Origin of the sequence: Levilactobacillus parabrevis ATCC 53295, assembly GCF_001434055.1 — a bacterium.
Lineage (GTDB): Bacteria > Bacillota > Bacilli > Lactobacillales > Lactobacillaceae > Levilactobacillus > Levilactobacillus parabrevis.
Map to the genome: position 1 here is coordinate 1 of NZ_AZCZ01000025.1, position 40738 is coordinate 40738.

Below are 40738 nucleotides of genomic sequence, written 5' to 3' on the forward strand. Positions count from 1 at the left end.
TGACAACTTTTAAAGTATATCATGTCGTCAAATTAGTGTCAACTGATTTTTTCAATATATTTTGAATAAATATTGAATTTTTGAAGCTCAGTTGAATAAATATTCTCAACAACGATTACTACTATATCAATTATCAGTCAGACCGTCAAGCCTTTTTTAAAATTAATTATGTCGCAATCTTTCGTTGCTGTTACAATGTTTGCCCTGTAATTGACAACAGAAAATAGTTTACCAATATCTGGGACTATGGTCAAGTGAAAAATGAATATTTACTGAAATTTGTTGCCGCCGCTGGTGAGAATCCCGTCAAGTCGGCGTTTGCGGCATGCAAAAATACCCACTTTCTTCCATTGCTTCCACAACGACGACTCAACTGGTCTAGGTACATGACGACAAAGAGCGACCAGACAAAAAGCCGCCACCGCGATTATGCGGTAACGGCCTCAACTCATTTACTTCAATTCTGGCGCATCAGTCTTATAGTCAGAAACAGTACTCTTCCCATTGTTCTGGGCAACAACACTCGTCTTCTCCTGCTTCTCCGCATCCGCCAAACGTTCCATCGCTGGCTTCAACTTGTAGGTAAATGAAGACTTATCGACCTTCTTAAAGTTCTTCGGTGTATAGAACCGCAGCAAGTCACCATAGATCACACGATCAGATAGGGACAGCTCGGTCGTCACGTGGTTCTGAAGCTTAGCCACAGCCTTCTTCTGTGCCGCCGTGAGCTGGAGCTCCTTCCCTGTCTTCGTATCGTAGACCGTTCCCCCGACTTTCATATACTTCGGTGAGACAAAGTTGCCATCACGGAAAGCAACCGTTTGATTACGGTTCTTGGCAAGCAGGTCCTGACCAAACTGGATGGTATCCGTATTTTTAACCCCTAACAGGTCCAATAAGGTTGGCAAGGCATCGATTTCACCACCATAGGTATGGTTAATCCCACCCTTCAGTCCATCTGCATGGATCATGAAAGGCACCTTTTGGAACTGGGTCAGATCATAACTCGTGATCTTATCCTTACCCAATAACTGGGCAATGGCTGGTCGGTGATTGTTCGAAATACCATAGTGATCCCCATAAGCGACGACCACACTATTCTTATCCAGCCCCGTCTTCTTCAGATAAGTCATGAACTCGGCAAACGACTGATCAAGATAGTGCGCTGTTTGCACGTATGGGTCCACAGTCTTATCCCCGGTCTTCGTTGCTGGGAAATCAGTATTCTTCTTATCTAATTCGTATGGATAATGGTTAGTCAACGTAATCAGCTTAGCGTAGAACGGCTGTGGGAGCTGCTCAATATACTTGGCCGACTGCTTAAAGAAGATTTTATCCTTCAGACCATACCCAACACTATACCCCGGCTTCTCCGTATAATAGCTGGAGCTAAAGAAGTACTGGTACCCCCAGGACTTATAGGTGTTGTCCCGGTTCCAAAAACTCGGCACATCCCCATGGAAAGCTGCCGTTGTATACCCATCCTCCTGGCTCAAGATAGCTGGTGCCGCTTGGAAGGTGTTCTGTGTACCGTAAGTCGTCATCGCCGACCCCTGAGGTAACCCGAACAGAGAGTTTTCCAGCATCATTTCTGCATCAGAGGTCTTCCCCTGAGCTACTTGATGATAGAAGTTATCGAACGACAACGTATTATTGTTATGGTAGAACTTATTCAACGTCGGCGTGACTTCCTTCCCATCAACCTTATAGTCGATCAGGAACTGCTGGAAGCTCTCCAAGTGAATAATGAAGACGTTTTTGCCCTTTTCCTTGCCGTAGTACGACACGTTAGGGCTGACCCGATTCTGTTTCAGATATTTCAAGACACTCTTCATATCAGAAGCGTTGGCACTCGCCCGGGTCGCACTTTCCTTCTGGGTCTGGTACGCGTTGAAGGCGGCGTATTCATTCAGTCCCAGGTACTTCACGATATAATTGTTATCAAACGTCCGCGTTAACAAGCCAGAACGATCCGCACTGGCCATTCCGAACTCCGCAAACATCAATGCAAATGACAACACCGTGATTGAGAAGGCGTACCGCCGTTTAAACGGTCGCGCATCGATTCTGATCACGTGCGTCACCAGTAAGACAATCAAAATAATAATGTCAATGTAAACAAAGAAATCATAGAGATGGGTGATCTGCGCCAGACTCTTGCCCAGGTTATTACCAACAGAACTCGATCCCTTCATGATCCCAAAGGACAAGAAGTCAGAGAATTCCCGATAATAGACCACGTTGGCAAAGATCCACGTGGATTCCAACACATCAATGATCAACATCAACCAATAAGCTAATCGCCCCCGGAAATACAGGGCGATCCCGAACACCAACAGAGCGGCCGGTAGTGGGTTAATGAACAGTAAAAACTGTTGAACATTCCCCTTGGCACCCAAGGTAAACTCGGTCTGATAGGCAATGTAAGTTTTTACCCAAAATAAAACGACGATCAACAGGAAAAATCCCATTCGGGTGTTTAACCAGTTCGTCTTCCGCTTAAAAAAGTTCGCCATTACGACTGCCTCCACATAAGAATTAACATCTCTCAAGTATAGCGGATATTGCGAGGTAATCAATCCGATTCCAGAACCTTTGGAAAAAATTCAATCTTTCCCCGATTATAAAAAAACAAAACTATGGCCGCCCATAGTTTTGTTAGTTATCCGTTAATAAATCAAACAGCTCAATAGCAACTAAATCGATGTTATCAAACTCAAAAGTTGTTTCCGGATTGTGTTCAGTTAAAGTGTACGTGTGCGTTGCCTGGTTAAATACGACCGTGGCTTGCTCAACGCCTTCTTTTTCAAAACGACGGGGTTGTGGCTCGTCGGTGGCATCTTCTTGCATCGCCTTTAAGCGATTAATAATGCCAATCAATTGAGATTCTTCCATGGTTGATCCCCTTTCTAGCTTTCCATAATGATTTTACCAAACTTACGGCCTGATGACACGCCCTAATGCAGAAAAACTCATGGAAATCATAAATCCGGCTCTTCAACGACCTTATCTGGCCGAATAACCATCGCCACCAGACCGGCCAGCATGCCAAAGTAGTAGGTCAACAAGCGCCATAAAATCATCGCTAAGACCAACTTACTATTTGAAGTAATATAACTCCTAAAGATCATTTCAAAGCTATACTCGGCCCCACCAGAGCCCCCTGGAATTGGAAACAGGGAAATGACCATCACAATGAGAACGTGGAAGCTGGTCACCATGACAATGTTGGCTGAGGTGTATCCCAGCGCGAGCATAATAAAGTAGGGAATCAGGTAGTAAACTGCCAGCTGAAAGAAGGTGATCACAAAGACCCGCAACATCAGCTTGCCCTTCCCACTGATTCGGACACTCTCTGCATAGAAAGAATCAATCTTACTATTCAGGTTGTCTTCGATCCGGTGGAAACGTTCCGCCTTCATGAACCAATGGAACGGGTACATTAAGACGCCGACCATCTTCTTGGTAAACGAATACCAGAACATAATCATCAGGAGGCCCACGATAACCGCCAAGTGAATGGTGAATCCAAAGACAACTAGCCACGCCAACGCGTGAAGCTTGTCCTGAATCTCCCGAAACCCAATGATCAAAGCAATGATAAAGTTAATGACGATCATCGATTGGTAGACCACAAACTTCATTAAGAGAACCGAACTGGCCTTACCCGCATCGATCCCAGTCTGCATCAACGCAAAAAGTTGTGCGGGTTGCCCACCGGATGAAAACGGCGTAATACCGTTAAATAGCTGTTCCACTAAGGGAATCCGAACAGCATCCTTAAACGTGAAGCCTTCGATCCGATCGGAAATAAAAACCTTCACGATCCATGACTCTAGCCCCAAATACAGGAGCATACAAAGAATGGCGACCCCAAACCACCAAAAATTGATGTGAACAAAATCGTTAACTAATACTGAAAACTTAATGTCACGGAGTGAATACGCAAAAATGGCAATCCCCAAGAGTAACATTAACACTAATACCCATTTATTTCGTCGTGACATGCAGTTTACCCCTCTTTTGCTTGCTGCGTATAGAACTTCCGCCAGATTTCGGTGAGGTATTCCTCAGAGTAACGGTCCGCAGCAGCGAGACTCTGCTGATGCCAATGTGCCAGTGCTGCTGGATCGTGTGGCAGGCGCTGAAGTTGCGCATTCATTTCATCGTAATCTTTGGCCGGCTGGTAATCCCCAGCAATAATCGCCTGGTACAGATCTAGATCCCGTAAGAGGACCGGTGTTCCCGTACTAAAGGCCTCCAGAACCGACATTGGAAAGAGTTCATTGAAGGATGGCAATAAAAAGAGATCGGCTAGATTATAATAGTCCACCAATTTATTCCGGTCGACAATGCCTGGAAAGCTCAGGTTAGCCGGCGGATTGTCGACAACCTTCTTCAGCTCGGCATAGCCGTCCGTCATCCGACCGAAGGAGAAGCCCCCGGCCCAGATGAACTGAACCTCCGGATTGTTCCGAGCAAGCTTAATAAAGTCAAAAAGGCCCTTACGCTCCTGAATCTGACCGATACCCAGTACCGTGAAACGCTTCGAATCATAACCGTAATGCGCCCGCAAAGCGACTTTCCGCTCCGCATCGACCGGATAAAATTCCTTACGACTCACAAAGTTGGGAATATACGTCACTCGCTCAGCAGGAATCCCGTACGCTACCAACTTAGGAATAAAGGTCGGGTTGACCACAACAATGTGATCCATCCGGCGGTAAAAGGCAATCACGTATTTATAAAAGATTGACCGGAACGGTTGTGGAATCTTCAGACTCCCCTCCAACGTTTCCGGCAGAAAATGAACATAACCAATCTTTCGACCACGTCCTGGTAGGAATGTTGACAGGTAGTAGGTCGGATTAATCGTGTGGTAATGGGTCACGTCGGCCCGACCATACTTGTTGACTGTCACGTCGAATTCATCCTTGAGCCGTGTTGCCAATAGATTCATTAGTTCATTGTAAGCACTCCCCACGCCCTGTCCCTTGACGGAATCGGCCTTGGAGAACATGTTAATTTTTAGCATTCAATTGCTCCTCTAATCACTAAAGTCCGGGGTATCTTCGTGCGTCGCTTCGTAGCTTGCCTGGGCATCCTGATAGAACTCAATGACCCGTTGGCCAAAGGTATCAGCAGAGATCTCCGCTAACTTACGCGCCAGCAGCTCTGGGTCCTGTTCTTCATTCCCATGCTTCAGGTAGTCCACCACATTGGTCACCATTTCATCCTCGGTCTTGAAGGTCACCCCAAGTGTCCGCTTCGACAGCAACTCATCGGTATACGGACTCGTCATGACCACAATCTTCGTTCCCGCCGCCATGGCTTCGATGTAGGTCAACCCCTGCGACTCCGAATCGGACGAAGACAAGAAGACGTTTGCCATGTGATAGTAACGAAAAACATCGTTATTATTCACCTGACCAGTAAATGAAATATGGTCGGTCAGACCGGCATCCTTCACCTGCTGTTCGAGGTCTTCTTTGGCTGGACCATCTCCAACGATTAGGAGTTGGGCATTGGGAACTTCTGCCAGAATTCGTGGCATAGCCGCAATGCTCTCCTTAATATTCTTTTCGTAGGCCAGACGACTCAACGATAGAATCACTGGTGTATCTGGTTGATAGCCTAACTCACACCGTAGATCGGCCGTATCTGGCTGTTCATACTGATGTAGATTGACCCCCGTTGGGATAATCCGAATCGGCGTCTTGACCCCATAATCAGTTAAGGTCGTTAACACCCGGTCACTCGGCGCCACCACCCCAGTTAAGTGGTAACAAAAGGCCAGGGTCGCTTGCTTGACGTGCACGGGCTTCAAAATCTTCCCGTTAGCGACGTAATGCAAGTAATCCTCGTACATGGTGTGGTAAGTATGTAGACAGGGAATCTCTAAGTTCCGCGCCACAAACTTCCCGATCCACCCCATCGAGAACTCCGTCTGAGTGTGGACAATATCCAAATTTAATTCCTTCGCAATTTGATAAGCTTGAAAGAGTCCCCGCACCGCGATCCGGCGATCCGTGAATGAGACGAACGGAATACTCGAAAAACGAAAGACATTCCGCTCATAAACGTTGCGCTCGACGTTTGGATCGGTCGTGGTAAAAATATAGACCTGATGCCCCTGCTTTTCCAGTTGATCTCGCAGCGTCTTAATTGATGTTGCGACCCCACTTACTTGAGGGAAATAGGTATCTGTAAATAAGCCAATGTTCATCGCCAATCCCCCTTGCGTCTGTGTTTGGCTAAAAATATTTAGAGTTTCGCTTTGTACAATTATCACAATTATATGGGTTTGGCTAGGGGATTGCAAACCGCAGCGGCCATCGCAAGAAAATCTCATCATTTGGCCATTCTTACGCGCTTACATTTCGCACACCCGTCAAACAATTTCGGTAAGCACCCATTAGCCACTCACGTCACTAGCAAAAAGGACATCCCCAGCAAAGCGGATGCCCTCACGCACATTTTATTCATTTCAGAACACCAGGGACCGCCGCCTGAACCATCGTCACGACCTCCTGGCTGGTACTGGCGGAATTCACCGTCGTCTCTGCCAGCGCCGCCAACTCGTGAGCGTCTAACTGGCTGATCAGCTGACGCGTCTTCGTAATCGCACTCGGCGCCATAGAGAACTCATCGAGACCCATCCCCAGCAAGAGCGGTAACGCAATCGGATCTCCCGCCATTTCACCACACATGGCAACGGGAATGCCCGCCGCGTGTCCTGCCGAAATGACATTATCGATTAAGCGCAGAATTGCCGGATGATAAGGCTGATACAGGTAAGCCACGTTCTGATTGGTTCGGTCAGCCGCCAGTGTATACCCGATCAAGTCATTGGTACCGATACTCATAAAGTCTACTTCATTAGCAAACCGGTCGGCCAACAACGCCGCTGCTGGCACCTCGACCATCATGCCCACGGCAATCTTTCCCATAGGAACCCGCTTCGCCGTCAGCTTAGAGCGTTCATCATCGTAAATGGCCTTAGCCTGTCGCAATTCATCCAGTGTCGCAATCATTGGAAACATGATACTCAGATGGCCAAACGCCGAGGCCCGAATCAACGCCCGCAATTGGCTTCGAAAAACCTGCTGGTGTGCAAGGCTTTGTCGGATTGCGCGTGCCCCCATAAAGGGATTGGCCTCGTTCTGTGACGGTCGGTAAGGAAGCTCCTTATCGCCACCAACATCCAACGTCCGAATCACGACTGGCCGAGGCGCCATTGTCTCCAAGACCTGACGATAGATGGCGAACTGTTCGTCCTCGGTTGGTAGATGCTGGGCGTCCAGGTATAAAAATTCCGTCCGGAACAGGCCCACACCTTCTGCACCGCCAGCCGTCACCCGCTTCAAATCCGTCAAAGTCCCCATATTAGCGGCTAGGGTCACGCCCACGCCATCCTTGGAAACCGTCTCGTGATGCGCCAATTTGTCTAACCGCCGCTGATTTTTCATGCGTTGCGTCATGGTTCGCCGCGCGACCGCAATCTCGTCCGCCGTCGGGCCAACCATCACATTGCCCTGGGTTCCATTGACAACGACCAATTCACCATTAGTCAGTGCCTGTGTCGCCGTCTGGGTACCCACGACCGCTGGCAAATTCAACGACCGCGCCAGAATTGACGAATGGGACGTGCGGCCACCGGCATCGGTCACGAACCCCAAAACCTGTTGTGAATTGACCGCGACCGCCTCACTCGCAATCAGGTCGTGTGTGACCACAATCACGGGCTGAGTGACGAGTGCCAGGTCCGGCAAAGTCACGCCTAACAAGTGCGCCGTCAACCGCTTCGCCACCGTTTGCCAGTTGGTCAGACGATCCTGCAAGTAAGGATTGTCGACAAGCGCCGTAAGTTCTTCCTCTACCGTCGTTGTGACCAGAGCCACCGCAAATTCAGCGTTGACGTGTTTTTCCCGGATATTCTGTTCGACATGTCCCATCAGGTCTTGATCCTTTAACATCGCTAATTGCGCAATAAAAACCTGGGCACGGTCAGCACCCAGGTTTTTATTTACACGAGTTTTTATCGTCTCAATCTCTGAAACGGTTGCTTCAAGGGCCTGATGGAATCGATTTAATTCGTAATCAAGATCAGTGATTGTCTGTTGAGAAACGTGAAGGTCTGGCTCATCCAGTCGGTAGACCCGACCGCAAGCCACCCCGTCACTGGCAGCAATCCCCTTGAGCATCGCCTTCATTAGTCAGACAAACCCTCTTTAGTCATGGTTTCAGCAATAGCAGTCATTGCATCAGCTTCGTCTTCACCGTCAGTCGTGATGGTGATGTCAGCGTTTTGGCCAACACCTAAAGACATAACACCCATGATAGACTTCAAGTTAACGGACTTGTCTTGGTATTGTAAGCTAACTTCAGAGCTAAACTTACTTGCTGATTGTACCAATAAAGTAGCTGGACGTGCATGGATACCAGTTTCTGCTGTTACATGAAATTCGCGTTTTTCCATAATTGATCGATCTCCTTTAAGCTTAGGTTGACTACTTACCGACGCGGTTCGCCTTGACCTTGCGCATTGGCCAAACAACCATTCAACGAGTCACGCCTACCTACTAAGAATATCAATGTAAGCCACAAATTACAAGTTATACATGAACCGCTTTCATCAAAATATCGTTATTCGCCGTCATTTCCGGCGTCATAATCGTAGTGATAGATGAGTTTGCCGTTCTTTTCAGCCTTGCCCACCACCCGTTTTCGCGTTTCGTAAGCCATAAAAGCTTTTTGAAATGCCGGGAAGTCTTCGGGGGTTACTTCGAACTGCTCAATTTTCTTATCTTTTAATTGATTCATTAAATCCGTAAAGTCTCGTGCCACTGTTTTTTCCTCCCTCGCTCTTCTTTGTCTGGTGAAAAATTGTCGCCTGCGGCTGCCAGGGATTCCGCTTGCTGTGGGGACGCTCCAGCCTGAGAAACGGGCTTCCGACTCAATTTGAAGCCACGAAGCCCCCGTGTCTTCAAGATTGCCCGTGCTGTAAACTGGCAAAAAACGCCAGTTAACACCACCTCCACGGCTAGCTACATCCCTGACCTCCTCCGGCTAAGATAACTTTTAACCACTAAATAACGCACTGCTGGTTCGCGAGCAAAAAGTCCGCCATTATAAGTCTTACTACTTTATTCAGGTACGTTATCCCAATGGCCCAATCTGCTGAGCCAAAGAACGCAAGCCTTACCACTAGTCTCAAACAACTATTATATCACCCTTCGCGTGCGTTCTCCCCTATCTTACGGGGCAAACGCGTGTCGGTCAAAGTATTTAAAAAATTTTTTCAATTTTGAAATGTTCATTTTAGCATTCTATTGTCGAGAGTGCTAAAATGAAGGCGTTCGTTAGAAATTTCCCGTAATACCGCGCATTTATCGTGCAAACAAAATACTTGCACGACCAGATGAACGCGTTATAATGTGGTCAATGGTCAAGAAAGGTCAAAGGCTTTTCGAAGGCCCGTGGAATTTCCACGAGAACTCCAGGCAAGAAAGGAGACGACAAGATGCTATGTCAAAATTGCCACCGCAATGAAGCAACGATTCACCTTTACATGAGTGTAAATGGGCAGCGGCAACAAGTTGACCTATGCCAAAATTGTTACCAGCTGCTGAAACAGCAACAATCAAACGATTCTGGAAATGGAGGTGGCCGCATGGCACAAGATCCATTCGGCTTTAATAACCTGGATGATATTTTCCGGGCAATGCAAGGCGGTGACAACAGCCAAGCTAATAATTTCCAACAAGCTTCCGGACAAGGTCGACCAACCCAACCTTCTGGCAACCAGGGCGGTTCCGGTAATGGCTTACTCAGTCAGTACGGGTTAAACCTCACCCAGTTGGCCAAAGATGGCAAAGTCGATCCCGTTATTGGCCGGGACAAAGAAACGGCACAAGTCATTGAAATCCTGAATCGGCGAACGAAGAACAACCCCGTGTTGATCGGAGAAGCCGGTGTTGGGAAGACGGCGGTCGTTGAAGGCCTTGCGGAACGCATTGTCGAAGGCAACGTTCCTCAAAAGCTCGCCAACAAGCAAATTATTCGCTTAGACGTTGTGTCCTTGGTTCAGGGAACTGGTATCCGTGGCCAATTCGAGCAACGCATGCAACAGTTAATGAAAGAGGTTCAAGCTAACCCCGACATCATCCTATTTATCGATGAAATCCATGAAATCATGGGTGCCGGGAATGCCGAAGGCGGCATGGATGCTGGTAATGTTTTGAAGCCAGCCCTCGCCCGTGGCGACTTCCAATTGATCGGTGCAACCACGTTAAGTGAATACCGCGATATTGAAAAGGACCAAGCCTTAGCACGGCGGTTCCAACCAGTTACGGTCGATGAACCAAGTGCTGACGAAGCCATTAAGATTTTAAAGGGTATTCAAAAGAAATACGAAGATTACCACCACGTTCACTACGACGATGACGCCATTGAGGCTGCCGTTCGCCTGTCTGATCGCTACATCCAAGACCGTTTCTTACCTGACAAGGCCATTGACCTGTTGGATGAGGCCGGTTCACGGAAGAACTTGACCATCAATATCGCCGACCCTAAGGCCATCGATGAAAAGATCAAGTCCGCTGAAGCACAGAAGCAAGCTGCCTTAAAACAGGAAGACTACGAAAAAGCTGCCTACTACCGCGACCAAGTCACGAAGTTGGAGAAGTCCAAGGAAACTGCCAAGGACGCCGACCAAAACGCTTCTGCCGAGGTTACGGTTAAGGACATGCAAGATATCGTGGAAGAAAAGACCAGCATTCCTGTCGGTGAACTACAAGCCAAGGAACAGCACCAACTCAAGAGTTTAGGTGCCGACCTTGAAAAGCACGTCATCGGCCAGAATGAAGCCGTCGACAAGGTTGCCCGGGCTATTCGGCGGAACCGAATCGGGTTGAACGGTACTGGCCGACCAATCGGTTCTTTCCTCTTCGTCGGCCCGACCGGTGTTGGGAAGACGGAATTAGCCAAGCAATTGGCCAATGAACTCTTTGGTTCCGAGGACGCCATGGTTCGCTTCGACATGTCTGAGTACATGGAGCCGCATTCCATTTCTAAGCTGATCGGGTCACCACCTGGCTATGTTGGCTACGAAGAAGCTGGCCAGCTTACCGAACAGGTTCGGCGTCATCCATACACGTTAATTCTGTTGGATGAAATTGAAAAGGCCCACCCCGACGTCTTGAATATGTTCTTACAGATTCTGGACGACGGCCGGTTGACTGATTCTCAAGGCCGGACGGTTTCCTTCAAGGATACGCTGATCATCATGACCAGTAACGCCGGTACCGGTGATGCCGAAGCCAACGTTGGTTTTGGCGCCGCTGCCGAAGGAACCACCCACTCTGTTCTGGGGAACCTGACCAACTACTTCAAGCCAGAGTTCTTAAACCGGTTCGACGATATCGTTGAGTTCAACTCCCTGAGCATGGAAAACCTGATGCACATCGTTGACTTAATGATTGTTGACGTTAACCAAATGTTGGCAGGCCAAGGCCTCCACATTCACGTTACCGCGCCGGTTGAGGAACAACTGGTCAAGAAGGGGTACAATCCTGCGATGGGGGCTCGGCCACTACGGCGGGTCATCCAAGAAGAGATTGAAGACCGGATTGCCGACTTCTACCTGGACCACGGGGACGTTAAGAACCTCGTTGCCAAGATTGAAGACGGTAAGATCACGTTGGCTGCTGACACGGATGCTAATGCCGCAGCTAGTGATTCCACGTCAAGTAACGCTTAATCACGAATTTTTGAAGGTGTTCAGCCATGAGAGCTGAGCACCTTTTTTGTCAGCACATTCAGCTGAAGACCACCCCACCATTTTCTGTTCACACCAGTCCCCTTACTGAGCCGATTAGAAAAAATCTGATAGCGTTCACATGTTGGCGTGGCCGGGAAAAATGGTATACTAGATTTTAAAGGAAACTTCTGGAGGTGAATGGCATGGCATTTTTTGACTGGTTACGACGGATGATTGAACCGAAGCCCCGACGCGAAAACATTTCGCAGCCGGTAGCACCACGCCGCCGTCGTCAACCAATCCCGGCTCCAGCAGAACCCGTTGCCCCCAGCCAACCGGCTGTAACGCCACCCGTTCTGACTGACCACGCTGTCACCTTAAAACACGCCGTCCAACAGCCGCGGCCCGAGCCGACTGCCACGTTAGTGATTCGCTTGGTGGATGAACACAATCATCCGCTTCAACCGGCTCTTATCTTAACGGGGTCACTTAACCACCCCGTCCGCTGCCGATTCCCGGAGATTCCGGGGTACGCGCTCTCACGGATTCACGGCTTTACTCAGGACTTTATCAGTGAATATGGCCTGACGACCGCTATCTATCGTCGCTTGCTGGGCAAACCGATCATCGCCTACCTGGTCGACTTCGACTCCGGTCGCTTGCTAGAGCTTCCCCAGATTCACCGGGGCGCCCTTTCTACGAGCTACGCGCTAACACCACCCGTTGTCAGCAACTATCACATCTTCCAAGCGCAGGGTCCACAACGCGGTAAATTCTCCACGCACGCCCAACGCGTTGTGTATTTCTATCGCCGTGACAGCTGGGAGACGGTCCAACGCGTTCAACAGTACGTCTTCCTTCAGGCGGATCATCTAGTCTACGATGGTCCAGACGGCACGGCATACGGCTATCAGTTCCCCGCCGACTCACTCTGGCGGCTGTTCATGATCATCACGTTGACGGATGGCTCAGTTTGGTACAATCTCGGTGGCAGTCAGTGGCTGAGTGCGACTGAAACCACTCGCCGAGACCACCAACTGGCCCACCCGGCTTTGACGCAGAAACGCGCTTGGCATCCCGAAGACTTTGCCCGAATCGGCTCGGTCGATTACGTTCCCGGTGCCGCAGTCTCCATTTATACGGAACCATACGGCGAAACCGCTGGCCAACTCGAGCATGGTGAGCCGCTGGACATCCGTGGCCGGATCGTTGATGATCAGCAATTGGTCTGGTATCAAATTGGACCGGAAGCTTACATCAACGCGCGATACGTGCGCCTCGTCCCTACCGAAACCATTTAAAGCTAAAAATAAAAGTGTCACCGCAAATCTTTCAACAGATTTGTGGTGACACTTTTTGATTCGATAAGCTTATTAGAATTCAGCGTTACCTGGAGTCCGTGGGTAAGGGATCACGTCGCGGATGTTTTCCATCCCCGTCACGTACATCAGTAACCGTTCGAAACCAATTCCGTAACCGGAGTGCTTGGTTTCACCGTACTTCCGCAGATCCAAGTACCATTGGTATTCTTCCTGTGGTAAGTGGTTATCCTTGATCTTCTTGGCCATTTCAGCTTGACGTTCTTCACGTTGACTCCCACCGATCAATTCACCGATACGGGGAACCAATAAGTCAGCGGCTGCGACAGTCTTACCATCGTCGTTATCGCGCATGTAGAAAGCCTTGATTTCACGTGGGTAATCCGTCAGGAAGGTTGGCCGCTTGTAGACCTGTTCACACAGGTAGCGTTCGTGTTCGGCTTGTAAGTCGAGCCCCCAGTAAACGGGAACATCGAACTTAACAGGCGCCTTTTCCAGCTCTTCAATGGCTTGCGTGTAGGTAATCTGCGCAAACTTTTCGTCGATGGTCTGGTGAAGACGGTTCAACAGATCGTCATCCACGGCGTTGTTCAGGAATTCCAATTCATCCTTGGCGTGGGCTAAGAGGTACTTGACCACGTGCTTCAGGAGACTTTCGGATTCGTTGATCACGTCTTGCAAGTCAGCAAAGGCCATTTCTGGTTCAATCATCCAGAATTCTGAGGCGTGACGAGCCGTGTGCGAATTTTCAGCCCGGAAGGTTGGGCCAAACGTGTACACGTTCCGCAAAGCCAAAGCGAAGGCTTCCACGGGAAGTTGACCACTGACCGTCAAGTTTGTTTCCTTCTTGAAGAAGTCTTGGCTGTCATCAACCTTGCCGTCGTCCGTCTTAGGCAAGTTGTTCATGTCTAACGTGGTGACCCGGAACATTTCCCCGGCCCCTTCGCTATCACTACTGGTAATGATTGGCGTGTTAACGTAGGTGAAGTCATTTTCCTGCAGGTATTGGTGTACGGCAAAGGCCGTCAGTGAACGGATCTTGAAGACCGCGTAGAACGTGTTGGTCCGTGGCCGTAGGTGCGCCATCGTCCGCAAGTATTCGTAGGAGTGCTTCTTCTTTTGCAGTGGGTAGTCACTATCGGAGGCCCCTTCAAGCACAACTTCTTCGGCATGAACTTCGAAAGGTTGCTTGGCGTCTGGCGTGTAAACGACCGTCCCCACAACCTTGATCGTAGAACTCAGTGGCAACTTCGTCATTTCGGCGTAGTTCTCCAGATCACTCTTCATCACGATCTGTGCGTGCTTCAAGCAAGAGCCATCGTTCAATTCGATAAAGCCCACGCGCTTAGAGCCCCGCACCGTCTTCACCCAACCGTGCAGAACAACTTGTTCGTCTTCGGCAAAGTGCCGGTCGCTAAATAAATCTTTAACCAAAATTTCTGTCATCATATTCTCCTTCTGTCGTACCCATAAAAAAAGACCCATCATCCCTATCACTAGGGACGAAAGATCTTTCCGCGGTACCACCCAAATTGTTTTTAATTCAAAACCAACTTTAAACAACGTACTAACATACGTTCCGCTTGATAACGTAGCGGTCACGGCGCGGCCTACTTTTGATTCAGCCTGCAACGAAAGCGGGGTTATCCAGATTGGGCGATCAACTAAGCTCTCACTATCCTTAGTTCGCTAGGCACCGGTGACCAATCTGGCGTTGTCCGTTTCAATTGTTTTTGATTTATGCAACTGTTGTCAGATTAGCACAAATCGGGACGGGACACAACCGAAATCTATCTGTGTGTGGTGGAACTCCGCTCTTCTCAAGTTTAATTTTCAGTCTTCAACCAACCGATTGCCCATTGATTGGGCCCGTTGCCCCCAGCGCTTCTTAATTTCCAAGACGAGCGTTGGGATGAAGACGCCGACCACAACGAGTACCCAGCCACCGACTGGCAGTGCAACGAGGCCGAAGAGCCCTTGGAGCCCCGGAACCACTGCCACAACAATCAGCAAGCTAATCGTGACCAGTAGTGCTCGGTTAAGCCGTGGGTTCCGTTTTAGACTGGCCCACGTCAACGGTTGACGATCCTTAATGGCGTAGATGTCAATCATAGAACCAATCGCCAGGATCAGGAAGGTTACCGTCATGCCGACCGCTGGCTGGTTAGCCGCTAGAACGAAGCGTCCCAGCCCGTAAGCCCCCAGTGTCAGGAACGTAAACGTCACGGCACGGGTTGCCAGTCGACCACCTAGGCCACGAGCGAAGAGGCTTTCGTCGTTAGCCACCGGTGGCTGTTGCATTGCGGCCTTTTCGCCAGGTTCTCTGCTCAGGTAGAAACCAGGAATACCATCGGCTAAAACGTTGATCAGCAGGAGCTGTTCGGCCAACAGTGGCGCGCCCCAGCCCATCAGGACCGAACCAACCATCAGGAAGATCTGAGCGAAGTTGACCCCCACCAGAAATTCGACGGCCTTGAGGATGTTTTGATAGACCGTCCGCCCTTCCTTCACCGCCGAGATGATCGTCGCGAAGTTGTCATCCGTCAGGACCATGTCCGCGGCACTTTTGGACACTTCTGTCCCGGTAATTCCCATGGCGATACCCACATCGGCGGCCTTTAAGGCTGGCGCATCATTCACGCCATCACCCGTCATCGCGACCGTGGCGCCGGTCTTCTGCCAAGCCTGAACGATTCGAATTTTATCGGTCGGCGATACTCGCGCATAAACGGCAATGTTTTTGATCTGCCCATCGAGCTCGGCATCCGTCAACGTCCGGAGTTCATCCCCGGACATCACCAGTTGCCCCGGTGACAGTAAGCCAATCTCTTTGGCGATGGCCTCGGCCGTCACCATGTGGTCGCCGGTAATCATAATAGGCTTGATACCGGCGGCCTTCGCCTCCCGAATCGCCGTGATAACCTCTGGCCGTGGTGGATCGATCATTCCCACGATCCCCGCAAACGTCAGGTGTTGCGTCAGGTCGGCCCAGTTGATGGTGTCGCCAGCCGATACGACCCGGTAGCCGACCGCTAGAACCCGTAACGCCTCCTGACCGAACGCATCGTGAGCCCGTTTGGCCTGCACGAATTCCGCTGGCTGCCAGTCAACGGGTAAGCGATCAAAGGCCCCTTTGACCACGACCAACCGACGACCATCCTTTAATTGATGGAGCGTTGCCATGGTCTTCTTCGTGGAGTCAAACGGATCTTCGGCGAGTCGCGGCGCCGTTGCTTCAAAGCCCTTACGGCTGGCATCATTTTTAGCTAACCAGCGAACGATGGCCAATTCAGTGGGGTCACCCACCGTTTCTTCCTCGCCGTTAACCATTTGAATTTCAGCATTGGTCACTAACCCCAAGTAACGCATGAGGTCCTTACCGGCGTGCGTCATTTCCGTAGCCGCCGTGACTGACTTGGCGCCCGGCGTCCAGTAACGGGTGATGGTCATCTGGTTCTGCGTCAACGTTCCCGTCTTGTCGGAAGCAATCACGTCGACCCCACCAATCGTTTCAACTGCATTAACCCGGCGCATGATGGCGTTACGCTTAGCCATCCGCTTCACCCCGTGAGCCAAGCTGATTGTCACGATAATCGGCAGCGTTTCAGGAACGGCCGCCACCGCCAAGGAGATCCCAATCATGAGGCTGTCGGCCAGCCCCTGGTTTTGCATCCAAATACTCAGGGCAAAGATGGCCATTCCACCCATGACGGCAAATGTCGTCAGCCAACCGGAAAGCCGATTCAAACGGCCCTGTAGCGGTGTTGCTCGCTTCTTCGTTTTATTCAAAAGCCCGGCAATCTGTCCCAGCTCCGTTGCCATCCCAGTCGTCACGACCTGAATGACAGCCGTGCCGGCCGTCACCGCGGTACCGGAAAAGACTTGCTGGTTTTCCTTAGCACCGTCGGGTTTGTGTAACGCCACCTTGTCGACCGGTACACTTTCACCGGTCAGAACGGCTTCATCCACGGCTAAATTAGTACTGGACAGGACCACCCCATCGGCCGGGACTTGATCTCCCGCCTTCAACAGGACCAGGTCACCCGGAACCACGTCCTTCGCGTCAATCGTCTGGGCAATGTTTTCCCGCCGCACGGTCGTCGTGGGCAAGCTCATCGATTGCAACGCTGCCAGTGCCTTTTCGGCCGAGGCTTCCTGATACATTCCGATAATCACGTTGATGACCAGGATCGACCCAATGACGATGGATTTCGTCCAACCGCCACCTTGGAAAAGTGCCATGTAACTGGCTAACGCCACGGCAAATAATAGCACGAGCGAGGATACATCCGCTAAATGATGTCCAATTTGACGCCAAATACTAGCCTTTTTAGCAGCCACCAATTGGTTACTGCCAAATTCTTGCCGCCGCGTCTGGGCCTCTTGGGCCGTCAGCCCTTGCTGGGGTGTTAAATTTAAAGTCGTCATCTCTTCTCTCTTCATAAGTTATGCCTCCGTTTATTGAATAATTTATCGTTCCGATTACTATACTCTTATTAAACCGTAAAAGTTTGGCCAGACTGCGGGAGAATTGTGAAGAAAAATAGAACATTGTATTTTCTATTTACGGTATGACTAATTATGCGCTGGATATGTTGCCCGTGCATTGGCCTCCCTTTTTATAATTTTTTCAATATTCACAGCAACAATCGTCACGCCCCTAAATTTGTGAGGCGTCCTAGTTGCCATGCTGAACCAGATACCCTAGAATCAAACTAATCACTACCGGCTACCATGAACGGGGCCGCGCAGAAAGGAAGCATCGGTGTGAAACTACTCAGACGCCTGCTCATCGTGACCCTCCTAGCAGTGGGGCTCTTTATTCTCAGCAATTGGCAGGCCCTCTCCACGCAATTTACTTACTACCAAACGGCCATCACGGGTCTCCTTACCCACCAGGGAACGCGCAAGGCCGACAACTACCAAACCAGCGGCTATATTCTCCGCAATCCTAAAGACGCGACCACCAAAACCGGAGCAGACGACACCCCGGTGGAAAGTGCCGTCCAGGGACTACTCCTCCAACAAAAGTATTACTACCACTACGCGACTGGTACCCCTGCCAAGGCCCGGGCAGTCTTCGCCGAGGCGGTTAAACTCTATAATCAGCCCGGAATTGTCCAGCTGACCGAGGGGCCCGGATCGACCACGACCAACCGGATCACGTTTGGCGTCTACCACCACAAGGAGACCGGCAAAAAGAATACAATTGAGCTGGGACAAGGTGGCCCACAGATTACGCAACGCATCAGCTGGCAGGGAATCCTGACTACCAACACGGCTACGGCCAAGCTCAACGCCACCTACCCCCAATCCTTCAAGCAATCCGTGGCCGTCCACGAACTCGGCCACGCCCTGGGACTCGACCACAGTTCGGACAAGACCTCCGTCATGACCCCAATTGATCAGGGCCGCACCCAACTGTCGACCGCCGATCTGAAGAGTCTGCGAGCCATTTACGATAAAGGTTAAGCTCAGGCGTCCGCGTACTCGTTAAGTCACCTTTTAATCTAAACAAATAGCGCCCCCACTGGCTTGTCAGCCAAACTGGGGGCGCTATTTCAGCAACAATTTAAATTTAATGCGACAAAATCCGATATTTTTACATTAGTAGTAAGTATAGGCGCATTGGAGAGGTACGCAGCACACCCTCCGCCTGCAGGTTACCACCACTGTTTACAGGTTGATATCCATGTTGAACGTCAGGCGAGACAGCGTCAGCCCCTTTTCGATGAGGTCGTTCGTAAACTTCGTTGTCGTCTTCCGCATGTCGGCCGTTACTTGATGGTTTTGCGTCGTCAAGAAGGCCGTCAATTCGTCACCAGACAGGCCCTTAGCACCTTTCAGTGCTTGGTCCACGTGAGTCCGCAAGCTTTCCTTAGCGGCCGTCACGTAATCCGTATCCTGTTCGATGAAGTCGACGTAGTGAGATTCCACAATCATCGACAACTTCCGGTACATCCAGTAAGCACTAACGTCGTCCAAGTGAACGGGCGTGCTGCTGTATGAAGGATCGGTGTCGGTTGCGTTGGCAAAGAATGGCACGTATGGGCTAAAGGCTGGGACCCCAAAGCAGACCCACATAATAGCGGAACTTTCCTTGGGCACATCGTTGCGTAGCTGTAAGACGTGGGAGTTCTGCGTCCGGTTCATCGAAATTGGCCGGAATTTCAGGCGGTCAGCATCGTCGCCGGGGCCTAATGGATCGTACTTCGTTTCGTTATAGTGAGAACTCAAAATGTATTCAACATCTTCCACACTGATCTTGTGGCTAGTCCGGCAAATAAATGGCAGATCACTGGATTGGGGGTCCTGCTTAATTTCTGGGTTCAAGCAACGTTGACCGAACCAAACCCGTGGCGTGTTGTAGTGCCGGTCTTTTTCGGTACTGGTCCCAAAGATATGACGGAAGTCCCAGCCGTCTTGGTCGGGGTTCAGGTGATTTTCGCTGACAAATTCTTGAATGCCTTCAGAGTACATGAAGTTGTCGGGATCATCAAACGTCACTTGTTGAATGGCCACTTGGTTGGCGGCTACCGCATAGGCATCGTCCGGAATCCGCTGGGCAACCCAGTGGTGACCGGTAACAATTTCCATGTACCAGACCTCATCGTTGTCGGAGAACAGCACCCCATTGCCTTCCGGTGAACCGTATTCCTTGATCATCTTACCCAAGTAACGGACACCATCACGCGCGGAGTTGATGTAAGGCAGAACCATCGTCTGCAGAGAATCTTCAGCTAAACCGTTAGCAACTAAGGGATCGAATGCCAGTGCCTGAGGATTACCGTAAACACTTTCGGTGGCACTCATCGCAACGTTCTGCGAGTTGATCCCACTTTCGGCGTATTCACCGGTCTTGTCGGTCTCAACGTTAGGCGTTGCCAGGTAACGGTAACCGTCGCTAGGAATGGGCGCCGTGAACCCGTTTTGATTAGAGACCCAGGTCCGCTTTGGTTGATCCTTCTCTGCGGGATGCACGTAGAACCGTTGGGGCGTCAGGGCTAAAAAGGTATCATCATTTCTGGCGATCAGTGTTGACCCATCAACCGTTGCTTTTTTACCGACGAGCACCGTGGTGCAGGCGGTCAGATGTTTTGCTGCTTTCATTACAACTACCACTCCTTCTATAACTATCGTCTTGCGGAAAACGCCGGTTGCGTCTGGCCATCACCACACCCCGCCGTCGTACGCCGCAAGACCGAAAACTCTTCACCAAATAGTCTACTCTTAATCCCCACTGAACACTAGCCGCCAGAAATTCTTTCCGTCAATAATGGTTACACATTTAGAAATGTGTTGACTTTTCGCCTAAGTTGTCTAAAATGAAGTTGTAACCAATTGATTTATATTTTTTTGACACAGTTTGTGAAATATCTTTCAATCCATTTAAAAAACTTGTTTGGGAGGCTACATTTATGAAAGTCACAGTTGTTGGTTGTACGCATGCCGGTACCTTTGCCATTAAACAGATCCTAGCGGAACATCCAGATGCCGAGGTGACCGTCTACGAACGCAATGATGTCATCTCTTTTCTGTCCTGTGGGATTGCATTATATCTCGGTGGCAAGGTCGCCGATCCACAAGGCCTCTTCTATTCCAGTCCCAAAGAATTAGCCGGTCTGGGCGCCAACGTGCAAATGAACCACAACGTCCTCAACATTGACCCTGAAAAGAAAACGGTTACGGTTGAAGACTTGAACACTCATGAACAAACAACTCAGGACTATGACAAGTTAGTCATGACCTCTGGCTCCTGGCCAATCGTTCCTAAGATTCCAGGTATCGACAACGCCAAGGTCAAGCTCTGCAAGAACTGGGCCCACGCTCAGACGCTGATCGAAGAAGCCAAGAGTGCTAAGCACATCACGGTCATCGGTGCCGGCTATATTGGTGCCGAACTAGCCGAAGCCTACTCGACCACCGGCCACGAGGTGACCTTGATTGACGCTATGGATCGCGTGATGCCGAAATACTTCGACAGCGAGTTCACCGACGTCATTGAACAAGACTACCGTGACAATCACGTGCAGCTTGCCTTAGGCGAAACGGTGGAAAGTTTTGATGATAACGCCGCCGGGCGCTTAACCATTAAAACCGATCATGGCAGCTACGATACCGATCTCGCCATCTTGTGTATCGGTTTCCGGCCCAACACCGACCTGCTCAAGGGCAAGGTCGATATGGCAAAGAACGGCGCCATCATTACCGATGACTACATGCGTTCCTCAAATCCCGATATCTTTGCCGCTGGAGACAGTGCCGCTGTGCACTACAACCCAACGCATCAAAACGCCTACATTCCGTTAGCTACGAATGCTGTGCGGCAAGGTATTCTAGTCGGTAAGAACCTGGTTAAGCCAACCGTGAAATACATGGGGACGCAATCCTCATCCGGCCTGGAACTCTACGGTCGGACCATCGTATCCACTGGGTTGACCTTAGCTTCAGCTAAACAACAGGGAATCAACGCCGAACAGGTCATCGTTAAGGATAACTACCGCCCTGAATTCATGCCAACCACGACACCCGTACTGATGTCGTTGGTCTACTCCCCAGATACCCGGCGGATCCTCGGTGGCGCCCTGATGAGCAAGTACGATGTATCTCAATCTGCCAACACACTGTCCGTTTGCATCCAAAACGACAACACGATTGACGATTTAGCCATGGTTGACATGCTCTTCCAGCCTAACTTCGACCGGCCATTCAACTACCTGAACATCGTGGCACAGGCCGCCCAAGCCCAAGCTGACAAATTAACGTCGGTAGACTAGCTCCCCCTCCTAATTTAATTTAAGTCAAAATAAATCACCCGCGAGTTTACACATCGCGGGTGATTTTTAACTATCGGTTAGCGTTCGCCCTAGTCAGGGAACGTTGTTTAGCGTCCAGGTAATATTTGCAGAATATTCGCCTTGAACCGCATCACCATCGACCTCTAAGACCAATCCAGCTTCATCATCCCAACCACCGACAACGTCTGTCACGTCGTCCTGGTCACTGGACGTGCCACTCATCACGGTCATCGGCGTACTGGTCACCGGACTCTTCTGGTCACTGTCGTAGTAGTAAAGACTACCGGACAATTCTTGACCAGCCGCCGTGGCGAACTTCGTGCCCGCCACTTGAAGCGACCATTCCGCACCGGCTTCACGGGTATCTAAAATTTCGACTTGCCAGTCCTTGGTCCGTTTGACTTTCTGGCTGGCACCAGTCAGCGTGGTTGCTTCAAAACTACTCTTAGTCGAAACCTGTTGGAACAACAACTGCCCTGGAACCGTGATCGTATACGTCACCGTATTCGAAACGTTACCGTAAGGATCCTCGACACTCAGCTTCAGCGTATTCGTCCCGGACTTCAACTGGTTAGCAGCAACCGAATAGTTGAACCGACCACTACTGTTATCATCCCCGGCCGGCAGCTTAAAGTCAGCCTGGGCCGTGCCATTCAGCGTGGGATGCACCGTCATATCCGTATTGTTCAGATCGACCCCTTCTGGAATCACAATCAAGCCTTTAAAAGTTGCACTCTCACCGGGCTCCAATTGCACGCTACTTCCGGACAGCGAAAAGAGATTCAATTCCAGCGTCGGGTTCACCGTGAAGACGGACGTGTCAGTCGTTACGACACCGTTAACCGCCGTAAAGCTTCCAGCACTGGCATCCACCGTCACCGGTCCCTTAACGTCTGCTGCCGCTCCCGTAAAGGAAATCGTCGCGGTAGGATTGTCCGCTGATAACGCCTCTCCCAACGTGAAGCTTGCCTGATTATCGGTCATTCCCGCCAGGTCTACGCTACTCGTCTTTCCATTTTGGTAGCGAATTGTAGCCGTTTGGTCATAGTCCAGAGACGCCGGCAATTGAATCTTGGCGGCCACGTCTTTCCAGGATTGCTTCCCATCGCGATAGTCCAATTGATAATCCAAACGGAACTGGTGGGTCCCCTTCAGTACGTCACCGTCGTCAATCGTCTGATTAGTCTGCAGGTCCGTCAGCGTCGTGTGCGCCTTAGCATTCACCAGTCCTGGAACCTTTTCCATCACAACTAAATTATTTTCGTAACTGTCACCGGTCGCACCAGTGAAGCCCCAACGGATTTTCCCAGAATTATCGGGATCAATCTTCTTGAGGTCGAGGTCCGCCGTTTCACTGACGCCCGCCTGATCATTCCCAGTCACGGGGTCCTTGTCGTTAAAGGTATAAGTCATCTGCTTTGTTGTAGCGTCCCAGTCCAACGTTAAATGATGCCACGCACCGTTTGACAAGAGGGTATAGTCACCGGTGATTGCCCCCGCATGAGTCTGCGTGGCATAGTAACCTGAAGCCGGATAGGGCAATAACTGTGAGGCCTTGACCATCTGGTAGGTACTAGCTTCACCCGGATAATTGTGCGCCAGATGCGGGCCCTTCAGCTTACCGTCAAAGGAATCCGCATCCCCCGCATTCGAGTAGTTACTGGACGTATTCAAATGCGTATCAAATTCCAACGCCCAGCTATTCTGAATCGCACTGGCCGCTAGTTTATCTGCGGTGCTCTGCTTCTTATCGGTATCGACGCCCCAGACCCCCAGCGTTTCGCCGGAAATGGTTTTGCCAAAACCCGGGCTTGCTGCCAAACCGGCACCATCATTCTGGAAGACCAGAGCCATCCCATCGGCAGCTTTCTTTCCAGTGTTTCCGAAATACAGCCACATTGAAGCGGTTTCATTCTTTGTCAAATCAAAACTATTGTCGGCGGTTGACCACAATGCTCCAAATTGCTTCTTGCCATTATTGACCTTGGCCGCCTGCGTTCCAGCCGTGTTGGTGTCCACGACTGCCGCCTGGTTATTACTGGTGGTTCCTGGTGTAAAAATATTTTCCAGCGAGATCCCCTGTGGCGCCGACTTCAAGGCGTTATCGTAATCGGTATCGGCCTGGGCCACGCCGCCCCCCAGGACAACGGCTCCTAGACCGAACACCACACCTAACCAAGTCTTCAACTTCATTGTTACCGCTCCTCTCCGCCCCCAAACGGTGTTGGGCCTCAATCGACTAAACAACTCTCTATTTCCTCGTTTAAATGATAGCATGCCTTCACCTTTTGCCGGGCAATGCGTCAAAATATCACGGAATTGCTTCGAAATTTGAACGGCGTCCGTTGGCCCCGTTTGACCCGATAAGTCTGGAACAGCTACGGAAATTGATCGAAAAAAGAAGCATCGCAGCTTTATGGCTACGATGCTCCCATTTTCTTAGTTGTAATCCCTAATTTACCAAGCGATATAAGCTGTCATACTCTGAACACGCTTGTACCGGCTAGCCAGAACTTCTGACAGCTACGCGTGACAACGCTTTTTCCTAGTCCTGCGTAATTTTCCGTTGACGGACGTGGTACCAGATGACCCCTAACAGGCCGAATAAGATCGGTCCCACCAGCATCCAAATCGTACTTTGAATGTCGTCGTTTTCCAAAACGGGTTGAATCAGCGTGAAGGTGTTGGCCCCCAACACCACGAGGAAAACGATCCAGCTAATGACGGTCGTCCAAGCCGGTGACTTGTAGACTTCAAATGGCTTCTGAATATCGCGATTCCGTTTGAACTTAGGAAAGGCGTAGACCAGAAACAGGTAAGGCAGCGTCATAGAAACGTTGGCCATCAGCGTTAAGATATTGTAAAAGGCTGAGGCATCGGTTGACGCGAAGGAAGCTAACAGAATAATAATGATGACGACCGTACACTGCAACTTCATCGCGTAACTTGGCATGTCGTTGTCATTTAATTCCGTAAATTTCTTTGGCCACATGGACTTCGGCGTCCCGAGAATCAACGTCTTGAGTGGTGAGTAGGTCAGCGTGAAGAATGCCCCGGAATAAGCCAGGAACATCCCCAGCCCCGTGTACCGCGCAAACCACAGGCCAATCGTGGTACTTGTTGCCGCGCTCAGACCCAGTGACTCACCCAGCACGTCACCTAAGTTCCGCATCATCACATAACTAATGTTCCCCATATTGGTTGATGGGTCGGACAAGACGGCATTCCAGTTCGTACTGATCCCCCAACAGAGAATCCCGATGGCATAACCCAACGTGATGACGATGGCCGAGATAACGATGGCCTTGGGGAACGTCTTTTCTGGGTTCTTAGTCTTATCGACCATCCCCCCGAGAACTTCCAGACCCCCGTATGCAAAGATAGCAAACACGGCAAAGCTCATAATTCCCATTGGTTGTTGGTAATTTGGGTGCGGGGAGGTCATGAAGTGTTGCAGCGGCTGAGCCATGTGACCATGCCGTAACGCCAAGACAACGCCAGACACCACCAGTAGAATCGCATTCAAACTCATGACGGCGATCCCACCGAGGCTGGTGACCCGCACGATTCCCTTGACCCCTTTGATTGAGACATAGGTGACCAGAATCATCCACAAACAGGATAAGATCCCAATGACTTGGGTCGCATTCAACCCCGCGAAAGCAAATTTTTGCGTCTGATCAGACCCAAAGAATAGTGTGGTGAAGGGAATCCAGACCTTAGCCGAGGTCGAGACCAACCAGATAATGTAGGACGCAAACCACATGAAAGTCCCGATAAACGCAAACTGGGGATTCACGCTGACTTCCATCCACTGGTACATCCCACTCCCTTCATCGGATTTGATAGCGGCACCATACTCCGCCATCATTAAGGCAAACGGAATAAAGAAGAGGACCGCCGCCGCTAAGTAAAATAGAATTGATGAATAACCCATTAAGAAGTAAGCCACCGTACTGTTGGCAAAGCCAAACACGGTGGTGAAGATCATCATGACTAATGCCATTAAGGTTATTTTATTGTTATTTTCAGCCATTATATTTCTCCCCAAATTTTTTAAACTACCCAATTGAAGGCGCTTTTATTAGTTTATATGAGCGACAATACAATCCCCTGTAAATTTAGTAACAGCTAGCTTAGAGTTTCGTGTGATAATCGTGCTTTTTCTCATCAGATTTACCGCCTAAATCTGATGACACCTTAATTTTAGACCCACAACGGTTGCGCCCCACCCCAATTGGGCTCGTCTAGTAAACCCACCGAATTATCCGCAAAAAAAGAGCCAGGGACAAAATCCCAGACTCCTTTGCTTATCTCGATATTATATGGTTGAAACGTGCGCCAAAAGGCAGCTGGTTCCGCTTAAAACCGCTAACCAAACAATCCAAGTTCGGGATTATTCAGTTAGCGGCCTTAATGCTCGCCAGCTAACTGCCTTTTGTCCCACTCTCCATTGGCGATTATAGTTTTGACGTCAATTCAACATCAGGATACTTGTCCTTGAACCAGCGTTCTGCGAAATGATTTTCAAACAGGAACAGTGGTTCACCGTGGTTATCCTTGACCAATAGGTTCCGCGACGATGACATCCGTTCGTCGAGTTGGTCGGGATCAATCCACCGAGCCGTCTTCTTACCCATTGGTTCCATGATAACTTCTGAATTGTATTCATTTTGCATCCGGAACTGGAAGACTTCAAACTGCAGTTGTCCCACAGCACCCAGAATGTAATCGCCCGTCGAGTAGGACGTGTAGAGTTGCACGGCCCCCTCTTGCACCAGCTGATTGATACCCTTGTGGAAGGACTTCTGCTTCATGACGTTCTTGGCAGCGACCCGGACGAAAAGTTCTGGCGTAAATTGCGGAAGCTTCTCGAACTTCACGGCTTGTTTCCCGGTATAAATAGTATCCCCGATTTGGAAGTTCCCCGTATCGTAGAGCCCAATAATGTCACCAGCCACGGCCTTTTCGACGTTTTCACGCGTATCAGCCATGAATTCCGTCACGTTGGATAGCCGGAGCTTCTTCCCCGTCCGTTCCTGTGTGACGTCCATCCCACGGTCGAATTCACCGGAGCAGACCCGCACAAAGGCGATCCGGTCCCGGTGCTTCGGGTTCATGTTGGCCTGAATTTTGAAGACAAACCCTGAAAATTCGGGGTCGGTCGGCTTGATGTCGTTGTCTTCTTGTGTGTGGTGCGCTGCGGGTTCTGGGGCGTATTCCAGGTAGGTCTCCAGGAACGTCTTCACCCCAAAATTTGCCAGCGCTGAACCGAAGAAGACCGGCGTTTGGTCCCCACTAGCGATCTTAGCTTGGTCAAATTGATTCCCAGCTTCACCAATCAGCTCCATGTTATCGCGGGCATCCTGGTACCAGCCATCGTCTTCCAAGTCGTTGTGTTCCGCCAATTCACCGTCTTCAGTCAATGGCAGGTAAGGTTGACTCGCATCCTTAGGCCGGAACAATTCGACCCGTTGGTGATAACGGTCGTACAGACCCTTTAATTCCTTACCCATCCCGATTGGCCAGTTCATTGGATAACCTTCGATTCCCAGCACGTCTTCCAATTCGGCGATCAGGTCCATGGGGTCCCGGCCATCACGGTCCAGCTTGTTCATGAAGGTAAAGATCGGGATGCCCCGCATCTTACAGATCTGAAACAGCTTCTTAGTCTGCGGTTCGATCCCTTTAGCGGAGTCGATAACCATGACTGCGGAGTCCACGGCCATCAGTGTCCGGTAAGTATCTTCGGAGAAATCCTCATGTCCTGGGGTATCCAAAATATTGATGCGCTTGCCTTGGTAGTCAAACTGCATCACGGAACTCGTAACGGAGATTCCCCGCTTCTGTTCGATTTCCATCCAGTCAGACTTAGCAAAGTTACCACTCTTCTTAGCCTTGACGGTTCCGGCTTCGCGCACAACGCCCCCAAACAGCAGGAGTTGTTCGGTAATCGTCGTCTTCCCGGCATCAGGGTGAGAGATAATGGCAAACGTTCGACGCTTGTCCACCGCAGATGCTAATTTAATTTCACTCATATTGTTTAGTCCTCACAAAATTTCTTATTTTAAATAGTCGTTATCTTTTGATTACACAGCTCTTGATTTTAACACATTTAACGTTACAATTCACGGTCTAGGTCCCTTTTTACCCCGCATCTCCGTACTTTCGTGGTATCATAAAAGAATGAATGCATTGAGAAACGGGTGAAAATATGTCGGCGAGTACCGAAGCCATCATCATCGAAATTGTTTTTAGTCTAGGCGCCCTGATTGCCGTGGGTGGCCTAATTGGTTTATTCATTGCCAAACATCGTCGGCGCGGACTGCGACCGGCCATGACCATCATTTTTAGCGGGGCTGGTCTGGTTATCATTGCCTTACTGCTGAACGTCCTGATATTTAAGACTTACGATCACGTCCGGGTCAAGAAGGACCAGTACTACGAGATTGTCAGTCTGACGGCCAACATGAATACCTCATTGGCCAGCAGTCACGCTGAGAACCAGCCGGTCACGCCCCGCGATAAGAAGGCCAGCAAAAATGTAACCTACCTCGTCAAACACACGAATCAGGGCAACCATTCCCTGCAGCTAGCTCAAGCGGCCCAGGCACAGTTGACTACGCAGCAGTGGCCCGATTTGAAGCTGGTCAAGCGTAATTACCGTTTGATCTTAGACCACTACTTCCAGGAGACTGTACAACCCAGTCGTACGGCCACACGGCTCAGTAGCCACGCCTACCAGCAGGCCACGAAGTTCCACAAGTAACCCACTACTATTTTGACAGAAAAGCGAAGCCCAACCGGCTTCGCTTTTCTTATCCGTAAATTTAAGTTTAGTGACACGGGTTACCCGTGCTTTTCAATCTGTTGCACCACGTAGTTGACGATCTTCAGGGAACTTAATCCATCGTCAATTGAACAGAAACGTTGATAGAAGTCCATAAACTTCTGATCATCGCTCATGTCGGGGGTCTTCAGCTTATCACCGATCATCGTCAATAACTGTGACTCGTTGTGGGCAATCTCGCCCGGCAAATCCTTCTCGTAATCGAGATAGAACCCGCGGAGCTCGTCCTTGTACATGTGATAGTCGTACGGGTAGAACAGGATTGGCCGTTTCAAGTACGCAAAGTCAAAGAAGACGGATGAGTAGTCGGTGATCAGCATGTCACTGATCAGGTACAGGTCGGAAATGTTCGGATGGTTGGAGAAGTCAAAGACGACGCCTTCGTACCCGCTGATATCCAACGCGTTACTGATCAAGTAGTGCATCCGCAGAACCAACACGGCATCCTTGCCGTACCGATCACGGAACTCATCGAGAGAGAATGGTAACTCGAAGGTGTACTTCCCCTTCTCGGCAAATTGATTGTCCCGATAAGTTGGCGCGTAGAGAACGACCTTCTTATCCAACGGAATCCCCAGCTCCTGCTTCAACGCGGTCACGTCTTCACGGGTGCTGTTGATGAGTTCATCGTTTCGGGGATATCCAACCTTTAAAATCTGATTGTTAAACCCAAAGGCCGACCGGAAGATCCGCGTGGAATAGTCGTTAGGTGAGACCAAAGCATCCCACCGGTTGGCTTCCCGGACGAAGTTGGCGTGATACTTAGTCGTCGTGGTACCGGGCATCGAGACATTCTCAATATCCAGGCCCAACTTCTTCAGTGGCGTTCCGTGCCACGTTTGAATGTAGGTCACGTAGTTAGGCTTCTTGACCCAGGATGGGAAGCGGGCGTTACTGATCCAGAAGCTAGACTTTTCCAGTGTCCGGACCCACTTAGACGTCCGTCGAATGACGAACGGAATCCCATTTTCCTTACAGAACTTCTTCTGGGACCGGTCAATCGACCAGATAAAGGTAAACCCAGGATAGAGCTGCGTGAACAGTTGGTAAATGGCGTAAGGCGAGTCACTGACTTGCCGCCCACCAAAACTTTCAAAGATTAACGTTGGTTGATCGTAAGGTCGGTGGCCCCGCTTGAACAGCCGACGCATGTAGAACAAGTTGGCCTTGTCCATTAACATCGACAGGAACTTCGTGGCGCCTCCCACCTTGCCTGGCACGTTGGCCAAACGTTGCGGAATGGATGGTGCCGCCGTTTCTTGCACCCGAATCCCGTTGTCGAAACGCTTGTCGATGATCACCAAGCGATGGCCCGGCGTCACAGCTTGAGTCACTTGACCGGCCAACGACTTGGCTAAGACCACGCGCTGTTCCAGGTCTTGACCGTCAATTGTTGAGCGAATGAAGAGCTGTTGCGTACTATCGGCAGCGAGATCGGATAGCGGAATTACCCCTGTAAATAACCCGTGCAAGGTCATCTGGGTAATCGGCCACTCCGCCGAACTGTCGGCCTGTACATTCTTCAAGACCAGTCGTTGATTGGTGATGGCATGGTTGTTGATCCGACTAGGTCCAATCACCTGAAGTTGATCATCCTGCAAGTTAATTGCGTTAATCGTGAACTCGTCTTCCGCCTGCTCCGTATGCATATTGAACAGCGCCATCCCGTTGGCATCGCTGTTCAGCTGGTAATAGCTGGTCAGTGTCAACTGGTGACGGTCACTCAAGTATTCACTCTCGACCTGAATCAGGCCCCGGGTGTTCTGTTGTTGTAGGTTTAAATAAAGTTCCCAGCTAAATTCGCTCTGACCCTCTGCTGGAAATTGGAGGTCACTTGCGTTGAGTCGTAACCGAACGACCTGCGCACTGAGGACCTTGCTGACGGGAATCGTGATGGACGCCTTGGTTTGTTTTTCCAAGAACGTGACCGCGAGATCGTCGAAAGGTTCTGGCACATCGATCAATTCGAGCTCAAGTTCCTGTAAATTCTTTTTATGATGTAATCCTGATAAAATCGCACGCACGATGGAAAAACTCCTTAGTAGTTAAAGATCAGTTGGTTCGGCATTTGCGGTGAGAAGTGCGCATTGACCGCCAAGTCAACGTACAACCGGGTATCATCCGTCAACAATCGACTGAGAACCGCCTGATAGAAGGCAAAGACGTCACTGAAACGGCGGTAGTTCGAGTACGCTAAGACACCGTAATAGGCTTCCGTGGCCGTAATGATCTGTGTCTGATCGACCGTATTGGCTTCTGCCCGTTCCCGTTGCCGCTTCGACAGCGTCTCCGAGGTAGCTACCTGCTTGGCGCCCTCAAATTCGGTAGCTAGCATCGCCGAGGTGGTACTTAAATTATAAATGTGCTCAATTGGTCGTTCATGTCTTACAAAGCGTAAGACGGCCTCTCCGTGCCGATTAAGGAGATAGCTGGTCTGAGCAACCTCACCTTGAATCTTTTCAATCCCGACAACCTGACCGTCTAACCCGTATGTATCGACTTGAGCCAACTGATCGGCTTGATACTGGCGCAGAACCATCGGCGTCTCATCGTCGATCTGCCGTAGCTCCGCCACCATGTGACCATCACTCAGATACCGCTTGACCTGTTCCTGATTGTCAGCAAACAACCGCTGCTCGTAATCCTCGAGCCCTATCGCATGTCGTTCCTCAGTAGTCAAGGCCAGTCCCGGCTCATCAGCGAACATTTCCGCCAAGGTGATCAGGCGAATCTTGTTGACTTGACTGTCCTTTCTGGCAAGTTGATTTAGATATTGTCGCACCGTCCAGACTGATTCAAAATCGACCATCGCCACTAAGACACTGACCTGTGAGCCATTCTTCAGAGCCTTCAACAATTGCGTGGAAAAGTTCGGCTTGTGCATCCCATTAAGGGACGTCAATAAAAATATCATCTGCTGCATTCGTTTGCCTCCGTCTACGCGTTCCTAAGAAAAAATCCCTAGTCTGCGACTAAGGATTTCACTGCCAACACTACTTTTCGTCTTCCGTCCAAGTTTTTTCATCGGAAAGACCTAAATCGTGCTTGATTTTAGTCGTGGAGATACCTTCCGTCCGTGGTAAGTAAATGACTTCACAGTAATCCTTTAAGAAATCAAACTTACCCTTCCAGTCGTCACCCATAACAAAAATGTCAATGTTGTTTTCCTGGACGTCGCGAATCTTTTGGTCCCAAGTAGTTTCTGGAATCACGTGATCAACGTACTTGATTGCTTCCAGAATGTACTTCCGGTCTTCATAAGAGGTGTAAGCCCGCTTACCCTTCTCCGCGTTGAATTCATCGGAGGAAACACAAACCGTTAAATCGTCACCCAAGGCTGCGGCCCGCTTCAATAAACGAATGTGACCCTTATGGATCAGGTCAAACGTTCCGTAAGTAATTACTTTTTTCATGTAGAATCTCCTACTTTATCTGGTTAATTTCCCCGTTGCTTTACCCGGGGGTCTATTTTTCAAAAAATCCAATAACAATCTAAATAGTAGCATATTCAGCGGTCACGTCAACTTCAAACCGCAAACGTTAGTCATTTCTTGATAATTTCTACCCAATTTGCGCGAATTTACGAAAATTCCGGTGCTGTCACCCATTAGATGACGCTCCCTTTCCGAATGACACTGCTACAGTGACTTCTTCTCCGCGTGTTCCAATTGCCAGATGCTGTAGAGATACTGCACCACGGTCTTGACCACCGCGTACAACGGAATCGCCAGAATCATCCCCAGCAGTCCGGCGATATTACCGGCCGCTAACAGGATAATAATGATCGTCAACGGATGAATCTGTAGACTCTTCCCAATGATGTTGGGATAGACCAGGTTGCCATCGATCTGTTGCACCACAACGACCACGATGATCACGTAGACAATCAGGCTGGTACTCGTTGCAAATGCCACGATCAGCGCTGGGAGAATCCCAATGTAGGGGCCCACGTAGGGAATCAGGTTACAGATGCCCGCGAAGAATCCCAGCAGCAATGCGTATTTTTCACCCACGAAGAAGTAACCGATCGCCGTGAAGCTTCCCACAAAGAGGCACTCGACGATTTGACCGCCCACGTACCGAGCAATCGTCTTGTTCATTCGGCCCAGCAGCTCAACGGTTTGCTCACCGTGTCTGGCAGGCAACCACTTCTGAATAGCCGGCATGAACTTGTCGCTATCCTTTAACATGTAGAACAACATCACCGGCACCGTGACTGCTGTCACCGTGACCGTGGTGACCGTGCCAATAATACTCCCGATACCACTGGTCAAGCCACTCATGAAGCCCTGTGCGTACTTGGACAAAGCACTCTGCAACTGCGTTAAGTACTTGGAGAAGTCAATCTCTTTCAGTACTGGATGATTGATCAGCTTGTTGAGGACAGCCTCACTAGATTTGGCAAAGTCTGGAATATTACCGACCAACGTGGTGACCTGGGTAACCAAACGGGGAATCAGCCACATCGCACCGGCCACCAGAACCAAGACCAGGAGTAAAAAGACCAGTGCCACGGCACCCGTGCGATTAATGTGAAACTTCTTCCAACGCACCTTTTCCAGTAATCTGACTACCGGATTCAGCAGGTAGAAGAGAATTCCCGAGATCAGCAGTGGTGCAAATATCGTGGAGAGAAAAATGCCAATCGGAGAAAACAAGAAGCTGATCTGTGTACAGACCCAGATTAAGGCCGCAACAATCAACAGTTCCACGGACCAAAACATCAGTCGTGAATTGGCGAACCACTTCATGGGCAGTACTCCTCTCATTCGTCATTTATTTTTAGAACGCCTTCCCGGACCCAGTAAGCCTCAATGGCCCGCAATGGTGTCCGGTAACAACGATGGCTTTTTGAAAAAAGGAGCCAGCCACGAATGACTTGCTCCTGGTGATACGGAAGACAACTCTTACAGGTCTACGCCGCGATTAATTTGAGCGTCGTAACAGTTCCTGATACCGTTGATACCAAAGATCGACATAGGCTTTAGAAAAGGGGCCCTTGTGATGATTAATCCAATCGACGAGGGTCAAGACGTTTGCCTTCAAAATCCGATCGGTTTCCTCGCCATACTGCCACCGTTGACTGAAATCTTGGTATTCATCAACGTCGAGCAAGCGTTTCTCACCATCCGGAAAGACCTTTACGTCGAGATCATAATCAATATATTTGAGCGCTTCTTTATCCAAAACATACGGGGAAGCCAGATTACAGTAATACGACACCCCGTTATCCCGAATCATCGCAACAATATTGAACCAATAATGCTTGTGGAAATAAACGATAGCGGGTTCTCTTGTCACCCACCGCCGCCCATCGTCTTCAGTGACCAACGTGTGGTCATTAACCCCGATGAGGGCATTTTCGCTTGTTTTGAGTACCATCGTGTCGCGCCAAGTTCGATGCAAACTTCCGTCGTGCTTGTAGCTTTTGATCGTAATGAAGTCGCCTTCCTTAGGTCCTCTAGCTTCGCGCGTCATGTATTAACCCTACTTTCTAAGTAACGGGTAACTATAAAAATTCAATCAATATTATACCAGATTCAGCCGTATTAATGAATAGGCACCGCCACATTCCTGAACAAAATCCTTGGGTGACCCGCAAATTTAAGATAAACTAAATGAATCAATGACCGAGGTGAATAAGCAATGACACAAGCTCCCCTGAGTACTTTTGAACCCATGATTCCACAAGTCGCCGACCTTTTGGCCGATGACCCCAAACTGACTGCCTTCTTTGCCGACCTGACTGTTGGCTACCAACGCGAATGGGCCCGCTACATCTTCGGTGCTAAAGCGGACGACACGAAAGCCCGCCACATCGCCGATATGCGAAAAATTCTAGCTGCTGGCTACAAGTCCAAACGCGCTTACGGCAGTCGCCCTAAAGATTAACCCAGGACTTTTCTAGAGTGGCTCTGACACTCTGCTTATGATCAGCCCGGAGACTAAAAACAGACCCGCTAGCCGCCGCTGTCACCCAAGTTGGTATCCGCGGTACTAGCATGTCTGTTTTTAATTTTGCCTAAATCTAAAATCAATCAGTAGCAACGCACTTACTTGCCCAGCTCACCAGCCTGTAATAGATTCCAGATCTGAATTGCCGGCGTTTGCGAGAGTTGGTTGACCCGGTAGTAGTTACTCAGCAGAACCACCCCGTCCGTGCCATCCTTACTCAACAGCGACGTTGCTTCGTACCCGTAAGCGAGTCCGTGCGTCCGGACGTAGCCGGGGTAAACGTACATCCCGCCACCATACATGGAGGCCGTCCCCGGTGCGAGCAGGACATTGACGTCACTTTCTGGGTAGAGCTTACCTTGCAGCATGTTCCGTTGGGCCGTGTATAGATCACGTGCGGACATGTAGACCTGCCCCGTGCCGAACTGGTAGAACATCGACGCCTTGGATTCCCCAAACTGAGACCCATAGTTGGCGGTCACGTCCGCATTGTTGGCATTCTGATACCCTTGTGAGTACGTGGCCTGATCCGCCATGTTAAAGACGAACCCGGTATGCTTCAGGTGCCAAGCATCGGTAATATTTTGCGTGAAGTACCGCCGGTAGCTCTCACCACTCGTCTTCTGAATAATCCCGGACAACAACATAAAGTTAACGGGTGAGTAATCCCACTTGCCAATCTGAGCTGGCCGACTAACCACGTTGGCCAAGATAAACCGAATCATGCCCTTCTCCGAGTGAAGCTTGCTGGGAAACGCGGGTAATGTCAAGCCGCTCTTCATATCCAGCATGTCCTGCAGCGTAATTTCATCTGATCCGGCAATTGTCGGGTAGTATTTCGACAAGGGATCGGTCAGTGACAGCTTCCCCTCACTGGCGAGTCTCATGATCAGCCCCGCCGTGAACGACTTCTGCACGGAGGCCAACTGGTACACACTGTGGGCCCCGTTCTTCTTATGAGCCGCTGCATCCGCGTACCCCCAGCCCTTTTGGTAGATGACCTGTTTGTTGTGAATGACCAACGCGGTCCCGACGAAACGATTGGCTCGGAGAACTGCATCAATTTCTCTAGTGGCCGCCGTTGGCTTCGCCTTAACAACGGCCTTCTTCACCACCGGCTTTTTCTTCTTGGGCTTAACTTGCCGAACGATTGAACTGCTGCTTGTCTTTGTCTCCGCCTGTGTCTTGGCCTGATTGTTGAACCACCAAGCCAGCCCCCCGCTGAGGCCCAAGACCGTGGCAAACGCCAGCACCGTTCCCATAACTTTAGAATTCATGGTAACTCCCCCTTACCCTTTAATTCTGAATGGATCTATTCAGCCGATTCCCCAAAATCAGCCAGCCATTGACTAATGTCATCTAGCTTAAAGCCCTTGCGATACAACATCTGTTTTGTTTTATACTGTCGCTCCGAGGGACTAAGTGCCCGGTAACGGTGCAGAAATTTCTCGCCCTGCTTAGCCAATAACGCCTGTTGTTCGTCCACGTCTGGCGTCAGGTCCACGGCGTCGAGCATCGCCTTAATTTCATCACCACCGAAGCCCCGCGCCATTAACCCCTGACGCATCTTCTGCTCCTGATTACGTGATGAATTGTGCTGATAACGCTTCGCCAGCTTCTCCGCCACGGCCGTCCCCACGGCCAACTGCTCTTCCGGCGTGTAAAGGGTCAACGCCTCGTCGATTACCTTTTCACCAACACCCTTTTGCCGCAAATGTTGTCGAATGACCCGCGGGCCCTTATCCCCGGTGTGCATCACCGTGCGCACGTAACTGGCAGCGTAGTGGGCATCGTCCACCAACGCAAACTCACGCAACTTTTTCAGTGTCTGTTCGATGGTCTCTTCAGGAATCTCCAACGTCACCAGCTTATCGGCGACTTCCTTTTCCGTGCGCAACTGATGGGATAAATAATCCAGCGCGCGATTGTAGGCCTTCGCCACATCATCGGCAGCGGTCAGCTGTTCTTCCAATTCCTTATCGATTTCCATCCCCTTATACAGGCGAAAATCGACCAATACACTCTCACTCACGGGAAACGCGTAGTGCCCGTCAACGTATATGTTAAACCGGCCACTGCGTTTCTGTGCTTCAATCATGGTAATTTCGGCCATTCAGGTCACATCCTTTTCTCGTCTTATGTCATCATTTTACCAGTTCTCCCACCGAGGTGACGACCCTAACAGCGGTTTAGTTAGTCAATCATCTTTTCGGCGGCACCACCATCCCCACACGTCACCATCCCTAGTCACCATCGCGATAGCCTGCTATAATTAACGGCAATCAGTACAACCAAAGGAGTGAACGATTTTGCTAAAAGCACACGTGGTCTTTGCCACGATTACCGGCAATAACGAAGACGTGGCCGACATCGTTACCGAAAAGTTAGAGGATCTGGGCTGTCAGGTCACCGAAACCGAAATTTCTCAGACCGATGCCGCCGAATTCAACCAAGCCGATATCTGCGTGGTCTGCGCCTACACCTACGATGAGGGTTCCCTGCCGGACGAAGGTCTCGACTTCTATGAAGACTTACAGGCACTAGACCTGAGTGGTAAGACATTCGGGGTGGCCGGTTCCGGTGACACCTTCTACGGCGAGTACTACAACACGACCGTCGATCACTTTGAAGCGGCCTTTACGAAGACTGGCGCAACGCAAGGCGCTCCTAGCATCAAAATCAACTTAGAACCCGATCAGGCGGCCATCGAACAACTCGATACCTTCGCCACCCAACTGGTAACGCACGCGCAACAAGCCTAACCGCATTCATACGGACCCGCCACGGCATTATGACAGGCCTCTATCAACAAAACAACGCTACTGCGTCTAAAAGCTACGACCCATCAAACTTTTCGGAGTTGACGAGTCGTAGCTTTTTGGATTGTTTTTTGAATTAAAGTGACGTTATCACATTGGCCAGCTTAAATAATCAGCCTGGCCGATCCAACTAATCATCTTTGTGGTTACGTTTCAATCGATTCCGCAGAATGTAGGTAAAGACCGCCTGCTCCTCAATGGTCCCCTCAACTAAGTCCTGAATAGCGGCATTGAGCACCGCCCCAAACATCAGGATCAAAGCCGTAAAGTCCAACCAAAACATCAAGACAATGAACGTCCCAATCGTTTTATAACTATCGATATTGTGGACGAAGAATTTCAAATACCAGCTAAATGCTTGCGAGAGCAGTAACCAGCCTAACGTCGCCGTTAAAGCTCCGGGCCAAACATAGCGCAATTTTAATTTCACGCTCGGAACGAAGTAGAACAGAATCATCAGAATAAAGAACGTCATCACAAAAGTTACCGGCCACTTTGCCGCATTGACATACGCTAAGATCTGCGTTGGCAGATGCAAGAGTGGTGTGAGTCGTTCCAATACGATCTGCCCCACACTAAAGAACAACATCATCAGGAACAGAAAGGCAATTAGTGCCACCATCCAGAAGAATGCCACCACTCGATTAACGATGGCATTTTGCTTCCGCACGACACCGTACGCCCCATTGACCGTCCGCTGAAACGCCGCCACGGCCCGTGATGAGGACCAGATAGCCACGACAACCCCAATGGACAGCACACTGCCGCTTCGATTATTCAAAAACGAGTGGATGATCGGTGCCAACAAGTCGTAAACGTTCGCCGGAATAAACGGCTCGATACTGTTCATCACGGTACTGGTTTCAATGTGGAAAAAGGGCAATAAACTTGCTAAAACCAATAACGCTGGAAATAATGACAAAAGGGTATAGTACGCTAATACCGCCGCCGAGTCGGACACGTTCGCCATTTGATAATGCTTACTGATGGTTTGGATGATCCGGTTGATTCCCGCCAAACGCGGGCGCCATTTCTGCCACACGAGCCATGGCCCCTTTCACTAGATTTAGAACGACCCGTAATCCTCGGCAAACTTCAGAGTCCCAATCATCTTCTCCAAGGTCTTACGACTGAACCGCACCCGTTTGGCTTGACGAAAGGCTTCAATAAAGGTCGCCAAATCATCATAGTTAGCCACCGCCGTACAGTTGTACGCGTCATGGGCGTTCAGTTTTGTCTTGTTCCCAACCACTAACGAGTTACTGTGATTGTAACGGTCGTAGTAATTATAGTAAACCAACGGCTTCACAAAGTCGATGATTCGGTCGTTCTTATTTTCCAGCTGACGGTGCATGGTGATTTCACTATTGATGTAACGCACCAGCAGCTTAGAGGACAGTTCCGCCTGGGTAGCTGGGTTGCTGATCCCGGTATGCAGCGTGATGGATCGTTGTCCACGCCCCTCTTGTTCCAGACTCATCGTATAGCCCTGCGTTAAAGATTCATTTTCTTCCGACAGGTTGGGTAGGAAGAACCGGTCTAAATGGTTCGCCAAGGCCTTGGGCACTTCCTTCTCCCGACCACTCAGATTCACGCCAGAGAAGTCATCCAGACTGGATGAGAAGATTTCTTCGGAGAGGTCATGGAAGATCATGCCCCGCCAATACTTACTCTCCACGTTAATGACCCCAAAGGAAGTCACCAGCAAATTATCAATCTGCATCACCCGCCAAGAATCCCCTTCGTTCATTTCCTGAGTCACCGGATTCTTGACCTTGTTTGCAAAGTGCACGTTACGCAGAATCTTATAGTCGAAACGTTCATGATGTTTTGCAGCGCTCTGATGAATCTCCCGCATAATTTCATACAACTGTTCAGTCGTTTTGATTTCGGCTCGATCGTACGCCGTTTCACCCATTAGCATTTCCTCCATTTAATTTTTCTTGAATCGCCGCCAGAATATATTCCGACGCATGCCCGTCCCCATAGGGATTCTCGGCCTGCGCCATCTTATCGTAAGCAGCTTGGTCACTTAATAAACTTTCCATTGCGTCCGTGACACGCTTCGGATCGGTTCCCACCAACTTCAACGTGCCGTTGGTAACGCCTTCCGGCCGCTCCGTGGTATCCCGCAAGACCAGCACCGGTTTGTTCAACGATGGGGCTTCTTCTTGGACCCCACCAGAGTCGGTCATGATGAAGTAACTCTTAGCCGACAGATTGTGGAAGTCGACCACGTCCAGCGGATCGATCAAGTGAATCCGATCCATCCCCCCTAACTCTTCATGAGCGACCGTTTGAACGGCGGGGCTCAAATGAACCGGATAAATCACTTCCACGTCAGGATGAGCCTCGACTTCTGCGCGTACGGCCTTAAAGACGGCGTGCATGGGCGCCCCCTGATTCTCGCGTCGATGCATGGTCATCAGAATCAGCCGGTGACCGGGTTGCACTTGATCCAAGACGGCGTGATGGTAGTTGGCATCCACGGTCTGTTTCAGCGCATCAATTGCTGTGTTCCCCGTCACGTAAATATTCTCCAACGGGTGAGCCTGCTTCAGCAAGTTCTCCTTGGATAATTCGGTCGGCGCAAAGTACAGGTCGCTCAAGATATCGGTCAGTTGCCGGTTCATTTCTTCTGGATACGGCGAGTACTTGTTCCAGGTCCGCAGCCCAGCCTCCACGTGGCCCAACATGGTCTGGTGGTAGAAGGCACTGATACTAGCCGCAAACGTCGTGGTCGTGTCACCATGGACCAGTACGATGTCGGGGGCCGCCTCCGTGATGATGGCATCAAGCTTGGTCAGCACCCGCGTCGTAATGTCACTGAGTGTCTGCTTAGACTTCATGATGTTTAGATCGTAGTCTGGCTTGATCTTAAAGATTTCTAACACTTGATCGAGCATTTCACGGTGTTGTGCCGTGACCACCGTAATCGGTGTAAATTCAGTTGGTCGTTGTTGCATGGCTAGAATAATTGGCGCCATCTTGATGGCCTCTGGACGGGTCCCGAACACCGTCATTACTTTAATTGGTTTCGTCACTATGTTCCCTCCAAATTAACGTTGATTGATTAGGGTCAATTATAGCAGAACGGCGCGCGGCATGTTACGGATTACCCGCTTTTCACCGCGAATTATCAGAAATCCACCAGAAAGACCGCTCATGGGTCTATCAGCCGGCGTCAGCGCATTCGGTGCCCCGCCGCAACAATCGGTAGCGTCAAGAATCTTGTG

31 protein-coding genes are annotated in these 40738 nt (G+C 50.1%); 7 read left to right on the top strand and 24 right to left on the bottom strand.

Annotated elements, in window-relative coordinates:
- Positions 1-452: 452 nt before the first annotated feature.
- The 8 genes from FD07_RS07655 to FD07_RS12350 all read right to left on the bottom strand — a co-directional run bounded on the left by FD07_RS07655 (position 453) and on the right by FD07_RS12350 (position 8847).
- The gene (locus FD07_RS07655) at positions 453-2516 is read right to left on the bottom strand and encodes an LTA synthase family protein (RefSeq protein WP_020089679.1); all 2064 of its coding nucleotides are present in this window, start codon (positions 2514-2516) and stop codon (positions 453-455) included.
- Between the two features lie 142 nt (positions 2517-2658).
- Positions 2659-2895, bottom strand: a complete 237-nt coding sequence (locus FD07_RS07660) for a YkuJ family protein (protein WP_020089680.1) — start codon at positions 2893-2895, stop codon at positions 2659-2661.
- A gap of 86 nt (positions 2896-2981) precedes the next feature.
- The gene (locus tag FD07_RS07665) at positions 2982-4007 is read right to left on the bottom strand and encodes a lysylphosphatidylglycerol synthase transmembrane domain-containing protein (RefSeq protein ID WP_020089681.1); all 1026 of its coding nucleotides are present in this window, start codon (positions 4005-4007) and stop codon (positions 2982-2984) included.
- 5 nt (positions 4008-4012) lie between these two features.
- Positions 4013-5035 carry a glycosyltransferase family 4 protein gene (locus tag FD07_RS07670; protein WP_020089682.1) on the bottom strand — a complete coding sequence of 341 codons (1023 nt, stop codon included), beginning with the start codon at positions 5033-5035 and terminating at the stop codon, positions 4013-4015.
- A 12-nt stretch (positions 5036-5047) separates the two neighbouring features.
- Complete coding sequence (locus FD07_RS07675) at positions 5048-6226, bottom strand: glycosyltransferase family 4 protein (RefSeq protein WP_020089683.1); 1179 nt, start codon at positions 6224-6226, stop codon at positions 5048-5050.
- Between the two features lie 256 nt (positions 6227-6482).
- On the bottom strand, positions 6483-8213 hold the full coding sequence (gene ptsP / locus FD07_RS07680) for a phosphoenolpyruvate--protein phosphotransferase (protein WP_020089684.1): 1731 nt from the start codon (positions 8211-8213) through the stop codon (positions 6483-6485).
- Entirely contained in the window at positions 8213-8479 is a 267-nt protein-coding gene (locus tag FD07_RS07685) for a phosphocarrier protein HPr (protein WP_020089685.1), read from the bottom strand. Before FD07_RS07685 ends, ptsP begins: the two co-directional genes overlap by 1 nt.
- 167 nt (positions 8480-8646) lie before the next feature.
- Positions 8647-8847 (bottom strand): hypothetical protein, encoded by a 201-nt coding sequence (locus FD07_RS12350; RefSeq protein WP_027825988.1) that lies wholly within the window; start codon positions 8845-8847, stop codon positions 8647-8649.
- 676 nt (positions 8848-9523) lie between these two features.
- On the opposite strand from FD07_RS12350, the gene FD07_RS07695 reads away from it, so the two are divergent.
- Together FD07_RS07695 and FD07_RS07700 are read left to right on the top strand one after the other, a co-directional pair.
- Positions 9524-11761, top strand: a complete 2238-nt coding sequence (locus tag FD07_RS07695) for an ATP-dependent Clp protease ATP-binding subunit (RefSeq protein ID WP_027825989.1) — start codon at positions 9524-9526, stop codon at positions 11759-11761.
- Positions 11762-11964: 203 nt separating this feature from the next.
- Positions 11965-13062 carry a MucBP domain-containing protein gene (locus tag FD07_RS07700; protein ID WP_020089689.1) on the top strand — a complete coding sequence of 366 codons (1098 nt, stop codon included), beginning with the start codon at positions 11965-11967 and terminating at the stop codon, positions 13060-13062.
- 72 nt (positions 13063-13134) lie between these two features.
- Here the strand turns inward: FD07_RS07700 and asnS are convergent, their stop codons facing one another.
- Positions 13135-14526, bottom strand: a complete 1392-nt coding sequence (asnS, locus tag FD07_RS07705) for an asparagine--tRNA ligase (protein WP_020089690.1) — start codon at positions 14524-14526, stop codon at positions 13135-13137.
- A gap of 387 nt (positions 14527-14913) precedes the next feature.
- On the bottom strand, positions 14914-17523 hold the full coding sequence (locus FD07_RS07710; RefSeq protein WP_020089691.1) for a cation-translocating P-type ATPase: 2610 nt from the start codon (positions 17521-17523) through the stop codon (positions 14914-14916).
- A 324-nt stretch (positions 17524-17847) separates the two neighbouring features.
- Here FD07_RS07710 and FD07_RS07715 point away from each other — a divergent pair, with 324 nt between their 5' ends.
- Positions 17848-18552 (top strand): matrixin family metalloprotease, encoded by a 705-nt coding sequence (locus FD07_RS07715; protein ID WP_020089692.1) that lies wholly within the window; start codon positions 17848-17850, stop codon positions 18550-18552.
- A gap of 204 nt (positions 18553-18756) precedes the next feature.
- On the opposite strand, the gene FD07_RS07720 is transcribed toward FD07_RS07715, so the two are convergent.
- Complete coding sequence (locus FD07_RS07720) at positions 18757-20190, bottom strand: C69 family dipeptidase (protein ID WP_020089693.1); 1434 nt, start codon at positions 20188-20190, stop codon at positions 18757-18759.
- 308 nt (positions 20191-20498) lie between these two features.
- Here FD07_RS07720 and FD07_RS07725 point away from each other — a divergent pair, with 308 nt between their 5' ends.
- Positions 20499-21857 carry an FAD-dependent oxidoreductase gene (locus FD07_RS07725; protein WP_020089694.1) on the top strand — a complete coding sequence of 453 codons (1359 nt, stop codon included), beginning with the start codon at positions 20499-20501 and terminating at the stop codon, positions 21855-21857.
- A gap of 93 nt (positions 21858-21950) precedes the next feature.
- Here the strand turns inward: FD07_RS07725 and FD07_RS07730 are convergent, their stop codons facing one another.
- From FD07_RS07730 to FD07_RS07740, 3 genes are all read right to left on the bottom strand, one after another.
- Complete coding sequence (locus FD07_RS07730) at positions 21951-24071, bottom strand: lectin-like domain-containing protein (RefSeq protein WP_020089695.1); 2121 nt, start codon at positions 24069-24071, stop codon at positions 21951-21953.
- A 352-nt stretch (positions 24072-24423) separates the two neighbouring features.
- Positions 24424-25914 carry a glutamate/gamma-aminobutyrate family transporter YjeM gene (gene yjeM / locus FD07_RS07735; protein WP_020089696.1) on the bottom strand — a complete coding sequence of 497 codons (1491 nt, stop codon included), beginning with the start codon at positions 25912-25914 and terminating at the stop codon, positions 24424-24426.
- A gap of 424 nt (positions 25915-26338) precedes the next feature.
- Positions 26339-27916 (bottom strand): peptide chain release factor 3, encoded by a 1578-nt coding sequence (locus FD07_RS07740; protein WP_020089697.1) that lies wholly within the window; start codon positions 27914-27916, stop codon positions 26339-26341.
- A 176-nt stretch (positions 27917-28092) separates the two neighbouring features.
- Here FD07_RS07740 and FD07_RS07745 point away from each other — a divergent pair, with 176 nt between their 5' ends.
- Positions 28093-28647 (top strand): AtpZ/AtpI family protein, encoded by a 555-nt coding sequence (locus FD07_RS07745; protein WP_020089698.1) that lies wholly within the window; start codon positions 28093-28095, stop codon positions 28645-28647.
- Between the two features lie 80 nt (positions 28648-28727).
- Here FD07_RS07745 and FD07_RS07750 read toward each other — a convergent pair whose 3' ends face one another.
- The 5 genes from FD07_RS07750 to ntdP form a co-directional block, all read right to left on the bottom strand.
- Positions 28728-30752, bottom strand: a complete 2025-nt coding sequence (locus FD07_RS07750; protein ID WP_020089699.1) for a CDP-glycerol glycerophosphotransferase family protein — start codon at positions 30750-30752, stop codon at positions 28728-28730.
- A gap of 14 nt (positions 30753-30766) precedes the next feature.
- The gene (locus FD07_RS07755) at positions 30767-31651 is read right to left on the bottom strand and encodes a hypothetical protein (protein ID WP_020089700.1); all 885 of its coding nucleotides are present in this window, start codon (positions 31649-31651) and stop codon (positions 30767-30769) included.
- A 70-nt stretch (positions 31652-31721) separates the two neighbouring features.
- A complete protein-coding gene (gene tagD, locus FD07_RS07760; protein WP_020089701.1) occupies positions 31722-32141 on the bottom strand; it encodes a glycerol-3-phosphate cytidylyltransferase in 420 nt (139 codons plus the stop codon).
- 225 nt (positions 32142-32366) lie between these two features.
- On the bottom strand, positions 32367-33479 hold the full coding sequence (locus FD07_RS07765) for an AI-2E family transporter (RefSeq protein WP_020089702.1): 1113 nt from the start codon (positions 33477-33479) through the stop codon (positions 32367-32369).
- 175 nt (positions 33480-33654) lie between these two features.
- Complete coding sequence (ntdP, locus tag FD07_RS07770; RefSeq protein ID WP_020089703.1) at positions 33655-34206, bottom strand: nucleoside tri-diphosphate phosphatase; 552 nt, start codon at positions 34204-34206, stop codon at positions 33655-33657.
- A 168-nt stretch (positions 34207-34374) separates the two neighbouring features.
- Between ntdP and FD07_RS07775 the strand changes: the two genes are divergently transcribed.
- Positions 34375-34620: a YdeI/OmpD-associated family protein gene (locus FD07_RS07775; protein ID WP_020089704.1), complete on the top strand. Its 246-nt coding sequence runs from the start codon at positions 34375-34377 to the stop codon at positions 34618-34620.
- 161 nt (positions 34621-34781) lie between these two features.
- Here the strand turns inward: FD07_RS07775 and FD07_RS07780 are convergent, their stop codons facing one another.
- Both FD07_RS07780 and recX read right to left on the bottom strand, forming a co-directional pair.
- Positions 34782-35960, bottom strand: coding sequence for a serine hydrolase domain-containing protein (locus tag FD07_RS07780; protein ID WP_020089705.1), 1179 nt, complete (start codon positions 35958-35960; stop codon positions 34782-34784).
- 35 nt (positions 35961-35995) lie between these two features.
- Positions 35996-36796, bottom strand: coding sequence for a recombination regulator RecX (gene recX, locus FD07_RS07785; protein WP_020089706.1), 801 nt, complete (start codon positions 36794-36796; stop codon positions 35996-35998).
- 196 nt (positions 36797-36992) lie between these two features.
- Here recX and FD07_RS07790 point away from each other — a divergent pair, with 196 nt between their 5' ends.
- Complete coding sequence (locus FD07_RS07790; RefSeq protein ID WP_020089707.1) at positions 36993-37445, top strand: flavodoxin; 453 nt, start codon at positions 36993-36995, stop codon at positions 37443-37445.
- A gap of 187 nt (positions 37446-37632) precedes the next feature.
- On the opposite strand, the gene FD07_RS07795 is transcribed toward FD07_RS07790, so the two are convergent.
- Genes FD07_RS07795 through wecB form a run of 3 tightly spaced genes read right to left on the bottom strand, consistent with a single transcriptional unit; the run spans position 37633 to position 40546 of the window.
- Positions 37633-38544, bottom strand: a complete 912-nt coding sequence (locus FD07_RS07795; protein WP_020089708.1) for a YihY/virulence factor BrkB family protein — start codon at positions 38542-38544, stop codon at positions 37633-37635.
- 24 nt (positions 38545-38568) lie between these two features.
- On the bottom strand, positions 38569-39420 hold the full coding sequence (locus FD07_RS07800; RefSeq protein ID WP_020089709.1) for a nuclease-related domain-containing protein: 852 nt from the start codon (positions 39418-39420) through the stop codon (positions 38569-38571).
- On the bottom strand, positions 39413-40546 hold the full coding sequence (wecB, locus tag FD07_RS07805; RefSeq protein WP_020089710.1) for a non-hydrolyzing UDP-N-acetylglucosamine 2-epimerase: 1134 nt from the start codon (positions 40544-40546) through the stop codon (positions 39413-39415). Before wecB ends, FD07_RS07800 begins: the two co-directional genes overlap by 8 nt.
- Positions 40547-40738: the final 192 nt, after the last annotated feature.

What these genes read in the sequence shown, in the direction of transcription:
- FD07_RS07655 (WP_020089679.1), bottom strand. Translation starts at nt 2,516, where the DNA reads ATGGCGAACTTTTTTAAGCGGAAGACGAACTGGTTAAACACCCGAATG.
- FD07_RS07660 (WP_020089680.1), bottom strand. Translation starts at nt 2,895, where the DNA reads ATGGAAGAATCTCAATTGATTGGCATTATTAATCGCTTAAAGGCGATG.
- FD07_RS07665 (WP_020089681.1), bottom strand. Translation starts at nt 4,007, where the DNA reads ATGTCACGACGAAATAAATGGGTATTAGTGTTAATGTTACTCTTGGGG.
- FD07_RS07670 (WP_020089682.1), bottom strand. Translation starts at nt 5,035, where the DNA reads ATGCTAAAAATTAACATGTTCTCCAAGGCCGATTCCGTCAAGGGACAG.
- FD07_RS07675 (WP_020089683.1), bottom strand. Translation starts at nt 6,226, where the DNA reads ATGAACATTGGCTTATTTACAGATACCTATTTCCCTCAAGTAAGTGGG.
- ptsP (WP_020089684.1), bottom strand. Translation starts at nt 8,213, where the DNA reads ATGAAGGCGATGCTCAAGGGGATTGCTGCCAGTGACGGGGTGGCTTGC.
- FD07_RS07685 (WP_020089685.1), bottom strand. Translation starts at nt 8,479, where the DNA reads ATGGAAAAACGCGAATTTCATGTAACAGCAGAAACTGGTATCCATGCA.
- FD07_RS07695 (WP_027825989.1), top strand. Translation starts at nt 9,524, where the DNA reads ATGCTATGTCAAAATTGCCACCGCAATGAAGCAACGATTCACCTTTAC.
- FD07_RS07700 (WP_020089689.1), top strand. Translation starts at nt 11,965, where the DNA reads ATGGCATTTTTTGACTGGTTACGACGGATGATTGAACCGAAGCCCCGA.
- asnS (WP_020089690.1), bottom strand. Translation starts at nt 14,526, where the DNA reads ATGACAGAAATTTTGGTTAAAGATTTATTTAGCGACCGGCACTTTGCC.
- FD07_RS07710 (WP_020089691.1), bottom strand. Translation starts at nt 17,523, where the DNA reads ATGAAGAGAGAAGAGATGACGACTTTAAATTTAACACCCCAGCAAGGG.
- FD07_RS07720 (WP_020089693.1), bottom strand. Translation starts at nt 20,190, where the DNA reads ATGAAAGCAGCAAAACATCTGACCGCCTGCACCACGGTGCTCGTCGGT.
- FD07_RS07725 (WP_020089694.1), top strand. Translation starts at nt 20,499, where the DNA reads ATGAAAGTCACAGTTGTTGGTTGTACGCATGCCGGTACCTTTGCCATT.
- FD07_RS07730 (WP_020089695.1), bottom strand. Translation starts at nt 24,071, where the DNA reads ATGAAGTTGAAGACTTGGTTAGGTGTGGTGTTCGGTCTAGGAGCCGTT.
- yjeM (WP_020089696.1), bottom strand. Translation starts at nt 25,914, where the DNA reads ATGGCTGAAAATAACAATAAAATAACCTTAATGGCATTAGTCATGATG.
- FD07_RS07740 (WP_020089697.1), bottom strand. Translation starts at nt 27,916, where the DNA reads ATGAGTGAAATTAAATTAGCATCTGCGGTGGACAAGCGTCGAACGTTT.
- FD07_RS07745 (WP_020089698.1), top strand. Translation starts at nt 28,093, where the DNA reads ATGTCGGCGAGTACCGAAGCCATCATCATCGAAATTGTTTTTAGTCTA.
- FD07_RS07755 (WP_020089700.1), bottom strand. Translation starts at nt 31,651, where the DNA reads ATGCAGCAGATGATATTTTTATTGACGTCCCTTAATGGGATGCACAAG.
- tagD (WP_020089701.1), bottom strand. Translation starts at nt 32,141, where the DNA reads ATGAAAAAAGTAATTACTTACGGAACGTTTGACCTGATCCATAAGGGT.
- FD07_RS07765 (WP_020089702.1), bottom strand. Translation starts at nt 33,479, where the DNA reads ATGAAGTGGTTCGCCAATTCACGACTGATGTTTTGGTCCGTGGAACTG.
- ntdP (WP_020089703.1), bottom strand. Translation starts at nt 34,206, where the DNA reads ATGACGCGCGAAGCTAGAGGACCTAAGGAAGGCGACTTCATTACGATC.
- FD07_RS07775 (WP_020089704.1), top strand. Translation starts at nt 34,375, where the DNA reads ATGACACAAGCTCCCCTGAGTACTTTTGAACCCATGATTCCACAAGTC.
- FD07_RS07780 (WP_020089705.1), bottom strand. Translation starts at nt 35,960, where the DNA reads ATGAATTCTAAAGTTATGGGAACGGTGCTGGCGTTTGCCACGGTCTTG.
- recX (WP_020089706.1), bottom strand. Translation starts at nt 36,796, where the DNA reads ATGGCCGAAATTACCATGATTGAAGCACAGAAACGCAGTGGCCGGTTT.
- FD07_RS07800 (WP_020089709.1), bottom strand. Translation starts at nt 39,420, where the DNA reads ATGGGTGAAACGGCGTACGATCGAGCCGAAATCAAAACGACTGAACAG.